Raw genomic sequence first — 56,606 nt, 5'->3', positions numbered from 1 at the left:
GACGACGGCGACCTCCTGGTCGGCACCGCGCGCGTAGGACGTGGTGAACGGCTTCGGGGTGAAGTCGGCGGCCGTCAGGCCGAGCGAGGACTTCGGCTGGTCCGGCCTGGCTGCGGACTCGGCGACGGAGAGCGCGAACGGGATGTTCTTCTCGAACTCCTGCTGGATCAGCTTCTCGTCGTCCGGGAAGTTGAAGACCGACTGGCAGTCGGCCGCGTTCCACTGGTCGTTCGGGTCGAGGTTCGAGGCGGTCTGGCAGGTCGACATCTCGGGGGTGAACATCGCAAGGCCGTTGACGTTCGACGCGTGCCCGTCGGCCTCGCCGTTGGTGGTGTACAGCTCGGAGGAGACCTGCGGACGGTAGCCGGGGATCGCGGAGTTGTCCGGGGTGCCGGCGAGGGCCTTGTAGAGGACGTCGTCCGGGGTGTCGGTGGCCACCTGCCAGCCGACGCCGTAGAGGAGGAGTTCGGCGGCGGAGTGGTAGTTGATGCCGTAGGTGAAGCCGATGCGCTTCTCGAAGGCGTCCAGGGCCTTGGTCTCGGGCTCGGAGGCCGGGGCCGTGCCGCGGTAGGTCTCACTGGTGGGGTTGGGGGACGAACCCTCGTCGTCGTAGCCCCACTTGTAGGAGAAGTTGCGGTTGAGGTCGACGCCGTCGCCGACGGCGATGGTGCCGTCGCCGTTGTTGTCGTGCAGGTTCTTGCGCCACAGGCGGGTGTCGGCGCTCTGGAACGTGTAGTCGTAGCCGTCGGGGTTGGCGGAGAGCACGAACCACAGTTCGGTCGAGTCGACGACCTTCTTGATCCGCTTGTCCGTCTGGTAGCCGTCGATGTAGTGGTGCATCAGCCGGCGGGTCATCTCCGGCGTGATCCACTCGCGCGCGTGCTGGTTGGAGACGTACAGCACGGACGGCTTGGCCCCGTCCTTCGACTTCTTCGCGTTCTTGGTCAGTTTGAGCGCGAGGATGTCCTGGCCGTTCACGGTCCTGCCGATGGAGACGACCTTGGTCAGGCCCGGGTTGGCCTGGGCGGTCGCGAGGATCTCCTCCTTGAGGCCGCCGCTTCCGCTGTACGGCCGGAAGACGCCGTCGGCCGCCGCGTCCACGCGCGCCTCGGCCCTGGCCGAAAGGGTGTGCTCGGTCAGTTCGACACCCTGCCGTTCGAGCTTCTCGGCCTGCTGGTCGGTGAGGTAGACCTCGACGGTCGCGGTGCCCTTCGCGGGCACCTGCTCGCTCAGTTCGTGGCCGTCCTGCCCGGCCGCCAGCAGCAGGGGTACCTGCCCGCTGGTGACCTCGGCGCGGAAGACCTTGACCTCGTTCGGATCAGGAGAAGGCGCGCTCTCCGCAGCCTGTGCGACGGGCGCGAGGCCCGCGCCGCCGAGAAGGAGCGCGCAGGTGGCGAGGATCGGTCTCGCTCTTCGTCTCATGAGTCCCCCTTGCGATGGTTCGCCACAGCGGCGAACAGATGCCAGGCTCATGACAGTTCATGATCGAGTCAAGGGTGCCTCATGGACGGGCAAACGCCGGCGCCGACGACCCAAGAAGGCGTCGGCACCGGCGAGTTGTCACTCCGTCAGCCTACGAAGGCCGTCAGCCTACGAGGTTGTCCGCCATCTCCTCCGTGAGGCTGGACTCCGTGCCCGGGATGCCCAGGTCGGAGGCGCGCTTGTCGGCCATCGCCAGCAGACGGCGGATCCGGCCCGCGACGGCGTCCTTGGTCAGCGGCGGGTCGGCGAGCGCGCCCAGCTCCTCCAGGGAGGCCTGCTTGTGCTCCATGCGCAGCCGGCCGGCGGCGGCGAGATGCTCGGGCACCTCGTCGGCGAGGATCTCCAGGGCCCGCTGGACCCGCGCTCCGGCGGCGACGGCCGCGCGCGCGGAGCGGCGGAGGTTGGCGTCGTCGAAGTTGGCGAGACGGTTCGCCGTGGCCCGCACCTCGCGGCGCATCCGGCGCTCCTCCCAGGCGAGCACCGACTCGTGGGCGCCGAGGCGGGTGAGCAGCGCGCCGATCGCGTCGCCGTCGCGCACGACCACCCGGTCGACCCCGCGGACCTCACGGGCCTTGGCGGCGATCGACAGCCGGCGGGCGGCGCCGACCAGCGCGAGCGCGGCCTCCGGGCCCGGGCAGGTCACCTCCAGGGAGGAGGAGCGGCCGGGCTCGGTGAGCGAGCCGTGCGCCAGGAACGCGCCGCGCCAGGCGGCTTCGGCGTCGCAGGTGGCACCGGAGACGACCTGCGGGGGCAGACCCCGGATCGGGCGGCCCCGGCCGTCGACCAGGCCGGTCTGGCGGGCCAGCTGGTCGCCTCCGGCGACCACCCGGACGACGTAACGCGAGCCGCGGCGCAGTCCGCCCGGCGCCATCACGATCAGCTCGGAGCTGTGCCCGAAGATCTCCAGGATGTCCCGCTTGAGCCGGCGGGCGGCCATCGCGGTGTCCAGCTCCGCCTCGATCACGATGCGCCCACTCACCAGGTGAAGGCCGCCGGCGAACCGCAGGATGGCGGAGACCTCCGCCTTTCTGCAGCAGGTCCGGGTGACGGGGAGCCGGGAGATCTCGTCCTTCACCGCTGCCGTCATCGCCATGGGCCGATCCTTCCATGCATCCGAAAAATACGGTCGTACGCGGCGGCCAGCAGCTCCGGATCATGCCGCGGAGTTCCGTCCCTCCGGGCGACCGGAGCCAGCTCGACCGCGGCACCGAACCGCTTGGCGGCCTCGGTGAGCACATCGCGGTCGGGCACGGCGGCCTCGTCGGCCAGCACCACGTCCAGGGCGAGTTTAGGGGCGTGTCGTCCCAAAACCTCCAAATGACGCTGCGGGGAGAAGCCGTCTGTTTCTCCCGGCTGCGGGGCGAGGTTCAGCGAGAGTACCCGGCGCGCCTTGGTCTGCGTGAGCGCGTCCAGGAGTTGCGGCACGAGCAGGTGCGGGATGACGGAGGAGAACCAGGAGCCGGGGCCCAGAACCACCCAGTCGGCGTCCAGGACGGCCGCCACGGCCTCGGGCACGGCGGGCGGGTCGTGCGGCACCAGGTGCACCGACTGCACCTCGCCCGGGGTGAGGGCCACGGTGGCCTGCCCCCGTACGGTGTCCACGTCCTCGGGCCGCTCCGGGTCGTGCCCCTTGACCAGGGCCTGCAGCTCCAGGGGTACGGCGGACATGGGCAGGACGCGGCCATGGGCGCCCAGGAGCCTGCCGACCAGGTCGAGGGCCTGGACGTGGTCGCCGAGCTGCTCCCACAGGGCGACGATCAGCAGGTTGCCGACCGCGTGCTCGTGCAGGTCGCCCTTGGACTGGAAGCGATGCTGGATGACGCGGGCCCAGGTCTGGCCCCAGTCGTCGTCGCCGCACAGCGCGGCCAGGGCCTTGCGCAGGTCGCCGGGCGGCAGCACGCCCAGCTCGTCGCGGAGCCGCCCGCTGGAGCCGCCGTCGTCGGCCACGGTGACGACGGCGGTCAGGTCGCCGGTGATCCGGCGCAGGGCGGCGAGCGAGGCGGACAGGCCCATGCCGCCGCCGAGGGCGACCACCTTGGGCTGGGCGCCACGGCGGCGGGGCCGGGCACCGCGGGCCTCGACCGGCCGGGCGACGGCCCGGTCGGCGTTCCGGGCCGCGCGTCCCTCGGGTACGGCCCGGCGCAGCCTGCTCAGCCGCGGAGAGCGTTCCGTCATTCCCGTCCCATGTCCCGGTGGACGACCACCGTCTCCACACCCTCGGCGGCGAGGCGCGCGGCGAGCTTCTCCGACGTGGCGACCGAGCGGTGCTTGCCGCCGGTGCAGCCGATGGCGATCGTGACGTACCGCTTGCCCTCGCGGCGGTAGCCGGCCGCGATGAGCCTCAGCAGCTCGGAGTAGCGGTCGATGAACTCCTTGGCGCCGGGCTGGTTGAAGACGTACGCCGACACCTCCTCGTTGAGGCCGGTGAAGGGGCGCAGCTCCGGGACCCAGTGCGGGTTGGGCAGAAAGCGCATGTCCGCGACCAGGTCGGCGTCGACCGGGAGGCCGTACTTGAAGCCGAACGACATGACGGTGGCCCGCAGTTCGGGCTCCTCCTCGCCGGCGAACTGGGCGTCCATCTTGGCGCGCAGTTCGTGGACGTTGAGGCTGGAGGTGTCGATGACCAGGTCGGCGTCGCCGCGCAGCTCGCGCAGCAGCTCGCGCTCGGCGTCGATGCCGTCGACGATACGGCCGTCGCCCTGGAGGGGGTGCGGGCGGCGCACCGACTCGAAGCGGCGCACCAGGGCCTCGTCGGAGGACTCCAGGAAGACGATGCGCCGGGTGACGTGCTTGACCTCCAGGTCGGCGAGGGACTCGCGGAGGTTGTCGAAGAAGCGGCGGCCGCGGACGTCGACGACGACCGCGATCCGGGCGACGTTGCCCTGGGAGCGGGCGCCGAGCTCCACCATGGTGGGGATCAGCGCGGGCGGGAGGTTGTCGACGACGAACCAGCCGAGGTCCTCCAGGCACTTGGCCGCGGTGGACCGGCCGGCCCCCGACATCCCGGAGATGATCACCAGCTCGGGGATGGCCGCCTCCGGCACCCCTGCGGTGTCGAGGGTGGTGCTCGTACTCACTTGCTCTCCGTCTTTGCCCTGGTCCTGCTGTTCTTCGTGCTTGTTCACATTCATGTCTCCTGCCCCCGTCGTTCGTCCGGGGCGCCCGCCGTCACGGGCTGCCCTCCGGAACCCATGGTGCCGGGTTCCTCTTCCATGATCTCTCCAGTCGCCGTGTTCACGGCCGGTGCCGCCGGAGCCGTCCGGGCGAGGGCCACGGCAATCGTCTCGGCCGTCTTGCGGCCTATGCCGGGGACCTCGCAGATCTGGTCGATGGTGGCGGATCGAAGTTTCTTCAGTGAGCCGAAATGTTTCAGGAGCGCCTGCTTGCGTGTGTCTCCGAGACCGGGGACGTCGTCCAGGGGGCTGGACCTGAAGCGCTGGGAGCGCTTGGTGCGCTGGTAGGTGATCGCGAAGCGGTGGGCCTCGTCGCGGACCCGCTGGAGAAGGTACAGGCCTTCGCTGGTGCGGGGCAGGACCACGGGGTCGTCGTCGTCCGGCAGCCAGACCTCTTCCAGCCGCTTGGCGAGGCCGCAGACGGCGATGTCGTCGATGCCGAGCTCGTCCAGGGCCTTCTTGGCGGCGGCGACCTGGGGCTGCCCGCCGTCGACGACGACGAGCTGGGGCGGGTAGGCGAACTTCTTGGGGCGGCCGTCGTCGTCCTTGAGGCCGTTCGAGGGAGCGTCCTCGTCCGGGAGGTCGTCCACCCACTCCCCCGTCTTCTCCTTCTCGGCGAGATAGCGCCGGAAGCGGCGGGAGATCACCTCGTGCATGGACCGGACGTCGTCCTGTCCCGCGAAGCCCTTGATCTGGAAGCGGCGGTACTCGCTCTTGCGCTGGAGGCCGTCCTCGAAGACGACCATGGAGGCGACCACGTCGTCGCCCTGGAGGTGCGAGATGTCGTAGCACTCGATCCGGAGCGGGGCGCTGTCCAGGTCGAGGGCCTCGGCGATCTCCTCCAGCGCGCGCGAGCGGGTGGTGAGGTCGGAGGCGCGCTTGGTCTTGTGCAGGGCGAGCGCCTGGAGGGCGTTGCGCTGCACGGTCTCCATCAGGGCCTTCTTGTCGCCGCGCTGCGGGATGCGCAGGGAGACGCCCGACCCGCGGCGCTCGGTGAGCCACTCCTGGACCGGCTCGACCGGGTCGGGCAGGGCCGGGACGAGGACCTCCTTGGGTACCGAGTCGCCCTTCTCCTCGCCGTAGAGCTGCTGGAGGGCGTGCTCGACGAGGGCGCCGGTGGTGATCTCCTCGACCTTGTCGGTGACCCAGCCGCGCTGGCCGCGCACGCGTCCGCCGCGGACGTGGAAGATCTGGACGGCCGCCTCCAGCTCGTCCTCGGCGACCGCGATCAGGTCGGCGTCGGTCGCGTCGGCGAGCACGACGGCGCTCTTCTCCATGGCCTTCTTCAGCGCCTCGATGTCGTCGCGCAGCCGGGCCGCCCGCTCGTACTCCATCTCCTCGGCGGCGTCCGTCATCTGCTTCTCCAGACGGCGGATGTACGTGCCGGTGCGGCCGGCCATGAAGTCGCAGAAGTCCTCGGCGAGTTCGCGGTGCTCCTCGGGGTCGACGCGGCCGACGCAGGGCGCCGCGCACTTGCCGATGTAGCCGAGGAGGCAGGGGCGGCCGGTGCGGGCGGCGTTCTTGAAGACGCCGGCGGAGCAGGTGCGGACGGGGAAGACGCGGAGCAGCAGGTCGACCGTGTCCCGGATGGCCCAGGCGTGTCCGTACGGCCCGAAGTACCGCACGCCCTTGCGTTTGTGACCGCGCATCACCTGCACGCGCGGGTACTCCTCGTTCATCGTCACCGCGAGGTACGGGTAGCTCTTGTCGTCGCGGTACTTGACGTTGAACCGGGGGTCGTACTCCTTGATCCAGGAGTACTCCAGCTGAAGCGCCTCGACCTCCGTGGACACCACCGTCCACTCCACGGACGCGGCCGTGGTGACCATCGTGCGGGTGCGGGGGTGCAGGCTCGCCAGGTCCTGGAAGTAGTTCGCCAGGCGCTGGCGCAGGCTCTTCGCCTTCCCGACGTAGATCACCCGGCGGTGCTCGTCACGGAACCGGTACACCCCGGGAGAGTCCGGGATCTGCCCCGGCTTGGGGCGGTAGCTGGAGGGGTCGGCCATGTCTCCCACCCTACTGGCGGTCACTGACACCCCGACGAGCCTGTGGACGAGGCTCCGGCCCGGACTAGCGGGACTCCAGGAAGGTCAGGACCGCGAGGACCCGGCGGTGGGCGTCGGTGTCCTCCTGGAGGCCGAGTTTGCCGAGGATGCTGCGGACGTGCTTCTCGACGGTGCCCTCGGTGACCCACAGACGGCGGCCGATGCCGGCGTTGGAGCGGCCCTCGGCCATGAGGGCGAGGACCTCGCGTTCGCGGGCGCTGAGGTGGGCGAGGGGGTCGTCGCGGCGCTGCGCGGAGAACAGCTCCTGCACGAGGGAGGGGTCGACGACCGAACCGCCCCGGTGGATCCGGTCGAGCGCCTCGATGAACTCCTCGACGACGGTGACCCGGCTCTTGAGGAGGTAGCCGATCTTGCGGCCGCTCGCGAGCAGTTCCAGCGCGTCCTCGACCTCGACGTACGCCGACAGGACGAGGATCCCGGTGGCCGGGTGCAGCTCACGGATCGTGCGGGCGGCCTTCAGCCCCTCCGTGGAGTGGTCCGGCGGCATCCTTATGTCGACGATCGCCAGCTCGGGACGTTCCTCGTCGACCAGTTCCAGGAGCCGCACCGCGTCCCCCGCCTGCCCCACCACCTGGTATCCGACGCGCTCGCACAGACTGGCGAGGCCCTCCCTGAGCAGGATGTCGTCGTCGGCGAGGACGACCCGTCCCCGCGCGGGCTGCTTCGATGCGTCGTCCATGGTCCCGGCTCCCCTTGCCCGGCCTCCGAGGTGCGCCCCAACAGCCTGCCCGACCTTCGGGATTACGGCTAGCCGTAAGCGGAATTGGGTGCCTGCGGTGACGACTGGGGGCCGTTTCCGGGCGATTCTCGAACCAGCGCGGATGCAGTCCGACCGGGAACGCACGAGGTGGCCGGCCGCATCGCGCGGCGGGCTCTCCCGCCCCCTGATCCGGACGGTCGTCTCTCCGTCCGACAGGACCGCCCGGAGCGTGCGCGACGTCACCGGGTCCGGGCTCCCCCTCCTGGACCTACTCCCCGGCGTGCGCCCCGGGCGGTCACATGTCCGGCGAGGGCCCTTCCAGGGGCAGCCGCACGTCCAGGGTCGTGCCCTCGCCGGGCGGGCTGCCGACGGCCAGCCTGCCGCCGATCGCCTCGACGCGGTCGATGAGGCCGATCAGCCCCGAGCCGCGGCCCGGTTCGGCGCCCCCGACGCCGTCGTCACGGATGGTCAGCACCAGGACGCCGTCCCGGACCTCGGCCTCGACGTGCACCACGCGCGCGTGCGCGTGCTTCGCCGCGTTGGTGAGGCACTCGGAGGTCACGTAGTAGGCGGCCACCTCCAGTCGTTCGGGCAGCCGGGTCGCGGGCAGCCGCAGGTCGAGTTCGACGGGGACGGCGGAGCGGCGGGCCAGGGAGCGCAGGGCGGGGCCGAGGCCGCCCTTGGACAGGATGGCGGGGTGGATGCCGCGGGCCACCTGGAGCAGGTCCTGGAAGGCGTCGTCGAGGCCCTTGCCCACATGGGCGAGTTGGGCGGCGAGTTCCGAGGAGGGGTCCGTCACCAGCGACTCGGCGAGCCGCAGGTCCAGTTGGAGGGCGACCAGCCGCTGCTGCACACCGTCGTGCAGGTCACGCTCGATACGGCGCCGGGAGGCGTCCGAGGCGGCCACCACGCGCGCGCGGGACGCGTTCAGCTGGTCGCGGTTGTCGGCGTTGGCGATGGCGGTGGCGACGAGTTCGGTGAAGTCGGCGAGCCGCGCCTCGATGCCCAGGGGCAGCGGGCCGAGCGGTGAGGCCGCGAGGACGAAGCCCCACAGCCGGTCGTCGACGACGATGGGCGCGCCCACGGCATGCCCCACGTGCGCGGCGCGCCGGGTGCGGGTCACCTCCCGGATCGCCTCCCGCGCGGCCCGGTGGCGCGCCACGCGGCTGGCCCGCTCCTCTTCCTCGGAGAGCCCGAGCACGGTGCCGAGCACCTTCTGGCTGTCGTCGGGCTCCTGCCTCAGCACGGCCGCGGTCGTGTGGAGCAGGCCGCCGACCTCCTCGGCCACCCGCGTGAACACCTCGGAGGGCGGGGCGCCACGGGCCACCAGGGTGGCGACCCGGCGCAGGGCGGCCTGCTCGCGTGCGGCCCTGCGGCTCTCGGTGACGTCCCGCGCGACCGCGTAGACGAGGCCCTCCTCGGGGACCGGCCGGGCGCTCCACTGGAGCCACAGCTCGGTGCCGTCCGCGCGCAGATAGCGGTTCTCGAACTCGGCCAGCTCGGCACCGCGGGCCAGCCGGGCGAGGGCGTCCAGGACGGGCTCCCGGTCCTCGGGGTGCACGAAGTCGACGAAGGGCCGCGACAGCAGTTCCTCGGTCGGGCGGCCGAGGGTGCGTTCGAAGGCGGGGTTGACCCGCTTGAGCCGGCCGTCCAGCCCGCTGATGCAGAGCAGGTCCAGGGAGAGGTTGAAGATACCCGCGAGGTCCTGCTCGGCCTTCTCGCGCCGCCCGTGCGCCGCCGCGAAGGACGCCATGGTGCCGTTCATGCCGCCGAGCAGTTGGGCCCAGGTTCCCTCGAAGGAGACCACGTCGGCCCGGTGGTCGAGCCGGTTGTCGTCGATCGCCGAGTTCATGGCGCGGATCTCGGCCGCCAGCCGCTCGGTGGTCACCCGCAGTTCGCGGAAGGTGTCGGCGACGTCGCCCAGTTCGTCGCGGCCCGCGTACCGGATGTCGTACGACAGATCGCCGGACGACAGCGCCCGGGCGCCCTCGGAGACCTCGCCGAGGGGGCGGGTGATCGAGCGGCGCAGGGCCAGGGCGAGGAGGGTGACCAGGGCGAGGACGGCCAGGGAGACGGCGAGGTCGCGCACCGCGCGGGTCTCCGCGCCGCGGCGGTCGCGGCCGGCGGTGAGGTCGAGTTCGCGGGCGGCCCGGTCCTGGATGTCGCGCAGGGCGGCGACGCGGGCCCCGGAGTCGGCCAGCCAGCGTTCGTAGGAGGGCCATGGGGCGCTGTCGGGACGGGCGGTGGCCAGCAGGTCGCGGACTCTGCGGACGGCCCGGCCCGGGTCCGCGAACTGGACGACGTACAGCCGGGTGCGCAGGGCGGGGGAGGTGTTCTCGCGGAAGGCGTCGAGCTGGGCGGTCTCCAGGGCGGGCCAGCGTCCGGCGCCGGTGGGGCGGTCTGCGGGGGCGTCGAGCAGGGCGGCCATCTCGGCCTGTTCGCGTTCGGCGGCCTCGATGGCGCGCAGCAGCGCGATGTGGGCGTCGGCGGCGCGTCCGCAGGCCCGGGTGGGGCGGCCGGACTCGAGGGCGGCGACATCGTCGATCAGGTCGTCCTCGACGGCGCCGTACTCCTGGGTCAGTGCGGGGGCGGTGAGCGAGCCGATGCCCGTCTGGACGCGCAGGGCGTGCAGTCGGCGGCCGAGGGCCTCCAGGTCGCCGGCGACGTCGGACGCGGTCCACGGGCCGGCGCGGGAGACGGCGTCGCGCAGCGCCCGGTCCGTGGTCCGTTCGGCCCCGGTCCGCTTCGCGAGGGTGCGGGGGCCGGGGCGCAGCCGGGCCTCGACCGCGGCGAGCCGTTCGCGCGCGACGGCGTCGGAGAGGCCGGTCGCCGCGAACGACACCTCGGTCGCGGTGTGGAAGTCGCGCAGGGCCCGTGCCTCGCGCCACTGGGAGACGGCGCTGAAGGCGGTGAAGGCCAGCAGTCCGGTCACCGGCAGGAGCACCAGCAGCATCAGCTTGCGGCCGACGCGCAGCCTGGCGAGGAGCGGGACGCGGCGCACGACGGGTCCTCAACCGGCGCCGCTTCCGGGTGTCGCGCTGGTGGACGGCGACATGTGCGACACCCCCTTCCGCCGGCGCCGGGCGAGTGGCCGGAACGCGTGCGCTCCGGCGGGAACAGCTTCTTCAGGATGCCCGTCAACTCCGTTGCCGTCCATGCGCCTCCGGGGGCCCTTCTCCGGGCGGCCCGTCGGCTCAGGAGCCGTTCGCCGGGTAACCGTCGTGTGCGGCAAGGTCCTTGTCGACGGCCGCGACCGCCTCGTCCAGGGTGGCCTTCACCGGGGCGAGGTCGAGCATGATCTTCGGGAAGGCCCGCGAGAACGCCTCGGTGATCGCCGGATAGGCGGGCGTCTGCGGCCGCGGCCGGGCGACGCCGTCCGTCAACTGCTCGATGAACAGGTGCTCGGCGCCGCCCTCGCCGTACTCCGGCGAGAGCTTCACCGCACTACTGGTCGCCGGAACGGCCCCATTGGCCTCGGTCATCCGGTGCACCTGCTCGGGCTTCAACAGATAGGCGAGGAAGCGCCATACGGCGTCGCCGTCGGCCCGCCCCGAGGTGACACCCCACTGCCAGGAGCCCATTCCGGTCACGGTACCCCTCCCGAAGTCGGGCAGCGGCACGATCGCCACGTCGCCTGGGTGCGCCTTGGTGTAGTCCGGGTACCACCAGTGGCCGGTCCAGGAGATGACACTGCGCCCCTTGCTGAACGCCTGGTCGTCGCCCTTCCCGGGTTCGACCAGCCCTTCCCTCACCCAGCTCTGCATGAGGGTGAGCGCCCGGACGGCCCCGGGACCGTTGAGATAGCCGTCGGCCGTGCGGAAGGTCCTGGGCTGGATCAGGTCACCGCCCGCCGACCACACGGCCGGCGCGAAGCCGTACGTGTTCCACTCCTCGCCGGGCTTCGCGTACACGAGCCCCATGTCGAGCGGATACCGGTAGCCCGCCTTGCGCAGCGTGCGCAGGATCCGGGTGAACTCCTCGGCGCTCCAGGCGTCCTGGGCGCTCTCGGGGATGCGGATGCCGGCCTTCTTCATGACCGACGGCCGCACATAGAGACCGAGTCCGGAGTCGAAGGTGCCGATGCCGTACAACCGCCCTCCATAGGTGCCCTGTCGGCGGATCGACGGCAGGAGGTCCTTCCTCAGGGCGTCCGGTACGCAGGAGTCGATCGGCTTGAGCTTGCCGGACCAGGCGTAGCTGTAGAGCCGCGGCCCGTCGAAGTCGAGCAGGTCGGGCAGGTCGCCGCTGGCCGCCGCGGAGAGCACCAGTTCGTTGTACGGCCGCTGCTCCGGGAGCGTGACGACCTCGACCCTCACCTGCTTCTGGGAGCGGTTGAAGTCCCGTACCTGGCTGCGCAGTGTGTTGTACTCGGCGCTCGGCCCGGCGTGGAACCACACCGTGACATGCGCGGTGCCGTCGATCCTGCCGTCGCAGGTCGTGTCGGTGCGCGCCCTGTCCCCCTTGTCGCCGCCGCCCCCGCCGCAGGCGGCGAGCAGCAGGGCGGCGCCCACCAGCGCCGGGACCAGGGCGCGAAGCCTCCGGCCCCTTGCGAACCTTCCGAGCGGCACCCTCATCACGCACCCCCACTCGACCGGACGTCCGCGGCCTCCCCAGGGCAGCCCACATGCTACCCCCGGTGACGTGCCGCTGCGCTGGGTGAGCGGCAACCGGGCGGTCGGGCAACGGACTTGGGCGGATTACCGGCACCTGGAGACGTCGGCTCTTTCCAGGTAGCCGGAAAGCGCAATCACCTGCCTGTTGGGACCCTGTCCGCATGTCCATGCGCTGTCTTCTCGTCGATGACAGCATCCGGTTCCTGGAGGCCGCACGGAGTCTGCTGGAACGCGACGGGATACCTGTCGTCGGCGTCGCCCTGTCCGGTGCGGAGGCACTGGTCCGGGCCGCCGAACTGACCCCGGACGTCGTCCTGGTCGATCTCGACCTCGGCGGCGAGAGCGGCTTCGACGTGGCGGTGGAGCTGGCCCGCAGCGTCTCCGCCGTCATCATCCTGATCTCCACGCACGCGTTGGAGGACTTCGAGGAACTGGTCGACGGCAGTCCGGCCCGCGGGTTCCTGCCCAAGTCGGCCCTGTCGGCACGGGCGATCACGGAACTGCTCGGCAACGACGGCCGGAACAGGCCGACTTGAGCCCTTTGACGGCCACCGGGGCGCATACGCACTGCTGTTCGGCGTCAGGTGTTGTCGGAGATGGGTCGACACGCTTCAATGCGGGGGAACTCGGGGTCGGGAACGGCGGCGTACGGATGTGAAGAACTCCCCGCCGCGGACGACCCCGGAACACCCTCGCCGACGGTCTGACCAGCCGCCCGGGACCCTCACAGAAAGGCCCCTGCATGCCGCACGCCACACAGCACGCGGACGTCGCCGGCATCGCCGCCGCGGAACTGGAGACGGCCCTGCGCGGCGGCCCCTTCCATGTGGCGCTGCGCGCCGCGATCGCCGCCCGGGGGCTGCCGCTGCAGCGTGTCCAGCACCATCTGTCGCGGTACGGGGTCAAGGTCGGTGTCACCAGCCTGAGTTACTGGCAGCAGGGCGCCCGGCGCCCGCAGCGCCCGGAGTCGCTGCGGGCCGTGCGGGCGCTGGAGGAGATCCTGCATCTGCCGGAGGAGTCGCTGATCCGGCTGCTGGCGGAGAGCGAGGACCGCTCGGCGACGAGCCGGACCGCGGCGCGCTCGTACCGCGCGGTCGTCGCGGCCTCGGACATCCTCGCCCAGCTGCTGGCCGAGCTGGACGTCCCGCTCGACGGCGGGCTGCACACGCTCGGCCACCACGAGCGGATAGCGGTCGGGGCCCGTCGCGAGCTGCTCAGCCGCGAGTCGCACCACATCGTGCGCGCCCACCGGGAGGGCGTCGACCGCTTCATGGCCGTCCACCAGGGCGACCCGGAGTGCGTGCCGGAGCACATGACCGTGCACGCGCTGGAGAACTGCCGTACGGGGCGCGTGCGGGCGCACCGCGGGACCGGGGTGCTCGTGGCGGAACTCCTCTTCGACACCCGGTTGCGGGCGGGCGACACGTTCCTCTTCCGCTACTGCGTAGAGGACGGCACGGCCGGGGTCTCCCGCGAGTACGTCCGCGACTTCGGGACGCCCGGCGGACAGTACGCGCTCCAGGTCCGCTTCGACGAGAACGCGCTGCCGGCCCGCTGCCACCGCTTCACCCAGCACTCCCCCGCGGCGCCCCGCAGCAACCGCCAGGAACTCGCCCTGACCGGCCGGCACCACTCGGTGCACCTGGTCGAGCCTCGGGTGCGGTCGGGGGTGGTGGGGATCGCGTGGGAGTGGGAGTGAGGGGGCGCGGGGTCCAGGCCGGTGCCGGTGCCGGTGCCGGTCGGTGACAGGACGTAAACGTTTGCGCAAGCGTTTACGCGCGTCTCCGGATGGGATACCGTCCCGGCCGTGGGCCACCGTTCCGGGAGGCCTGGGCCACTCCGAGCGGCCCGTGAGCCGTTCCGGGAGGGGACCCGATGCCGACCATGGCCGATGTGGCGCGCGCCGCGGGCGTCTCGGTGGCGACCGTCTCGCACGTCCTCAACGACACCCGGCCGGTCCTCCCCCACACCCGCCAGGCGGTGCTGGACGCGGTCGACGAACTCGGCTACACCCCCAACACCCTGGCCCGTTCCCTGGTCACCTCCCGCACCCGCTCCATCGGGCTCGCGGTGTCGGCGATCAGCAACCCGTACTTCACGGAGATCCTCCAGGGCGTCGAGGCGCGCGCCCTGGAACACGGCTACAGCCTGCTCATCGCCGACCCGCACGACGACCCCGGCCACGAACGCAAGGTCGTACAGCTCCTGCACGAGCGCCGGGTGGACGGCATGATCGTCGCGCCCTCGGCGGATCCGCGTGAACTCCTCGCCTATCTCGGGCGCCACCAGGTGCCGACCGTGTTCCTCGACCGGGTGGTCGACCCGGCCGACGCGCGCGAACCGCACCGCTTCGACCAGGTGTGCGCCGAGAGCGCCGCACCGATGGCCCGGCTGGTCACCCACCTCGCGGAACTCGGTCACCGGCGCATCGGCCTGGTGGCCGGCCTGCCCGGGCTCAGCACCACGCACGAGCGGATCGCCGGATACCGGCAGGGCCTTGCCGCCGCCGGATACGCCCACGACGAGCGGCTCGTGGTGCACGGCGACTCCCGGTCGGACGGCGCGGAGACGGCCACCGCCGAGCTGCTCTCCCTCGCCGCGCCGCCCACCGCGCTGGTCACCGCCAACAACGCGATGACCATCGGGGCGTTGCGGGCCCTGCGCGAGCACGGGCTGTCCGTGCCGGACGACGTCGCGCTGTGCTGCTTCGACGACTTCGCCTGGGCGGACCTGTTCTCGCCCCGGCTCACCGCGATCGCCCAGCCCAGCCGGGAGATCGGCGCGGAGGCGGTCCGGGTTCTGCTGGAACGCCTCGCCGCGCCGGACACGCCCGCGCGGACGCGGCGGCTGCCGTGCACCTTCGTCCACCGGACGTCGTGCGGCTGTCCGGAACCTCCGCTGTCCTCACAGCCCTCTCAGCCCTCCCAGTCCTCGCAGTTCGAGAAAGGAACGTCTCGTGATCGTCGTCGCCGGTGAGGCCCTGATCGACCTGGTGCCGCAGGGCCCGGGCGCCCTCGCGGAGCTGAAGCCGGCGCTCGGCGGCGGGCCGTACAACACGGCCGTGGCGCTCGGCCGGCTCGGCTCCCCCACCGCGTTCTGCTCCCGCACGTCGTACGACGCCTTCGGCGAGGCGCTGCTCGACGCGCTGCGGGAGGCGGGGGTGGACGTGACCGCCGTACAGCGCGGTGCCGAGCCCACGACGCTCGCGGTCGCCACGATCGGCGCGGACGGTTCGGCCGCGTACTCCTTCTACGTGGACGGCACCGCCGACCGGCTGTTCTCCGCGCCCGCCGCACTCCCCGCCGGCACGCGCGCGGTGTCCTTCGGCACCTGCTCACTCGTCCTGGAGCCCGGGGCGAGCGCCTACGAGGATTTGATGCGACGGGCCTCGGCGCAGGGCCTGTTCACCGCGCTCGACCCGAACATCCGGACCGGGCTCATCCCCGACCCGGACGCCTACCGGGCCCGGTTCAGGAGCTGGCTGCCGTCGGTGTCGCTGCTCAAGCTCTCGGAGGAGGACGCCCTGTGGCTGGGCGGCACCCCGCGCGATTGGCTCGACGCGGGCCCCTCGGCCGTCGTGATCACCCAGGGCGGCGACGGGCTGACCGCGTTCACCCGGGACGGCGGTGTGCACTCCGTGCCGGGCGAGAAGGTGGACGTCGTGGACACGATCGGCGCCGGTGACACGGTGAACGCGGCCCTGCTGCACGGCCTTGCGACCCGGGACGCGCTGTCCGCCGAGGGGCTCGCGGGTCTCGGCCCGCACGGCTGGACCGACCTGCTCCGCCTCGCGGCCCGCGCCGCCGCGATCACCTGCTCACGGGCGGGAGCGCAGCCGCCGTACGCGTCGGAGCTGTTCTGAGCGAGCGAGAGCGCGATACGGCGTCGTAGAACACGGAGGTTCGCCCACCGTGGCGAGCAGGGGAAGAACCGACCCGGCCGTGGGACGCCCGGCGAGGCCGGTCACGACCACGGCGATGGTGGTGGGCGCGTCGGCGGCGCGGATCGGCCGGTGTCCGGCGGCGAGGAGGGCGGGGACGAGGATCCGGTGCCAGGTGTCCGCCGCCGGATCGAGGCACAACACCAGGTGGCCCCGTCGCTCGGCGGCCTCCGCCAGCGACTCGGTGTGGTCCTCGCCCTCGCGGTGGCCGCCGGTGACGGCGACGACTCCCTTGTCCGCCACCGAGGCCGTCACGAACGCGTCGGGGTTCTCGGTGAGGAGGAGATCGGCCCGCGCGCCGGCGCGGAGTGCCGCCGAGCTGACGACGAGCCGCTGTCGCAGGCCCGCGAGGAGCAGCTCCAGGCGTCCGCCGAGCCACGGCACCGCCGCGTCCGGGAACGGCCCGCCCGGACCGGACGGGCGTCTGCCCGTGAAGAGCACGATCACGTGGTCACGATGGCGCAGCGTCGCGGTATGGCTGGTCGCCCCGTCGCGGCGGAGCCACACGGACCCCGCGCCCCTTCAGTGGAGCTGCCACCCCTGAGTGCCCGGCCCTCGACAAGATCGGCGCCGGGCACCCCGGGGTGCGTCAGGACTTGCGCGTGCGCGTTGTCTTCTTCGCAGGCGCCGCCTTCTTCGCCGCCCCGGTACCGGCTGCACTCCTGGCCGTCGCCGTCTTCTTCGCCGTCGACCCGGCCGCGACCGCCTTCTTCGCCGCCGCCCTCTTGCGCGGCGCCGGCACCTGCGCTGCGTCGCTGACCCGGTCGGCGCCGAGGATCTCGCGCAGGAACTTGCCGGTGTGGCTGGCCGGGACGCCCGCGACCTCCTCGGGCGTGCCCTCGGCGACCACGAGACCGCCACCCGCGCCGCCCTCGGGGCCCATGTCGACGATCCAGTCGGCGGTCTTGATCACGTCGAGGTTGTGCTCGATGACGATGACCGTGTTGCCCTTGTCGACCAGCCCGGACAGGACCTTCAGCAGCTTGCTGATGTCCTCGAAGTGCAGACCGGTGGTCGGCTCGTCGAGGACGTAGACCGTACGGCCGGTGGAGCGCTTCTGGAGCTCGCTCGCGAGCTTCACCCGCTGGGCCTCGCCGCCGGACAGGGTGGTCGCGGCCTGCCCCAGCCGGACGTAGCCGAGGCCGACGTCCTTGAGGGTGTTGAGGTGGCGGGCGATCGCGGGGACCACCTCGAAGAAGCCGGTGGCCTCCTCGATCGGCATGTTCAGGACGTCGGCGATGGACTTGCCCTTGTAGTGGACCTCCAGGGTCTCCCGGTTGTAGCGGGCGCCGTGGCAGACCTCGCACGGGACGTAGACGTCCGGGAGGAAGTTCATCTCGATCTTGATGGTGCCGTCGCCCGCGCAGTTCTCGCAGCGGCCGCCCTTGACGTTGAAGGAGAAGCGGCCGGGCAGGTAGCCGCGGACCTTCGCCTCGGTGGTCTCGGCGAACAGCTTGCGGACGTGGTCGAAGACGCCGGTGTACGTCGCCGGGTTGGACCGCGGGGTGCGGCCGATGGGCGACTGGTCGACGTGGACGACCTTGTCGACGAGGTCGTCGCCGTCCACGCGCGTGTGCCGTCCCGGAACGCTCCGGGCGCCGTTGAGCTCGCGCGCCAGGTGGGTGTACAGGATGTCGTTGACCAGCGTGGACTTGCCGGAGCCGGAGACGCCGGTGACCGCGGTGAACACGCCCAGCGGGAAGGAGACGTCGATGTCCCGCAGGTTGTTCTCCCGGGCGCCGTGCACCGTGAGCCGTCGGGACGGGTCCAGGGGGCGGCGGATGTCCGGGAGCGGGATCGACTTCCGGCCGGAGAGGTACTGGCCGGTCTGCGACTCGTCGTTGGTGAGCAGCTCCTTCAGGGAGCCGCTGTGCACGACCTTGCCGCCGTGCTCACCCGCGCCGGGGCCGATGTCGACGACCCAGTCGGCGACCTTGATGGTGTCCTCGTCGTGCTCGACGACGATGAGCGTGTTGCCCATGTCCCGCAGCCGGACCAGGGTCTCGATCAGCCGGTGGTTGTCGCGCTGGTGCAGGCCGATGGACGGCTCGTCGAGGACGTACAGGACGCCGACGAGTCCGGAACCGATCTGGGTGGCCAGGCGGATGCGCTGGGCCTCGCCGCCGGAGAGGGTGCCGGCCGCGCGGTTCAGCGAGAGGTAGTCCAGGCCGACGTCGACCAGGAACTTCAGCCGTTCGTTGACCTCCTTGAGCACGCGCTCGGCGATCTTCTTGTCGCGGGCGGTCAGCTTCAGCTCGCCCAGGAAGTCCGCGCAGTCGCTGATGGACATGCCGGAGACCTCGGCGATCGACTTCCCCATGACGGTGACCGCGAGGACGATCGGCTTGAGGCGGGTGCCCTCACAGGTGGGGCAGGGCACCTCGCGCATGTAGCCCTCGAAGCGCTCCCGGCTGGCGTCGGACTCCGACTCGCTGTGCCGGCGCTTGACGAAGGGCACGGCGCCTTCGAAGGGCGTCGTGTAGACCCGCTCGCGGCCGTACCGGTTGCGGTACCGGACCTCGATCTGCGTCTTGTGGCCGTACAGCAGGGCCTTCTTGGCGCGCTGCGGAAGGCCCGCGAAGGGGATGTCCGTACGGAATCCGAGGGCGTCCGCGAGGGCGCCGATCAGGCGGCCGAAGTAGTCCTTGGTGTGGCCGTGCGACCAGGGGTGGATGGCGCCCTCGTCGAGGGACTTGTCCTCGTCCGGGACGATCAGCTCCGGGTCGACCTCCATGCGCGTGCCGATGCCGGTGCACTCGGGGCAGGCGCCGAAGGGCGAGTTGAAGGAGAAGGAGCGGGGCTCCAGCTCCTCGAAGGACAGGTCGTCGTACGGGCAGTACAGGTGCTCCGAGAACATGCGCTCGCGCTCGGGGTCGTCCTCGGGGAGGTCGACGAAGTCGAGCACGACCATGCCACCGGAGAGGCCCAGAGCGGTCTCCACGGAGTCCGTGAGGCGGCGCTTGGCGGAGTCCTTCACCGTGAGGCGGTCGACGACCACCTCGATGGTGTGCTTCTCCTGCTTCTTCAGCGTGGGCGGGTTGGAGAGCTGGACGGTCTCGCCGTCCACCCGCGCGCGGGAGTAGCCCTTGGTCTGGAGGTCGGCGAAGAGGTCGACGAACTCGCCCTTGCGCTCCCGCACCAGCGGCGAGAGCACCTGGAAACGGCTCCCCTCGGGCAGCTCCAGGACGCGGTCGACGATGGCCTGCGGCGACTGGCGGGAGATCGGGCGGGAGCACTCGGGGCAGTGCGGCTTGCCGATGCGCGCGAAGAGCAGCCGGAGGTAGTCGTAGACCTCGGTGATGGTGCCGACCGTCGAGCGCGGGTTGCGCGAGGTCGACTTCTGGTCGATGGAGACGGCGGGCGAGAGACCCTCGATGAAGTCGACGTCCGGCTTGTCCATCTGGCCGAGGAACTGGCGGGCGTACGAGGAGAGCGACTCCACGTAGCGGCGCTGGCCCTCGGCGAAGATGGTGTCGAAGGCCAGGGAGGACTTGCCCGAACCGGACAGGCCCGTGAAGACGATGAGCGAGTCGCGGGGCAGATCGAGCGAGACGTTCTTCAGGTTGTGCTCGCGCGCGCCACGGACGATGAGACGGTCGGCCACGCCGGTCCGCACCTTTCTTGGCTTGAGAGGAGTGACAGGGGCGGGGCCCCCGTGCTTTCTCAGACTAGGGGGAGCCACTGACAACGCCGGTCGGATTCCCCGGGAGGCATAACAATCCCCGGCCATCCAGCATGCCCGACGCCGCAGCCGACCCTATAGCACGCACATTCGATTTACGGCACTGCTTCACCACCTTCACCCAAAGGGGTGGCGGGGCTAGGGTCAGCACCATGATTGATCACGCTCATGACCTGGCGTCTGTACGTGGTGCGACCGACCGGCTGCTCGTCGCAGTCGCCAAGATGGACAACGCGTCGGCGGCCGAGCCGTCACGGCTGCCGGGCTGGAGTCGCGGGCACGTCCTCGCTCACCTGGCGCGTAACGCCGACGCCCTCCTGAACGTCCTGGAGGGGCGTCCCATGTACCCGTCCGGGGAGGCACGGGACGCCGACATCGAGCGGGACGCCCCGCGCGCCCTCGACGTCCACCTCGCCGACCTGCGCGCGAGCGCGGCCCGCTTCCAGGCGGTCGGGGATGTCCCGGCGGACTGGTCGCGCACGGTCGAGCTCCGCAACGGCGTCACGGACGAGGCCGCCCGGGTGCCGTTCCGGCGCTGGACCGAGGTCGAACTGCACCACGTGGACCTCGGGATCGGCTACGGCCTGGAGGACCTGCCGGAGGAGTTCACGCAGCGCGAGATCAACTTCCTGGCGGAGCGGTTCAGGGGGCATCCCGACGTACCCGCCCTCCTGATCGAGGAGAACGACGGTCGCCGCATCCCGACGGGCCGCGACGGAGATCCCGCGCTCTTCGTCAGCGGCCGCTCGGCCGACCTCCTCGGCTGGCTCGCCGGCCGCCGGGACGGCTCGGCGCTGAGGGTCGACGGCGGCCCCCTTCCCTCGCTGCCGCCGCTATAGGCTGCCGCCATGACGTACAGCGGACAGGTGACGGTCGGCGGCCCCGCCGACGTGCACGAGCTCAAGGACCTGATGATCACCAAGATCGCGGTCGGCCCGATGGACAACAACGCCTATCTGCTGCGCTGCCGGGCCACCGACGAGCAACTGCTGATCGACGCCGCCAACGACGCGGACACCCTGCTCGGTTCCATCGGTGACGACGGCATCGCGTCCGTCGTCACCACGCACCAGCACGGCGACCACTGGCAGGCGCTCGCCTCCGTCGTCGCGGCCACGCGCGCGCGTACGTACGCCGGACGCGCGGACGCCGAGGGCATCCCCGTACCGACCGACGTCCTCGTCGACGACGGCGACACCATCCGCGTGGGGCGCGTGGAGCTGACCGCACGCCACCTCGTCGGTCACACCCCGGGCTCGATCGCCCTCGTCTACGACGACCCCCACGGCCACCCTCATGTGTTCACCGGGGACTGCCTGTTCCCGGGTGGTGTGGGCAACACCCGTAAGGATCCGGAGGCGTTCGCCAGCCTGATCCACGACGTCGAGACGAAGATCTTCGACGTGCTGCCGGACGAGACCTGGGTGTATCCGGGGCACGGCAACGACACGACGCTGGGCGCGGAGCGACCGCATCTGCCGGAGTGGCACGCGCGCGGGTGGTGACACCCCGGTGGTGAACCCAACTCCCGTGCGCCCCGCGCCCGTTCCGCGCACGCGCCCCGTGTGAACCCTTCACACACGCCGGTGCCATACGCGCGCTCCCGGCACACGTGGTTGCGCAGTCAACTGGGAGCAGCCCCGCACAGGAAGACGGCTCCTGCGCGGTACGGGCCGCCGGTCTTTCGATCCCCGCCCTCGGCCGGCGGCCCCGGCGTTCTGTCCGAAAAGCGTTCGCAGGAATGCAACACGCGTTCCCAATATACGGACAATTACCGTCGTGACCTCGACAAACGGGACGCCGTACTGTCAATCTCCCGCCATGCACCTTGCCCCGCGCACCCTGCGCCGCGCTGTCGCCGCCGCCACCATCGCCCTGCTCGCCACCGCCGTCGGCTGCGCCCCGCAGCCCGATGACGACGCGTCCGCCAAGGCTTCTGGATCGACCGGCACCACCTGCGCCAAGGGCAAGCTGGCCACCAAGACCTCGGGCAAGCTCACGATCGCGACCGACGAACCCGGTTACGAGCCCTGGTTCAAGGACGACAAGCCCACCAATGGTGAGGGCTTCGAGTCGGCGGTCGCCTACGCCGTGGCGCAGCAGCTCGGCTACGACAAGAGCGCCGTCGTCTGGCAGCGCGTCCCGTTCAACAAGGCCTTCGCGCCCGGCGTGAAGACCTTCGACTTCGACATCAACCAGGTGTCGATCAGCGCCGAGCGCAAGAAGGCCGTGGACTTCTCCTCCGGCTACTACGACGTCCGCCAGGCGGTCGTCGCCCTCAAGAGCGGCAAGGCCGCGAAGGCCACCAGCATCGCGGACCTCAAGAGCCTGAAGCTGGGCGCCCAGGTCGGTACGACGAGCCTGAACTACATCCAGGACGTGGTGAAGCCGACGCAGGAGGCAGCCGTCTACTCCAAGAACGACCAGGCCGTCTCCGCGCTCAAGAACGGCCAGGTGGACGCGATCGTCGTCGACCTGCCGACCGCCTTCTACATCACCTCGGCGCAGGTGACGGACGCCGAGATCGTGGGCCAGTTCGAGAACCAGGGCGGCACGCCCGAGCAGTTCGGGCTCGTCCTCGACAAGGGCAGCGCCCTCACCTCGTGCGTGTCGTCGGCCGTGGACGCCCTGCGCAAGGACGGCACGCTGGCGAAGCTGGAGCAGCAGTGGCTGTCCGACGCCGTCGACGCGCCGGTGCTCAAGTGAGGCTCGCCAAGGGCGCTCCGGACACCGTGCCGGGCGTGGAGGACCCGTACGTCCCCTCGCAGCGCCGCCTGGACCGCGAGCGGCACAAGCGGGCCCGGGCCCGTCGTGCGACCGCGATAGCCGCGCTGTCGACGCTGGTCACGGCCGTCGTCCTGTACGTGGTCGTGGTCAGCGCGCCGGGCTGGCCGCGCACCAAGGAGACGTTCTTCGACGCGCAGTACGCGCGCGAGGCCTTCCCCAAGGTCCTCGAAGGGCTGTGGCTCAACGTCCGGCTGCTGCTGATCTGCGGTGTGCTGGTGCTCGTGTTCGGCATGCTGATCGCCGTCGCCCGCACCCTCCCCGGGCCCGTGTTCTTCCCGGTGCGCGCGCTGGCGGCCGCCTATACGGACTTCTTCCGGGGCCTTCCGCTCATCATCAACCTGATGATCGTGATCTTCGGCGTGCCCGCGCTGCGGCTCCAAGGGGTCACCGTCGATCCCGTCTGGCTCGGCGGTACGGCGCTGACGCTGACGTACTCGGCGTACGTGGCGGAGGTGTTCCGCGCCGGGATCGAGTCCGTGCATCCCTCGCAGCGCGCGGCGGCCCGCTCGCTGGGCCTGACGAACCGCCAGGCGCTGCGGCACGTGGTGCTGCCCCAAGCTGTCCGCCGCCAGGTGCCGCCGCTCCTGAACGACCTGGTGTCCCTCCAGAAGGACACCGGACTGGTGTCGATCGGCGGCGCGATCGACGCCGTGCGGGCGGCCGACATCATCGCCCAGCGCAGCATGAACTACACGTCGTACATCGTCGCCGGCCTGGTCTTCGTCGCGCTGACCATCCCGATGACCCGCTTCACGGACTGGGTGACCGCGCGGATGGACCGCCGCCGGGCCCAGGGAGGAATCGCATGAGCGACGCAGACGCAGCGGTGCTCGCGGACAAGACGGTGCCGGCAGGCGGACCGGTGCTGCGGATGGAGTCCGTCCGCAAGACCTTCGGCACCTCGGTCGTCCTGCGGGACGTCGATCTGGAGGTCGCCCCGCACACCGTGACCGCGCTGATCGGCGCCTCCGGCTCCGGCAAGTCGACGCTCCTGCGGTGCGCGAACCTCCTGGAGGAGATCGACGACGGGGCGATCTGGCTGGACGGCGAGGAGATCACGGACCCGCGCGTCGACCAGGACGCGGTACGGCGCCGTATCGGCGTGGTCTTCCAGGCGTACAACCTCTTCCCGCACATGACCGTCCTGGAGAACATCACGCTCGCCCCGCGCCGGGTGCACGGCGTGGCCCGCGAGGAGGCCGAGCGGCACGCCCGGGAGCTCCTGGAGCGGCTCGGGCTCGGCGGGAAGGCCGACGAGTACCCGGACCGGCTCAGCGGCGGCCAGCAGCAGCGTGTGGCGATCGTGCGCGCCCTCGCCGTACGGCCCCGGCTGCTGCTGCTCGACGAGATCACCGCCGCCCTCGACCCGGAGCTGGTCGGTGAGGTCCTGAACGTCGTGCGCGACCTGAAGGGCGAGGGCATGACCATGGTGCTCGCCACGCACGAGATGGGCTTCGCGCGGGAGGTCGCCGACCAGGTCTGTTTCCTGGACGGAGGGGTGGTGCTGGAGCGCGGGAGCGCCGAGCGGATCTTCGGCGACCCGCAGCAGGAGCGCACACAGCGCTTCCTGCGGCGGATCGTGGAGGCGGGGCGCCTTTAAGAGGGACGCCTTTAAGAGGGGCGTCTATAACGACTGCTGTAAGGACCGCCCCTCCTGGACACCGGTCCTTACACGTCCGCCTGCGCCGCCCCCACCAGCGCCGCGACCCGCTCCACCGCGAACACGTATCCCTGCACACCGCACCCCGCGATGACCCCGTTCGCGCGCAGCGACACGTAGGAGTGGTGCCGGAAGGACTCCCGCTGGTGGATGTTGGAGATGTGGACCTCCAACACCGGCAGGCCGTCGCAGGTGTTGAGCGCGTCCAGGATCGCGACCGAGGTGTGCGAGTAGGCGCCCGGGTTGATGACGATCCCGCAGTGGTCGAGGCGTGCCTCGTGGATCCAGTCGACCAGCTCGCCCTCGTGGTTGGACTGCCGGAGGTCGACCGTGCCGCCGTGCGCGGCCGCCGCCTTGGCACACATCGCCTCGACGTCGGCCAGCGTGTCCTTGCCGTAGATCTCCGGCTGACGCTGCCCGAGCAGGTTCAGGTTGGGGCCGTTGAGAATCATGATCGGGGCGTTGGCCAGGGTGCGGGGCACGGTTCCTCCGGTCCGGTGCGGGCGGGCTGCTCGGACCCGGTTTATCACGGTGCACCGCGCGCGGGACGGCCCGTACCCTCCGGGGATGACGACGATCTCGTACCCGCCCAAGCCCGTGCCCGGTGACCGCATCGCCGTGATCTCGCCCTCCGCCGGTCTGCCGGGGCTCTTCCCGCGCCCCTTCGACCTCGGCCTGGAGCGGCTGCGCAAGGAGTTCGGGCTGGAGCCGGTCGAGTATCCGACGACCCGCACGATGGGCTCGACGCCGCGAGAACGCGCCGCGGACATCCATGCCGCCTTCGCCGATCCGGACGTCAAGGCGGTCATGGCGTCCATCGGGGGCGACGACCAGATCACCGTCCTGCCGTTCCTGGACCGGGAGTTGATCCGGGCGAACCCGAAGCCGTTCTTCGGCATGAGCGACAACACGAGCCTGCTCGCCTTCCTGCGCACCACCGGGATCGTCGGCTACCACGGCGCGACGGTGATGACCGCGCTCGGCCGCCCGGTGGCCATGAACCCGCTGACGGCCGACTCCCTGCGGGCCGCCCTGTTCACCACCGGCCCCTACGACCTGCGCCCCGCCGAGCGCTGGAACGACGTCAACCGCGACTGGGCCGACCCGGCCACCTTCGAGGAGGAGCCGGCCACCAGGCCGGGCGACGGCTGGACCTGGGTGAACGCCGACCGCGTGGCCGAGGGGCGCAGTTGGGGCGGCTGTCTGGAGATCCTGGCCTGGCATCTGATGGCCGACCGCGAGATCGCGCGGGAACTCGGCGAGTACGACGGCGACGTGCTGCTCCTGGAGACCTCGGAGGAGATGCCGAGCGGTGTCGAGGTCTTCCGCACCCTGCGCAACATGGGCGAGCGCGGGTTTCTGCACCGCTTCTCCGCCCTGTTGATGGGCCGCCCGAAGACCTGGTCCTTCGAGCGCCCCAACAGCCCGGAGGAGGGCGCCCGTTACGCCGCCGAACAGCGCGAGGCGGTCCTGCGGGCCATGCGTATGTACGCCCCCGACACTCCGATCGTCTTCGACGTGGACTTCGGCCACACCGACCCCCAACTCGTCCTCCCCTACGGCGGCACGGTCCGCGTCGACGGCCCCGCGCGGCGCATCACCGTCACGTACTGACCCGCCCCCGCGCGCCCCCGTAACCCCTGATCACGGTGGGTAGTTGACGCGGCATGCACGACGTACGCACCGTAAGGGCGCCCTCCATGCCACGGCTCGCGGCCGCCTCGCTCGCCGGGACGGCCATCGAGTTCTACGACTTCTTCGTCTACGGGACGGCCGCCGCGCTGATCCTGGGGCCGCTGTTCTTCCCGACCTTCTCGCCGCTGGCGGGGACACTGGCCGCCTTCGGGACGTTCGGCGTGGGGTTCGTCGCGCGGCCGCTCGGCTCGGTGCTGTTCGGGCACATCGGGGACCGGCGCGGGCGACGGCCGGTGCTCGTGGCCTCCCTGCTGCTGACCGGCGGTGCGACCGTCGCGGTCGGCTGCGTGCCGACGTACGACACGATCGGGGTGGCCGCTCCGGTGCTGCTCCTGGTGCTGCGCTTCCTCCAGGGGCTGGGGCTCGGCGGGGAGTGGGGCGGGGCCGCGCTCCTCACCGCGGAGCACGCCCCCGCAGAACGGCGTGCCCTGTGGTCAAGCTTCCCGCAGATGGGGCCCGCGCTGGGCTTCCTGCTCGCCAATGGTGTGGTGCTCGCGCTGTCGGCCACGCTGTCCGAGACCCAGTTCGCGGCGTGGGGATGGCGCGTGCCGTTCTGGGCGGCCGGAGTACTCGCCGTGGTCGGCCTTTGGCTGCGTTCCTCCCTCACGGAGAGCCCGCGGTTCCTGGAACTCGACGACCACGCGCGCGTGCCGCTCGCCGAGGTCGTACGCGACCATTGGCGGCTCGTTCTACTGACCGCCGGTGCGCTCGCCGTCGGGTACGCGATCTTCTACGCCGTCACGACCTGGTCCCTCGCCTATGCGACCGAACGGCTCGGGGTGAGCCGTACCGTCATGCTCCCCTGCATCATGGGCGCGGTCCTGGTGAAGGGCTCACTCACCCCGCTGATGGCGCTGCTCGGCGACCGGTACGGGCGACGGCCGCTGTGTCTGGCCGGGTGCGCGGGCGCCGCGCTGTGGATGTTCCCGATGGTGGCGCTCCTCGCGACCGGGCAACCGTTGCCGATGTTCGTCGGCTTCCTGGGCGCGATGGTCGCGTTCATCACGATGTTCGCGGTGATCGCCGCCTATCTGCCCGAGCTGTACGAGCCGCGGGTGCGCTGCACGGGTGCCGCGGTCGGCTACAACCTCGGCGGGGTCCTCGGGGGCGCGCTCACGCCGATCGTGGCGACGGCGCTGGTGGAGCGGGGCGGACGGGTGCCGTGGGGCGTGGGCGCGTATCTGACGGGGATCGCGCTGCTGAGCCTCGGCTGCTTCGCGCTGCTGCCGGAGACGCGGCCGGTCCCGGTGACGGTCGCGGAGCCGGTCACGGATTGATCGCCAGCTCCAGATAGGCGGCGAACAGCACCAGGTGGACGCCGCCCTGGAGAGGTGTGGCCCGGCCGGGGACGACGGTCAGGGAGCTGACCACCACGGTCAGGGCCAGCAGCACCATGTGGGTGGCGCCGAGGCCGAGGACCAGCGGACCGGAGAGCCAGATCGAGGCCAGGGCTACGGCGGGGATCGTCAGGCCGATGCTGGCCATGGCCGAACCGAGCGCGAGGTTGAGGCTCGTCTGCACCCGGTCGCGGCGCGCGGATCGCAGGGCGGCGATGGTCTCGGGCAGCAGCACCAGCAGCGCGATGATCACACCGACGACGGCGTGCGGGAGCCCGGCCTTGGACACCCCGGACTCGATCGTCGGCGACACCCCCTTGGCCAGGCCGACCACGCCGATCAGGGCCAGGCCGAGCAGCCCCAGGCTGATCAGGGCGGTGCGGGCGGTGGGCGCGTCGGCGTGGTCGTCGACGGTGATGACCTCGCCCTGGCGGGTGATGGGGAGGAAGTAGTCGCGGTGCCGCACCGTCTGGGTCGCCACGAAGAGGCCGTACAGGATCAGCGAGGACAGCGCGGCGAAGGTCAGCTGGACACCCGAGAACTCCGGGCCGGGCTTGCTCGTCGTGAACGTCGGCAGCACCAGGCTGAGCGTGGCCAGGGTGGCGACCGTGGCGAGGGCGGCGCCGGTGCCCTCGGGGTTGAAGACCGCGGTGCCGTGGCGCAGGGAGGCCACCAGGAGGCTGATGCCGACAATGCCGTTGCAGGTGATCATGACGGCCGCGAAGACCGTGTCCCGGGCCAGGGTGGAACTCTTGTCGCCGCCGTCCGCCATCAGGGTGACGATCAGAGCGACCTCGATGATCGTGACGGCGACGGCGAGGACCAGCGAGCCGAACGGTTCGCCGACCCGGTGGGCGACCACCTCGGCGTGGTGCACGGCGGCCAGCACGGCCCCCGCCAGGACCAGCGTCACGAGGGCCACGACCGCGCCGGGCAGATCGCGCCCCCAGGTGAACGCCAGCAGGACGACCGCGAGCGCCGGTACGACGGACGTCCACCGGGTCGTGAGCCGAGCCATCATGCGGCGATCGTCGCAGAGGGCACAGGGCCCCGCACTCCGGGGAGCGCGGGGCCCTGACGGGTCACTGGAACTCGGTCTTGTCCACGACGTCGCAGTCGGTGAAGGACGGCGGCCGGGTGCACAGCGTGGCCATGTGTTCCGCGAACTTGGTGGTCTCGGGGTCGTTGCTGTTGCGCATGGCCTCCTCGTACGAGTCGAACTCGATCACCACGAGACAGTGGCCGGGTTTGTTGCGGTCCCGCAGCACGAGGCGGCGGGTGGGCCCGCCGGAGCGGCCGGCGAGCCGCTGGTCCGTCTCCTCGGCGAACTGCCGCATCTCCTCGAAGCGATCGGTCTCGAAGTCGACGATCTGCACAAACTTCATCGGTGCGTCCATGACTCCAACGAAGCACCGGAAGCGGTGCTCGGCAATTCGCCGCGCACCGCTCCTGGTGGTGGTTCTTCCTACGTTCTCCGTGGTCAGGCCTCGATGCTGTCCTTCGGAGCGCCTTCGCCACTGCTCTGCGCCGCCTCGGCCGCCGCCTGCTTCTTCGACGCCCTCAGGCTGGTGATCGTGGTGACGACCAGGACCGAGCAGATCACGCCGAGCGAGACCGGAATGCTGATCTCGGGGACGTGCACCCCGGACTCGTGCAGGGCGTGCAGGACCAGCTTGACGCCGATGAAGCCGAGGATGATCGACAGGCCGTAGCTGAGGTGGACCAGCTTCCGCAGCAGACCGCCGATGAGGAAGTACAGCTGCCTCAGGCCCATCAGAGCGAACGCGTTGGCCGTGAAGACGATGTACGGGTCCTGCGTCAGACCGAAGATCGCGGGGATCGAGTCGAGCGCGAAGAGCACGTCGGTGGTGCCGATCGCGAGCATCACGACGAGCATCGGGGTCATGACCCGCTTGCCGTTCTGCTCGATCCACAACTTGGTGCCGTGGTAGCGGTCGGCGACACCGAACTTGCGCTCGGCGGCCTTGAGCAGCTTGTTCTCCTCGAACTCCTCTTCCTCCTCGTCGGCGCGGGCCTCCTGGATGAGCTTCCAGGCGGTCCAGACGAGGAAGGCGCCGAAGATGTAGAACACCCACGAGAAGCTGGCGATGATCGCGGCTCCGGCCGCGATGAAGATCGCCCGCAGCACCAGGGCTATGAGGACACCGACGAGGAGCACCCGCTGCTGGTACTGCGAGGGCACCGCGAACTTCGCCATGATCAGGACGAAGACGAAGAGGTTGTCCACGCTGAGGGACTTCTCGGTGATGAAGCCGGCGAAGAACTCGCCACCGGCCTGTCCGCCACCGAAGACGATCAGACCGAGGCCGAAGAGGCCGGCCAGGGCGATCCAGACGATGGTCCAGATGCCCGCTTCCTTGATGGACACGTCGTGCGGCTTGCGGCCGATGAAGAAATCGACCGCGATGAGGGCGGCTAGGCCCACGATGGTCAGGACCCACAGGGTCGTAGAAACTTCCACTGCGCCTCCGGCAGTACGTAACGGCAAGTAACCAGCGTCGTTGCGCTGCCGGAGGTCTCTTCCACCCACGGTGGGCCGACGCCCCGGGACCGGAAGCCGGTCCGTATTGACGGGTACGCCGCATCGACAGGGAGTACTCCCCTCCGTACGGACAACAGTACCCCAATCACCAAGGAAAGGTAAAGTGAAGGGCAAAAGAAAGGTCAAAGCCCCAGGTAGGGATGGCTTTACTAGTACTTGGTACGGGCGGCGGCGACCTGGGTGAGGACCTGCTGGAGCACCTCGCTGCCGGGCGGCGCGAGCGCCGGTTCGTAGGTCCAGGCGTGACCGACCCAGGGGTCGGCGAGGTGGTCGTCGGGCACCGGGGTCAGGCGCATGAGTGAGCGCCAGAGGGGGTCCAGCAGGGGGCCGTAGGCGGAGGCCTCCTCACGGTCCGCGACCATCATCAGATGGACGCCGACGGCCGGTCCCTCGTCCGCGAGGTAGCGCAGCTGGTTGACGGCACGGTCGTCGAAGCCGTGCGGGAAGTCGTTGACGATCAGCAGCTGTTCGGAGGTGTCCAGGCCCGGCGGGAGGGAGTCGGCCGCGCCGCCGCGCACCGCCATCTGCACCAGGTCGACCCGCTGGGTGAGCCGCGCGAGGGTCTCCGCGACGCCTGCGGCGCCGACGGCGGGCGGGGCGGCGAGCACTCCGGTGCGCCCCAGCGGGGCCAGGGCTCGCGTCGCCGAGCCGGCCGGGTCGATGACGTGCACGGTGTAGTAGCCGGCGGGATGCACGGCCAGGAGCCGGGCCGCGAGCGCCACGGCCGTGTCCATGGCAAGTCCGCTCAGCGTGTGCGCGTCGACGAACGAACCGTCGAGCGAGCCGGAAGCTCCGCTGTCGATCCACAGACCGCGCTCCAGCGGCAGCCGGATCAGCATCGGGATGCGCAGTTCGGCCGACTCCGGCAGACACAGGTCGCCGAGGCGGACGGCCATGGGCGACTCGAACGGCACTCTGTAGCCGTGCCAGACCGGGCTGTCCCAGCGGGCGTACGCCGGGGGCAGGGCGGGCTCGACGACCTCGGACTCGGCGGTGAGTTGGGCGAGGTCCCGGTCGAAGGCGGCCCGGGCCTGTTCGACGAGCTGGGCGTGCTTGGCGCGGGCCGCCTCGCGCGCGGTGTCGCCCTGGCCGCCGATCCTGTTGCGCGGGTCGGCCAGTGCCTGGTCGAGCTCCTTCTCCATCCGGGAGTCGGCGAAGTCGACGGCGCTGCGGTACGCGGCCGTGGTGCGGGCGAGGTCCTCGAACATGCCCCACACCTGGTTGTAGAGCCGCTCCTCCATGGACCAGCCGGTCGCGTCCCCGGCGACGGGCGGCGCGGGCTGGCCGGGCGGAGAGGGAGTCGCGGCGGTCGGTGACTGCGTGGGCGGGGGCGAGGTGCTGTGTCCGCGGCGTGGGTGCCGATAGTCGACCGGGCCCGCGGGGGTGGGCTCCTGGGTGGATCCGGGGCCGGTGGGCGTCCGGGCCGGTCCGGCGCCGCCGGGCGAGCCCGTGGGGTCGGCGCCTGCCGCCCCCGGCGCTCCGGCGGCGGGCTCCGCGGCCGGGGAGCCCGTGGGCCCGGTCGGGTGCGGGGCTGCCGAGGTGCCGGAGGGCGCAAGGCCGTCGGAGTACCCGGGCTGGGGTGCACCCGGCGCCGGGGCGCCCTGCACGCCGTACGGGGACACGGGACGCGGCGGTACGGCGGGTGCCTGCGCGGGGGTCTGGACCGAGCGGGCGAGGGAGCGGGCCACCGCTTCCTGGACGGTGCTCGCGAGCTGGTGGGCCTGGGGCAGGCCCTGGTCGGTGAGGAGTTCGACGAGACCGCCCGCGTAGCCCTGGCCGACGGCGCGCACCTTCCAGGCGCCCTGCCTGCGGTACAGCTCCAGGGCGACGACGGCGGTCTCGGTGTCCAGGCCGATGAGGGTGTAGCCGGCGATCTCGGTGCCGTCCAGGCCGGTGACGGCGACGAACGGGGCGGCGACCGCGCCGAAGCGCCCGGGGCCGTCCGCCGTCATGGGGAGCGCCAGCAGCACGGCGACCCGGTGGACGGCCTCCGGCATCGCACCGAGGTCCACGGCGAGGCGGTGGTCGGCGGCCGCCTGCCGGGAGACCTCCAGCCCCGGCAGGGTGGGCGCGCCCGGGTGGGCGACCCACTCGACGCCGTGCACCTTGCCGTGCTCGTCACCGAGCGTGGCCCCGGCGACGACCGGTGTGCCGGCCGAGATCCGGATCTCGAGACGGACGTGGGAGAGCGGGTGGTTCTGCCCCCGCACCAGCTCGGCCGCCATCGCCTCGTCCCCCTGCTGTCGTGGTGTCGGTCGGGATGCCGCGCGGCGCGGCCTACAGGTGCGGCAGGATCGCCGGCATCAGGTCCTGGAAGGTTCGGCCGTTGGCCGGGGAGCCGAGGGCCGTCATCGTCCAGCCCGGGCCGGACCGGTGCACCTTCGCCATGATCTGGGCGGTGTAGGAGCCACCGCCGGCGAGCGTGTAACGGGCGAGTTCCTGGCCGGTGTTCTCGTCGACCAGACGGCAGAAGGCGTTCTGCACCTCCTGGAAGGTCTGGCCCGTGAAGGAGTTCACGGTGAAGACGATCTGGTCGATGTGGACCGGGACTCGGGCCAGGTCGACCAGGATCGCCTCGTCGTCACCACCCTGGCCCGCGCCACCGACCAGGTTGTCGCCGGTGTGCTTGACCGAGCCGTCGTCGCTCACCAGGTGCCGGAAGAAGACCACGTCGATGGGCTGCTTGTCCGCGAACAGGACGGCGGAGGCGTCGAGGTCGATCTCCCGGGTGCGGGAGCCGAACAGGCCGCGCCGAGGTGCCGCCTGCCAGCCGAGGCCCATGCGCACCGCGGTCAGGCTGCCGCCGTCGTCCTTCTGCAGGCTGATGGCCTGACCCTTGGTCATGTTGACGGTCACGCGCTGGTCCCCTCTCCCGGTCCCCTGTTGCCGCGGCGCCCGCGGTTGTCCAGAACCCTACGCAGGGCCACTGACAGTGACGCACCTCGCACCGCACTTTGTGTCGGTCTTGCAACACACCGCGACGGGGCTCAGGCCAGGCCCGCCTCCTTCATCTGGCGGAGTTCCTTCTTCATCTCGGAGACCTCGTCGCGCAGCCGGGCCGCGATCTCGAACTGGAGGTCGGCTGCGGCGGCGCGCATCCGGGCCGTCATGTCCTCGATCTGCTCGGCGAGTTCGGCCGCCGGGCGGTCGGTCGGGGTGTCCTTGCCCTTCGCGGAGTTCCTGGCACCGCCCGCCTTGGCGAGGGCGGGCACGGGAGCCTTGGCGCCCTTGCCGTCCTTCGCCCCCTTGCGATAGCCAGAGCCGAGCAGCTGCTCGGTGTCCACGTCCTCGCGGGCGATCTGCGCGACGATGTCGTTGATCTTCTTGCGCAGCGGCTGCGGGTCGATCCCCCGCTCCGTGTTGTACGCGACCTGCTTCTCCCGGCGGCGGTTGGTCTCGTCGATGGCCTTCTCCATCGCCGGGGTGATCTTGTCGGCGTACATGTGGACCTGGCCGGAGACATTGCGCGCCGCGCGGCCGATGGTCTGGATCAGGGAGGTCCCGGAGCGCAGGAAGCCCTCCTTGTCGGCGTCGAGGATCGCCACCAGCGAGACCTCGGGCAGGTCGAGGCCCTCGCGCAGGAGGTTGATGCCGACCAGGACGTCGAACTCACCGGCCCGCAGTTCGCGCAGCAGCTCGACGCGGCGCAGGGTGTCGACGTCGCTGTGCAGATAGCGGACCTGGATGCCGAGTTCCAGGAAGTAGTCGGTGAGGTCCTCGGCCATCTTCTTGGTGAGCGTGGTGACGAGGACGCGCTCGTCCTTCTCGGTGCGGGTGCGGATCTCGTGCACCAGATCGTCGATCTGGCCCTCGGTGGGCTTGACGACGACCTCGGGGTCGACCAGGCCGGTCGGCCGGATGATCTGCTCGACGACGCCGTCCCCGCGCGAGAGCTCGTACTTGCCGGGGGTCGCCGACAGGTACACGGTCTGGCCGATGCGCTCGGTGAACTCCTCCCACTTCAGGGGGCGGTTGTCCAGCGCCGAGGGGAGGCGGAAGCCGTGGTCGACGAGCGTGCGCTTGCGGGAGGCGTCGCCCTCGTACATGGCACCGATCTGGGGCACGGTCACATGCGACTCGTCGATGACGAGGAGGAAGTCGTCCGGGAAGTAGTCCAGCAGGGTGTTCGGCGGGGAGCCGGGCAGACGGCCGTCGAAGTGCATCGAGTAGTTCTCGACACCGGAGCAGGAGCCGATCTGGCGGAGCATCTCCAGGTCGTACGTGGTGCGCATCCTCAGGCGCTGGGCCTCCAGGAGCTTGCCCTGCTTCTCCAGCTCGGCCAGGCGCTCCCCCAGCTCCTTCTCGATGTCGTTGACGGCTCGCTCCATGCGCTCGGGTCCGGCGACGTAGTGGGAGGCCGGGAAGACGTACAGGTGCTCGTCGTCGCTGATGATCTCGCCGGTGACCGGGTGCAGCGTGGAGAGGGCCTCGATCTCGTCGCCGAACATCTCGATGCGGACGGCGAGCTCCTCGTAGACCGGGAAGATCTCGATGGTGTCGCCGCGCACCCGGAAGGTGCCTCGGGTGAAGGCCAGGTCGTTGCGGGTGTACTGGATGTCGACGAAGCGGCGCAGCAGTTGGTCGCGGTCGATCTCCTCGCCGACCTTGAGGGGGACCATGCGGTCGACGTACTCCTGGGGCGTACCGAGGCCGTAGATGCAGGAGACGGAGGCGACCACGACGACGTCGCGGCGGGTGAGTAGGGAGTTGGTCGCGGAGTGGCGCAGCCGCTCGACCTCCTCGTTGATCGAGGAGTCCTTCTCGATGTAGGTGTCCGACTGCGGGACGTACGCCTCGGGCTGGTAGTAGTCGTAGTACGAGACGAAGTACTCGACGGCGTTGTTCGGCAGCAGCTCGCGGAACTCGTTCGCCAGCTGGGCGGCCAGGGTCTTGTTCGGCGCCATCACGAGCGTGGGGCGCTGGAGCTTCTCGATCATCCACGCGGTGGTGGCGGACTTTCCGGTGCCGGTCGCACCGAGCAAGACGACGTCCTTCTCACCTGCCTCGATGCGCCTGGCCAGGTCGGCGATGGCCGCCGGCTGGTCGCCGCTGGGCTGGTAGGGGCTGACGACCTCGAAGGGCGCCACCGTACGTTCGATGTGGGAAACGGGCCGCATGGAATCCACCGTACGACCCACCACTGACAACCGGGTCGCGTCGGGGATCGCATCGGGGGTCGCACACGATCGGAACCGAGTGTTCCGCAAAGCCTGTGGGCCGACGCTTCAGGTCAGCGCTTCTGGGGCGTGCGGGAGCCGTGGGGGTCCGCCTGTCGTCGGGTGCGCAGCGAGGGGCGGCGGGCGGAGGGGTGCGGGACGAGTTCACGGGCGGGCACGCCCGGCTTGTTCTCCGCGGGCGACCACACCGGCTTGCCCATGACCATCAGCGGGTCGAACATCACGACGACCGCGGCGAGCAGCAGGAAGGCGAGCGGGCCGATCAGCATGGGCCAGAGCAGGGAGGCGGGCGAGTCGCCGGTCCCGGGGGTGCCCGTGCCGTGGAGATGGACGCTGAGGGCGGCCATGCCGGTGTAGTGCATGCCGGTGACGGCAAGGCCCATGACCAGGCTCGCGCCTACACTCCACAGGAACCCGCGGACCTGCCCGGCGGCCCACAGGGCGGCGGTGGCGGCCACGACGGCTATCACCACGGAGGCGGCGACGGTGAGCGTGTTGTACTCCAGCCTGCCGTTCAGGCGCATCCCGGCCATGCCGAGGTAGTGCATGGAGGCGATGCCCAGGCCGGTGATGGCGCCCCCGGTCATCAGGGCCGTGCCCTGGGCGCCGCGGTAGCCGACGATGAAGACGCCGATGCCCACCATGACGATGGCGACGCCCAGGCTCGCGAACGTGATCGCCTTGTCGTAGTGGATGGGCGCCTGGACGACCTTGAAGCCCATCATCGCGACGAAGTGCATGGTCCAGATGCCCGAACCGATCGCGGCGGATCCGAGAGCCAGCCAGCCGGGCCGCCAGGAGCGGCTGACCAGCATGGATCTGGTGGTGCAGCGCAGGCCCAGGGCTCCGCCCAGGCAGGCCATGAAGTAAGCCACCAGCGGTGTGACGAGTCCGTAGCTGAATCCGTCGACCGTGCCTTGCATGCGCGGCTGCCCTTCCCGCCTTCGTGCGTCCTGGAATTTCCCGGAATACGCCCCCCCTCCCTGGACCGCTTCGGCGGTCAGGAGTGAGGCAGAGAGTATGACCCCCACCGGAATGGTCGAACGATTTTCCGGCAAAGAAACACGTCCTTGCCCCAGTTGTGCGGCACCAGTGAGCGGACTTGGGGCACCTGCCTTCGGGTTGTGGCCATTCTGTACCGCCCTGCCGGTGACCCGGTGCTGTCACAGTGGTGCTGTACGTGATTGCTCGACGCGAGGAGTACGTATGCACGCGCGTGTCGCGGCCGCCGCGGCCATGGCGCTCCTGGGGACCGCCGCCCTCCTGCTGCCCGCCTCCGACGTCCGGGCCGCGAGTGCGCGGACCGAGGTCATCGCCCACCGGGGCGCCTCCGCCCACGCCCCCGAGAACACCCTCCCGGCCGTCGACAAGGCGGCCGCGCTCGGCATCGACTGGGTCGAGAACGACGTCCAGCGCACCAGGGACGGCACACTCGTCGTCCTGCACGACGACAACCTGCGACGCACCACCGATGTCGAGGAGGTCTACCCCCGCCGGGCGCCCTGGAAGGTGAGGGACTTCACCGCAGCCGAGATCGCCCGCCTGGACGCCGGCAGCTGGTTCGGCAAGGCGTTCAGGGGCACGCGCGTGCCGACTCTGAAGCAGTACCTGGACCGTGTCGACCTGCACCACCAGAAGCTCCTTCTGGAGATCAAGAACCCCGAGCTGTACCCCGGCATCGAGAAGCAGACCCTCAAGCTCCTCGCCAACGAGAGCTGGCTCGACCAGGGGCACCGGGACCGGCTGGTCGTGCAGAGCTTCAGCGCGGCCGCATTGCGCACCGTCCACGAACTGAAGCCCGCGGTCAGGACGGGCTTCCTCGGTACACCGTCCGTCGCGAGGCTGCCCGGGTACGCGGCCTTCGTCGACCAGATCAACCCGTCGTACGGCTCCATCTCCACGGCGTACGTCTCCGCCGTGCACGCCTTCACGGGCCCGCACGGCAGGCCGCTGGAGGTCTTCACCTGGACGGTGGACACCGCGGACACCGCCCGGCTGGTCGCGGGGTACGGCGTGGACGGGGTCATCACCAACAGGCCCGACACGGTGCGGGCCGCACTGGGCGAGTAGCGGGCCGTTTCCGCAGGTCGGCACGGGTTGTCAGTGGCGGCCCGTACGGTGGGGCGCATGGACAGCGATGAGCGGGACGAGCAGCGGATCGTGTGGGCCGTCGTCGGGACGGACATCGGCCCGCTGCTCCTGGCCGCGACCCCCGAGGGTCTGGTCAACGTGGTCTTCCACGCCACGGACGCGGTGCGCGACAGGTCGTTGAAGCAGCTGGCGTCCCGGCTGGGCGACGAGCCGGTCGAGGCGCCCGGCTCGCCGCTGCTGGCCGAGGCGATACGCCAGGTCGAGGCGTACTTCGCGGGCGCGCGGCACGACTTCGAGCTGCCGCTGGACTGGTCGCTGATCTCGGGCTTCAACCGGCAGGTGCTGCGCGAGCTGGCCTCCGGGGTGCCGTTCGGCTCGGTCGTCGGCTACGGCGACCTGGCCCGGCGGGTCGGGCAGCCGGGGGCCGCGCAGGCCGTCGGGGTGGCGATGGGCTCCAATCCGCTGCCGGTCGTGGTGCCCTGCCACCGGGTCGTCGAAAGTGACGGCGGCATCGGCGGGTTCGGCGGGGGCCTGGAGACCAAGCGGAAGCTGCTCGCCCTGGAGGGCGTGCTGCCCGAGCCGCTGTTCTGAGAGCAGTTCCCGCGGTTCGCGCGCGACGGCTGGCCGGAAGGGCGAGGCGGTAGCAGACTCCGCCGTGCGCACAGCCACTGGCATCCGAGGGCTCGGAGCCGAAGGGACGGCGAATCAGACATGAGCGGGAACAGGGCAGTCGCGTATCTCAAGCCGGGCGCGGTGGAGGTCAGGACCGTCGACCATCCGACGCTCGAGCTCCAGGACGGGCCGGGGGTGTCCCCCGAGGCGGTCGGCAGGAAATGCCGGCACGGGGTCATCCTCAAGGTGCTCGCCACCAATATCTGCGGAAGCGACCAGCACATGGTGCGCGGGCGGACGACCGCGCCCGAGGGACTGGTCCTCGGCCACGAGATCACCGGAGAGGTCGTCGAACGGGGGCCGGACGTCGAGTTCGTCGAGGTCGGCGACATCGTCTCCGTACCGTTCAACATCGCCTGCGGGCGGTGCCGCAACTGCAAGGAGCGCAAGACCGGCATCTGCCTGAACGTCAACGCGTCCCGTCCGGGCGCGGCCTACGGCTATGTCGACATGGGCGGCTGGGTCGGCGGCCAGGCGGAGTTCGCCATGGTCCCGTACGCGGACTTCAACCTGCTGAGGTTCCCCGACCGGGACGAGGCCCGCGAGAAGCTGCTGGACCTGACCATGCTGTCGGACATCTTCCCGACCGGCTTCCACGGCGTGGTGAGTTCGGGCGCGGGCGTCGGCTCGACGGTGTACGTCGCCGGGGCGGGCCCGGTGGGTCTGGCGGCGGCCGCGTCGGCACAGCTGCTGGGCGCCGCCGTGGTCATCGTCGGCGACCTCAACGCCGAGCGGCTCGCGCAGGCGCGCAGCTTCGGCTGCGAGACCGTCGACGTGTCGCAGGGCAGCGTGGAGGAGCAGATCGCGCAGATCCTCGGGGAGCCCGAGGTGGACGCCGCGGTCGACGCGGTCGGCTTCGAGGCACGCGCGCACGGCAGGGACGCCCCGGAGGCGCCCGCGACCGTCCTCAACTCCCTGATGGGCGTCACACGCGCGGGCGGCGCGCTGGGCATCCCCGGCCTGTACGTCACCGACGACCCCGGCGGGGTCGACGAGGACGCCAAGAGCGGGACGCTGAAGGTGCGGCTCGGGCTCGGCTGGGCCAAGAGCCACCGCTTCACGACCGGACAGTGCCCGGTGATGACGTACAACCGCAGCCTGATGATGGCGATCCTGCACGGCCGTGTGCACATCGCCAAGGCGGTCAACGCGACCGTCATCGGGCTGGAGGACGCACCGCGCGGCTACGCCGAGTTCGACCAAGGCGCCAGCCGCAAGTACGTGCTGAATCCGCATGGGGCGCTGGACGGCGTACGGCCGGTCTGACCGCACCGCGGCGAGGGGCCACGCGCGCGTGCGTGACCCCTCGTTCGCTAGTCGTAGTGCCGTGCCTCGAAGACGTTCCCGTCGGGGTCACGGAAGTAGAAGCTGCGCTTGGCCATGCCGCGGGCTCCGTAGGAGTCGTGGGAGATGCCCGAAACCGGAACCGCCTGTTCCTCCAGGCGGGTGCGGAGTGTCTCGAAATCGTCGGCGGGCAGAGCGAGGCAGACATGGTTGACGGGGTGTCCCGCGCTCTCGGCGGCACCGGGGACCATCCTCATGCGCTCCGCCATGGCGAGCGGCATCAGGTCGAGGATGGTCTCGTCGTTGAGCCGTACGGACGGGAAGGGCACCACTCCGGCGGCGAAGTCGGTGAGCCTCAGCGGCTGCATGCCGAGCGTCTTCTCGTAGAAGTCGGCCGATGCCACCGGGTCGTGCACCCAGAGGACCACATGGTCGAGACGTGTCGAGTTGTCCGTCATGCCCCCAGGCTGGTGTCCTCCCCCACAGCCCGCAAGGGCTTGACCGGCCCCGTCGTCCGCCAGAGATCAGGGAAGACCGAACGACGGGAGGCAGGCACGTGGTGCTGGTGGTGTCCGAAGAAGTGCGCGAGGCGATCGACGCGCGTCGACCCGTGGTGGCTCATGTTGGCCTGGACAAGGAACAGCTGAAGCGGGGTCGCCAACGAGGACGGCATGCGCAAGGTCGGCCACCGGGATCTCTCGCTCGCGGTGGCCTCAGGGGCGAGCGGGGCGACGACCGTGTCGGCAACGGCGCTGCTGGCCGCCCTGGCCGGGGTGCGGGTGTTCGCGACGGGCGCGCACCCGGATCACCGTGGTGTGCGCGGGCGTGAAGTCCATCCTGGACGTGCCCGCGACGCTCCAGCGGCTGGAGACCCTCGGGGTCGCGGTGGCCGGATACGGCACGGACCGGTTCCCCGGCTTCTACCTGTCCGACTCAGGGCACCCCGTGGAGTGGACGCTGGAGTCTCCGCGCGAAGTGGCGGACGTCATGCGGGCGCAGGACGCCGTCGACGGGCCCGAGTCGGCGCTGATCGTCGCCAACCCGGTGCCCCAAAGCGAGCAGCTGGATCCCAGGCTGCACGCGCGCGTGCTCGCCGAGGCGCTCCAGGCGTGCGAGGAGGCCGGGGTGAGCGGGCAGGGGGTCACGCCGTTCCTGCTGAAGTACCTCGTGGACCACACGGACGGTGCCTCGCTGAGCGCCAACCTGGCGGCGGTACAGGGCAACGTACGGCTGGCGGCACGGATCGCGGCAGCCTGGGCCGGGGCGTGACGGAGCGGGGGGCGCGGCGGAGGCCGGCGGTGCTGGCGGTCCGGGCGGTGCGGACGGTGCGCTGCTGGTCGTCGGGGACGTCATCACCGATGTCGTCGCCCGGCACCGGGGGCCGCTCGCGTGCGGTACGGACACGGTCGCCAGGATCCGCACGGTGCCGGGCGGCGCCGGTGCCAACGTGGCCTGCTGGGCCGCTCACGAGGGCGGCACGGACGTACGGCTGCTCGGGCGGGTGGGTGCGGAGGCGGTCACCTGGCACGAGCGGGAGCTGGCCGCGTGCGGAGTACGGCCCCATCTCGTCGTCGATCCCGACGCGCCGACCGGGACGGTGATCTGCCTCGTCAACTCGGAGGACGCGGCCGAGCGGACGTTGATCACCGACAGCGGGGCGTCGGTGCGGCTGGCACCGGAGGACTGGTCGGACGCGCTGCTCGACGGTGTGGCGTGGCTGCACCTGTGGGGGCACCTGCTGTTCTCGGAGACGAGCCGGGCGCTGGTGGCGGTGGCCGTGGAGGCGGCACGCGCGCGTGGTGTGCCGGTGAGCCTGGACCCGGCGTCGGCGGGGTTCCTCACGGAGCTGGGCGTGGGCCGCTTCCTGGAGCTCGTCGCGGGCATGGACGTCCTGCTGCCGAGCCGGGACGAGGCGTGTCTGCTGACCGGGTTCCCCGACACGGCGGACGCGGCGGCCGAACTGAGCCGCCACGTACTACTGGTGGTCGCCGAGCAGAGCGCGGACGGCGCGCTGATCGCCCGGTCCGGCGCCGTCGGCGTCCAGGTGCCTGCCGTACCGGCGACACCCCGGGACACCACCGGCGCCGGTGACGCGTTCACCGGCGCGTTCCTGGCCGCCTTGGTGACGGGCGCGGATCCCGAGAAGGCGGCGGCCGAGGGGTGCCGGGCGGGGGCGCCGGCGGTGGAACGGATGGGCGGGAGGCCGCCGGGGGCGGGCTGACGCTCGTCCGTCTGGCCGTCTGGCCGTCTGGCCACCCGGCCACATAGTCGCCTGGCCGCCCGATCGCCGAGCGGCGGTCAGCGCGTCGGCGGTCGGCTCATTTGCAGTCGGCAAGTCGGCGGGCGGCGCGTCGACACATCGGCGGTCGGCGCGTCCGCTCCCGCTCTCCTCCCGCTTCCTACGCCTTGCGCCCCCACGCCGAGATCAGCGGGGCCGTGGCCAAATCCATCGTGCCGGAGGCGACGTTGGCGAGGTGCTGGTCGATGTCCTCGTCCGTGGCGAGGCCCTCCGTGACGAGCCGGTCGCGGATCTGCCGGATCGTGGCGGACTCCAGGGCGGCACAGGCGGGCGAGGCGAGCGGGAAGTACGCGTCGGCGGTCACCTGGCGGAGCCCCGCCTCGCGCAGCAGGCGCGGGAGCCGGCGGCCGTAGGAGAGGTCGGCGCCTCGGTCGGCGAGGAGCTTGCGGAAGCCCTGGCGCAGCCGGTTGGCCAACTGCTGCTCGGGACCGTACTCGTCGGGGCAGGTCAAGGGCTGGAGCGCGGGGTCGGCATCCTCCAGCAGGAGCCGTCCGCCGGGGCGCAGCGCCTTGATCATCGACTGCAACGCCCGTTCCCGGTCCGGGACATGGACGAGGACGAGCCGGGCGTGCACCAGGTCGAACCCCTCCCCCGGCGGTTCCTCGGCGCTCACGTCGTGGACGCGGACGTCCACCGGCGGGCGGGCCGCGGGCACGAGCCGGGAGGTGTCGATGTCGGTCGCGACGACCTTCCCGGTCGGGCCGACCTTCTTCGCCAGCCAGGACACCACGGACGTGCCGCCGGCGCCGACCTCCCAGCAGCGCCAGCCGGGTCCGATGCCGAATCCTTCGAGGTGCCGGAAGGTCGTGGGGTCGAAGAGGGTGGCGAAGGCGTCGAAACGTTCTGCCGCCTCCGCCTGCTGGTTGGCGAGGAGATACCCGTCGGTTCGCGTCATGACGCGATCATCCCAGTTGCCGGGCTTGTCCGGAGCGGTCGACGCGAGTTGTCCACAGGCGGGAACTTAGCGGAATGTCCCGTTTCCACAGGCTCACCCGGTGCTTACGTCGGCCTGGCACACTGGCTCGCCAGGGCGCGGAAACGCGTCGAACGGGGAGATCCACGCAAGGAGATCCAGATGTCCATGGCAGGGAATCTGCGCAAGGTCACGGGCCTGGGCAGGGTCGGCGGCCTGCGCAAGGTGGCACGGCTGGCCAGGCGGCGCCCGCGCGTCGACCTCAGCCACCACGCCCGGTCCCCGCTGGGCACCTCGGTGGTCAACTGCGTGACGTACAAGGAAGGGGTACGGGTCCCCACGGACGGCGATCTCGTCGACACCGTGGAACACCTGCGCAAGACCCGGGACGGTTTCGTCTGGCTCGGTCTGCACGAACCGTCCGACCACGAGTTCGAGGGCATCGCCGACCTCTTCGACCTGCACCCGCTGGCGGTCGAGGACGCGGTCGAGGCCCATCAGCGCCCGAAGGTGGAGCGCTACGGCGAGACGCTGTTCGCGGTGTTCAAGACGGTCTGCTACGTGGAACACGAGGAACTCACGGCGACCAGCGAGGTGGTCAACACCGGCGAGATCATGGTGTTCGTCGGCCAGGACTTCGTGATCACGGTCCGGCACGGCAGCCATGGATCGCTGGGTCCGCTCCGCGAGGAGCTGGAGTCCGACCCCCGGCAGCTCTCCAAGGGGCCGGCCGCGGTGCTGCACGCGATCGCGGACCATGTGGTGGACGACTATCTGAACGTCACCGACTCCATGCAGTCGGACATCGACCTGGTCGAGACGGCGGTGTTCGCGGAGAACGGCGCCCGGGTCGACGCGGGGCGCATCTACCAGCTCAAGCGCGAACTCCTGGAGCTGAAGCGGGCGGTGGTGCCGCTCAGCCGCCCACTGGAGGACCTCTCCACCCGGCCGATACAGGTGGTCGCCCCGGAGATACAGGCGTACTTCCGCGATGTCTCCGACCATCTGCTGCGCGCCAAGGAACAGATCGCCGCCTTCGACGAGTTGCTCAACTCCATCCTCCAGGCGCACCTCGCGCAGGTGACGGTCGCACAGAACGAGGACATGCGGAAGATCACGGCCTGGGCCGCGGTGATCGCGGTGCCGACCATGGTCTGCGGGGTGTACGGCATGAACTTCGACCACATGCCGGAGCTGCACTGGACGTTCGGCTACCCGTTGGTGATGGGCGTGATAGCCGTCGCGTGCCTGGTGCTGTACCGGGGCTTCCGGCGCAACGGCTGGCTGTGACCGGGGCGATCCGCGAGCGGACCGCAGGCGGGCGGGTCAACGGCGGGCGTAGACGCTCTCGGCCCACCCGGCGATCTGCTCCTCCGTCAGGTGCCGGGCGAGGTCGGCCTCGCTGATCATGCCGACCAGGCGCTTGTTCTCGATGACGGGGAGCCTGCGGATCTGGTGCTCCTGCATCTCGTGGAGCACGTCGTCCACGTCGGCGCCCGCGTCGATCCAGCGCGGGGTGCCCCGGGCCATCTCGCCCGCGGTGATCTTCGAGGGGTCGTGGCCCACGGCCACGCAGCCGATGACGATGTCGCGGTCGGTGAGGATGCCGCACAGCCGTTCGTTCTCGTCGCTGATCGGCAGGGCTCCCACACCGAGTTCGCGCATCAGCTGGGCGGCGCGGTCCAGGGTCTCGTGGGCGGGGATCCACTGGGCGCCCCGGTGCATGATGTCTCCGGCGGTGGTCATGGAGTACCTCCCGATGCCGGGCGGCCGGCGCGGCGCGAGGGGCACCGCAAGTCCCGGCGCCCTACATTCTCGCCGCGCCCCTCGGCACCCGCACCCGGAACCCGGGGCCGCCCTTCGGCGGCGGGACGGCGGCTCAGGCCGAGAAGCCCACGATCTTCCGCGCGACCACGCGGATGATCAGGCGGACCTCGTCGTCCTTCTCGCCGGGTGGGTCGATGCCGAGGTACTTGTGCGAGAGGTCGTGCGGGAGCCGCTTGTCGGGGTCCGGGAGGAGTTCGGCAGTGCCGCGGATCTCGACCGAGCTGTAGGGGTTGGCGAGGTCGTAGACCGAGAGGCTGATGCGGGGGTCGCGGCGGAGGTTGCGTACCTTCTGGCGGCCGTCGGTGGAGGAGAAGAGGACGGTGTCGCCCTCGCGTTTGATCCAGACCACCGAGTTCTGGGGCGCGCCGTCGGGGCCGAGGGTGGCGACGCTGGCGAAGTTCTTACCGTCGAGGAGGGCGCGTACGGAGTCGTCGAAGGAGACGGATGCGGATGCGGAAACGGACCCGGGAGAGGAAGTCGTCATGCGGCCACCTTAACTAGATGCACGCGCATATAAAAGCGGTTTGGGGAGCGATCTGATCGGATCAGCCGTTCCAGGCCGGGTGGCGGGGGTCGTCGGCGCGGACCAGGACGTCGGCCGTGGCGGCGGGGTCGACCTCCTCGGCGTAGCGCGCGTGGGCGGGGAGGGTCCAGTGGTCGGCCTCGGGGGTACGGCGGCGCAGGGCGCCCTCGGAGAGGAGGAGGTGGACGGTCAGGTCGAAGGGGAACCAGTGGCGCAGCAGGAGGGGGCCGTGGAGCAACAGGACGCCACCGGGCGGGAGTTGGACGTAGGGGCTGCGGGTGGCTCGGTCGGTGGCCGGGTCCCACAGGTCGGGCAGGATTCGGCCGTCGCCGCCGGGTTCGAGGGGGCCGAAGACCTCTCGCCAGAGGGCGCCGGTGTCGAACCAGCCGTTGTAGTAGGCCTCCAGGTCGTGGTGGCCGTACTCGAGACGGAGCGAGGCGGGGCGCAGGAAGCCCTCCGTACCGACGACGAGCGAGGGGCGGCCGCGGGTGCGCAGGGCTTCACCGATCCGCTCGGCGAGGTCGCCCGGCCGGGCCGCCGGGGCGCCGTCGAGAGCGACGCGCGGCCAGGGGCTGTCGTCGGCCGGCTTCAGATCGAGCAGGCGGTCGGCCAGTTGGTCGGCGAGTCGGTCCCAGGTGATCGCTTGGAGTCGCACAGGGCCCATGATGCGACAGGGGGTGGGTGGGATGCGTTGCAGCTGCGCGCCGACGGCGGTCGTCTGCGGGGAGGGGGGTGAGCGGCGGTCGTCTGCGGTGAACGTCTGCGGGCGGGCGGCAGGCGGCAGGCGAGGGTTCGCGGGGGGGCGGCGGTCGGTCGGGCTGCGCCGAGAGTCGGTGCGTCGGGAGGGGGTCAGGGGGAGTCGTGGTGGCGGCGGGCCGCGAGGAGGTGTGGGAGGTGGGTCTCGCTCCAGGCGCGGGCCGCTTCGAGGAGGGGGAGGAGGGTGCGGCCGAGGGGGGTGAGGGCGTATTCGACGCGGGGTGGGTTCTCGTCGTAGGCGGTGCGCGTGAGGAGGCCGTCGCGTTCCATCGCGCGGAGGGTCTCACTGAGGACCTTCGGGGTCACGGCCTTGAGGGGGACGCGGAGTTCGGTGAACCGACGAGGGCCGGCCTCCAGACAACGGATCACCATTCCCGTCCACTTGTCACCGACACGGAAGGGTATGGCGGAGGAGGGACAGACGGGGTCGAACATGTCGGGGTCGAGAGGAGGGGCGAGCCGGGTGCCGTCCGTCGGGTCGGTCATGGGCCGAGGGTAGCGCCGATACCGTTGAAGTAACCGGGCCTTCGGTGCCTAACGTCCAGGTCGGACCGTGAAGTGCGGTTCTCGGCAGGGAGGTTGGGATGAGCGGGATCGTCGTGTTCGGTGCGGGTGGACGGGCCGGGCGAGCTGTGACGGGCGAGGCGCGGCAGCGGGGGTACGAGGTGACGGCCGTCGTGCGTGAACCCTCGCGGTATCCGGATCTCGGGGCGGACGGGGTCACCGTCGTCCGCGGGGATGTGACCGACCGGGAGTCGGCGAGGGCGGTCGTGGGTGGCCACGTGGCCGCCGTGCACGCGGTGTCGCCGTTCAGTGGACCGGAGCAGGGGTTCGACACGCTGGATCCGGAGTTCTTCGTGAGGGCGGCGGACGCGTTGCTGGAGGGGCTCGCGGGTGAGGGGGTGGGGCGGCTGGTGGCTGTGGGGCTGTTCGCGAACCAGCTCGGGGCGGACGGGCGGCCGGTGATGGACGATCCCGCGGTGTTCCCGCCGGAGTTTCGGCCGTTCGCGCTGGCGCACGCGGCGGGGTTGGAACGGTTGCGGAGGGACGGGGAAAGTGAGGCGGTCGACTGGGTGATGCTCACGCCGGGCGGTGGGCTGGAGCAGGGTGCTCCGCGCACGGGGCGGTACGGGTGGGGTGAGGAGCGGGTGTTCGGGGGCGGGCCGGAGAGTGGGCCGAGTGTGCTGTCGTACGCGGATCTCGCGGTGGCGGTGGTCGACGAGGTCGAAGCGCCGAGTCGGCATCGGGTGCGGGTGTCGGTGGTGGGGGCGGTCGGGGAATGAACTTTCCATGGCAGGTCTTGCAACTCCCCCGTCCCGGACCAGGATTCTCGTCTTCCAGCCGCTGAGGAGACGGCACTGTGCGGAGTGTCGGGGTGGGCCGTTGGCCCTGCTGGTCATGGAGGACGGGGTGCCGCGGTGTCTCGGCTGCGCCGACCTCGGGCACCTGGTCTTCCTGCCGCGCGGTGACACGGCGCTGACGCGGCGGGCGCGGGAGGAGAGTGCGCTGTCGGCGGTGGTCGTGCGGTTCAACCGGCGCAAGGGGCGTTACGAGCGGCAGGGGGTCCTCGTCGAGGAGACGGGGCTTGCGCGGGCCGAGGTGCGGTGCCTGGCGGACGCGGAGGCGCGGCGGCGGCGCCGGGTGCGGGATGCGCGGCGGCGGGCGGATGAGGACGTGCGGTTCGCGGAGGCGTTCGCGGCGGAGATCCTTCGGCTGTTTCCCGGGTGTCCTGTTGAGCGGGCGCGGGGGATCGCCTCGCATGCGTCGCTGCGGGGCAGCGGGCGGGTGGGGCGGAGTACGGCGGGGCGGGCGCTGTCGGAGGGGGCGGTGGTGTCGGCGGTGGTGGCGTCCGTACGGCATCTGGACACGCCGTACGACGAGTTGCTGATGAGTGGGGTGGCCCGGTATGAGGCGCGGCGGCGGATCGCGGGGGGTGTGGAGGCGGTGCTGGCGGAGTGGCGGCGGGGCGAGGGAGGAGAGGCCGGGGGCTGAGGGGAGTTCGGCACCGCCGGGATGCGACGTCGTGGTTGCGCGCCGTCGCGGCGGAGACAGGGGACCGACAGGAGCAAAGGACCGACGGGAAGAGGGACCGCGAGGCTCAGGAGACCGACGGGAGGAGGGACCGGCAGGAGCCGGAAGCCGGCAGAGGAAAGGGAGCAGGGAGGAAGAGGAGGCCGGCGGAGGAAAGGACCGGCAAGAGCAGGAGCCGGGCTGGAGGGGAGGTATCGGCAGGGGCAGGGAGCCGCAAGAGGGGAGGCACCGGCAGGAGCACAGGGCTGGCGGAGGGGAGGCGCCGGCAAGAACGCGAGGCCGGCGGAGGCGAAGCACCGGCAAGAACGCGAGGCCGGCGGAGGGGAGGCACCGGCAAGAGCAGGAGGCTGGCATAGATGAAGCGCCGGCAAGAGCGGGAGGCCGGTGGAGGGGTGGCTTCAGCAGGGGCAGGGAGTGGGTGGAGGGGACGGCGGAGGCTCGAAGGGTGGGGGTCTCGGTTGGTTGGACGATTGCGTATGGGGGTGCGCGGGGTGGGCATGGTCGGGGTGGGGGGTTCTGGGTTCACTTGTGGGAACAGGTGATACCGGGGTAGGTCTCGGTCGGACGGGGGAGTTGGTGGCGGGATGGTTGACGGGCCGTACTTTTTGTTGGTGGTGCTCGGGGTGTTGGGGACCGGGCTGGTGGCCGGGGTGTTCTGCGGGTTCTCGACCTTCGTGATGCGGGGGCTCGCCGATCTGCCGCCCGCTCAGGGGGTCGCGGCGATGAACGCGATCAATGTGAGCGCGCTACGGCCGCCGTTCATGGCCCTGTTCGCCGGGTCGGCGGTGCTGTGCGCGGTGATCGCGGTCGTGACGTTCGTGCTGTGGCCGGACGAGGGGACGGTGGAGCTGCTGCTGGGCAGCGCGCTGTATCTGTTCGGCTCGTTCGGGCTGACGTTGGTGGCGAACGTGCCGCGCAACGACGCCCTGCTCAAGCTGGACCCCGGCACCCCGGAGGCGGCGGCGTACTGGCCGACGTACGTGCGCGAGTGGACGACGTGGAACCACGTCCGCACGGCCGCCTCGGCCGCGGCGGCGCTGTCGTACCTGCTCGCTCTCACCTGAATCCCCAGCCACGATCCCTGAGACCCGGCCCAGACCCGGCCGAGCCCCCGCCGGGACCCCGCTGAGGCCCGGCTGAGCAGGACTCCGCACCCCGCTGCGAGCAAGCGCTGTCCGGCCGCCGACCGGCACTCTGCGCAAGGGGCCGATGCGTCGTATCGTGGCCGAAAGAAGTTCTGCCACAGTGCCGCCCGATGACGCACGGCCACCTCGTAGTGACCGTCGGTCCGGCACAGCAGGGCCGTCGTGGTCGCTCGTCACCGCGAAGGAAAGCCGCCATGGCCGATCCCAAGGGATTCATGACCACGCCTCGCCAGGACTGGCCGCGCAGGCCGGTCGAGGAGCGGGTCGGGGACTGGGACGAGGTGTACGTCCCCGGAGCGTTGCTGCCCATCGTCAGCAAGCAGGCGGACCGCTGTATGGACTGCGGGATCCCGTTCTGCCACGACGCCTGTCCGCTGGGCAATCTGATCCCCGAGTGGAACGACCTGGTCTCCCGGGAGGACTGGCGGCAGGCGGCGGATCGTCTGCACGCGACGAACAACTTCCCCGAGTTCACCGGGCGGTTGTGTCCCGCGCCGTGCGAGGCGGGGTGTGTGCTCGCCATCAACCAGCCGGCGGTCACCATCAAGAACGTCGAGGTCGCCATCGCCGACCGGGCCTGGGAACTGGGGTTCGCCCCGCCGCAGCCACCGGACCGGCTGTCCGGAAGGACCGTCGCGGTGATCGGGTCGGGGCCGACGGGGCTGGCGGCGGCACAGCAGTTGACGCGGGCCGGGCACACGGTCGTGGTGTACGAGAAGGACGACCGGCTCGGCGGGCTGATGCGGTACGGGATCCCCGAGTTCAAGATGGAGAAGCACCATCTGGAACGGCGGATCGAGCAGATGCGGGCCGAGGGGACGAAGTTCCGTACGTCCACGGCGGTCGGGCGGGACGTCGGGGCGGCGGAGCTGCGCGCGCGGTACGACGCGGTCGTGATCGCCACGGGGGCGACGGCGTGGCGGGAACTGGACGTGCCGGGGCGGGAGTTGGCCGGGATACACCAGGCGATGGAGTATCTGCCGCCGGCCAACCGGGTGTGCGAGGGGGACCTGGAGGCCTCCCCCCTGTCGGCCGCCGGGAAGCATGTCGTCATCGTCGGGGGCGGGGACACGGGGGCGGACTGTCTCGGGACGGCGGTGCGTGAAGGGGCCGCGTCCGTCACGCAGTTGGACATCTACGCGCAGCCGGGGGTGGAGCGGGACGAGGACGTCGAGCCGTGGCCGACCTATCCGAAGATCTACCGGTTGTCGGCGGCGCACGAGGAGGCGCGGGATCTTCGGACGGCTCCGGGGGCGGACGCGGACGCGCGGTTGTTCGCGGCGTCGACGCTTCGGTTCACGGGGGATGCGGAGGGGCGTGTGCGGTCGTTGCATCTCGTCGAGGTGGATGCGGGGCGGCGGGCGGTGGAGGGGACGGCGCGGATGCTGCCGGCCGATCTCGTGCTGCTCGCGCTCGGGTTCTCGGGGCCGGATCAAGAGGACGGGCTGGTGGAGCAGTTGGGGGTGGAGATGGCTGTTCGGGGGACGGTGGTGCGGGACGCGGAGTTCGCCACGAACGTCTCCGGGGTGTTCGCCGCGGGGGATGCGGCGCGGGGGCAATCGCTGATCGTGTGGGCGATCGCGGAGGGGCGGGCCGTGGCGGCGGCGGTGGATCGCTATCTGACGGGGAACTCCCAACTTCCGGCGCCTATTGGGCCGTTCGACCGACCGATGACGGTGTGAGGGGCGCGGCGGCGTCCCGCGGCGGATCCAGGGGACCGGCGGACAGAGACGCCGGTCCTGCCATGTGCGGTGTGCGTCAGGCGCGTTCGTCCGTGCCTGCCAGCTTTCCTGTGGCCAGGGCCACCCTGTTCCACGTGTTGATCGTGAGGATCACTGACAACACGTGGGCCAGTTCTTCCTCTGTGAACTGGGTTGTCGCCTCGGCGTAGAGCTCGTCCGGGACGCCTCCGTCGGCTATCAGGGTCACCGCCTCCGTGAGGGCCAGCGCCGCCTGTTCGCGCGGCGTGAAGAAGTGGCGGGCCTCGCACCAGAGCGGCACCAGGTGGAGGCGGTCCTCGCTCTCGCCGGCCTTGCGCGCGTCGTTGGTGTGCATGTGCAGGCAGTACGCGCAGTGGTTGAGGTGTGAGGAGCGGATCTGGATCAGTTCGACGAGGGCGGGGTCGAGGCCCTCGCGGGCGGCGGCGTCGAAGCCGACCAGGGCACGGAAGACCTTCGGCGCGGTCTTGGCGAGGTTCAGCCGAGTCGGCCTGGTCGGCCTAGCCAGCTCGGTCGGCTCGATCGGCTCGGTCGGTCGTACGGGCGCGGGGGTCGTGTTCGTCTGCGTCGTCATGCGTCCAACCTACGGGCCGCAAAGACCGGCTGTAGGGTGCATTTCCATGGCGGATTCATGGGTCAATTCCGCGGAGCGGATCGGCTCCGACCTGCACCTTGAGTGGGAGCCGTCCGGCCCCGGCGGGCGCCGCGCCGCGCTCACCCGCGCCCTGCGTGACGCCGTCCGCACCGGCCGGCTCGCCCCCGGCACCCGGCTCCCCCCGTACCGCTCGCTCGCCGCCGACCTCGGCGTCGCCCGCAACACGGTCGCCGACGCCTACGCCGAACTCGTCGCCGAGGGCTGGCTCACCGCCCGCCAGGGCTCGGGCACCCGGGTCGCGGAACGGACCGAGCCGCCGAGGACCGCGCCGCCGCGGAACGCCGTACACAGGACGCATCCGCCGCGCAGGCCCGCCGTACGCGCGCGGTACGACCTGCGGCAGGGGACGCCCGACGCGTCGGCGTTCCCACGGGCGGCCTGGCTGGCGTCGTACCGGCGGGCGCTCCAGCAGGCGCCCGACGAGGTGTTCGGGCCCGGGGATCCCGCGGGGCGGATCGAGTTGCGGACGGCGCTCGCGGAGTACCTCGCGCGGGCGCGGGGCGCGCGCACGGATCCGGGGCGGATCGTCGTCTGCTCCGGCTTCGCGCACGCGCTGCGGCTGCTGTTCGCGGGGCGGGTGCTCAGGGGTCCGCTGGCCGTGGAGGCGTACGGACTCCCCTTCCACCGCGAGCTGTTGACAACCGCGGGGGTGCGGACCGTGCCGCTCCCCCTCGACGAACACGGCGCGCGCGTCGAGGAGTTGGGGCGGGAGCGGGCCGTACTCCTCACGCCCGCGCACCAGTTCCCGACCGGCGGTCCGCTGCACGCCGAGCGGCGGGCCGCGGTCGTCGACTGGGCCCGCGCGCGGGACGGGGTGGTCCTGGAGGACGACTACGACGGGGAGTTCCGCTACGACCGCAAGCCCGTCGGCGCCCTCCAGAGCCTCGATCCGGAGCGGGTGATCCTCATCGGCTCGGTGAGCAAGAGCCTGTCACCGGCGGTGCGGCTGGGGTGGATGGTGCTGCCGCAGCGGTACGTCGGTGACGTGCTCGCGGCCAAGGGCGAGCGGGAGGCCTGGGCGAGCGTCCTCGACCAGCTGGCGCTCGCCGACCTCATCGACTCCGGGTCCTACGACCGTCACGTACGGCGGATGCGGCAGCGCTACCGTCGGCGCCGGGACCGGCTGGTCGCCGCGCTCGCCGAGCACGCGCCGCACATCGAGGTCAGCGGGGTCGCGGCCGGTCTGCACGCGGTGCTGCGGCTGCCGCCCGGCAGCGAGCGGTCCGCCGTCAAGGCCGCGACCTGGCAGGGCGTCGCCCTCGACGGGCTCGCGGAGTACCGCCACCCGGCCGCGCGGGACGCGGACATGGCGGTCCACGACGGGCTGGTGGTGGGGTACGCGACGCCTTCGGAGGGTGCGTACGGGGCGGCGCTGGAGGCGCTGTGCGGGGCGCTGCCGCCGGATCCGGGGTAGGGGCTCCGGCACCCTGCTGCCCCAGGGCTCTGCATCCTGCCTTCGGAGGACCCCCGCCTCCCCCGCTCCTGCCCGGGAACGACCGGGCGTCTGCTCCCGCCGGACCAGCCACCGACCGCCCCCTCCTGCGCGGTCCCGATTTCCCGCACCTTCTGTCCGAAAAGTGGCTTACGGGCTACAGGGATGCGAACAGCGGTGGGATCATCGGAACAGGAGGCGAGCAGTCGTCGTGTCCGCTCCGGCCCGGCAGCGGCCCGCCCCCATCCTTCGTTCCGTCGTCAGGCGCAGGGCCACCCCCGCGCGTCCCCCCTGTTGGCGGTCGGTCCTGGAGGGTGTTCGATGACGACGCTCGATGAACGTCACGGAGAGGGTGCACGCGACGGGGACAGCCGTCGGGGTACGGTCCCGGACGGCCCGGTCGAGGCGTACGGCCCGGTCGACACGTACGGTCCCGTCGAGGCGTACGGCCCCGTCGTCCCGCTGGACCGGCCCCTCGCCGCGGCCGCCGTGACCGCCGGGTCCAAGGCCGCGAACCTCGCCCGTGCGGCTGGTGCGGGGCTCCCGGTGCTGCCGGGGTTCGTGATCACCTACGGCGCGGCCCTCTCCCCCGCCCTTGAAGACCACGCCTCCGAAGACCACGCCTCCGACCTGCACCGCGCCTGGCACGAGCTCTCCGACGGCGGTGCCCTCCCCCTCGTCGTACGGTCCTCGTCCCCGCAGGAGGACACCGAGGCGTCGTCGCTGGCGGGACAGTTCGCCTCCGTGCTGGACGTACGCGGCTGGGCCGCCTTCCGTACGGCGGTACGGACCGTGCTCGACTCGGCGCACCGGCCCGACGGGTCCACCGCGCCCATGGCGGTGCTGGTGCAGCCGATGCTGAGCGCGCGGGTCGGCGGGGTGATGTTCGGGGCCGACCCTGTGGAAGGGCGTACCGACCGGATGCTGGTGAGCGCGGTGCGGGGCGGGCCGGACAGCCTGGTGAACGGGGCGCAGGCGGGCACGGACTACTGGCTGGGGCGCGGGGGGCGCTTGCTGCGTGTGGAGCTGCCGGAGGTTGGGGGGTCGCTGGAAGCTGGCGTGCCGCGGGAGGCCGGTGTGTTGCAGGAGTCCGGTGCGGTGCAGGAGGCCGGAGCTCTGCGAGAGGCCGGTGTGCCGTCGGGGATCGGTGTGCCGCCGGAAGCTAGGGGGGTGCGAGAGACCGGTGTGCCGCCGGAAGCTAGGGGGGTGCTAGAGACCAGTGTGCTGCCGGAGGCCGGAGCACTGCGGGAGGTCGGTGCCCCGCGGGAGTCTGGCGTGTCGGTGGAGGCCAGCGTGTTGCGGGAGGCAGGTGTGCTGCCGGAGGCCGGAGCACTGCGGGAGGTTGGTGCACCGCGGGAGTCTGGCGTGTCGGTGGAGGCCAGCGTGCTGCGGGAGGCAGGTGTGCCGCCGGAGGCCGGGGCGTTGCTCACCCGCGTCGAGTTGGTCCGGCTGGCGTGGCTTGCGCGGCGGGTGCGGCGGGTGTTCGGGGGGCCGCAGGACATCGAGTTCGGGTTCGACGAGGGCGGGCGGCTGTGGCTGTTCCAGAGCCGGCCGATCACGGCGATGGCGGCACGGCCGCCGCGCGGGGCCCGGTTGCTGGGGCCCGGGCCGGTCGCCGAGACGCTGCCGGGGCGGTTGGCGCCGCTGGAGGAGGACCTGTGGGTGGCGCCCATGGCCCGGGGGCTCACGGCCGCGTTGGACATCGGGGGCAGTGCGTCACGCCGGCTGCTGCGGACTGTGCCGGTCGTGAGGACGGTCGGAGGGCGGGCCGCGGCGGACTTGCGACTGCTCGGCGCGGTCGCGCCCCGGCACCGGTGGCTCGCGCTGCTCAACCCGGCGCCGGGGGCGCGGCGGCTCGGGGCGGCCTGGCGGGTGGGGCGGCTGAGCGCGGCGTTGCCGGGGCTGGCGACGGATCTGGTGGCCGACGTCGACGCGCGTCTCGCGCAGGTGCCGGCACCGCACACGCTGACCTCGCCCGAACTGGCCGCGGAACTCCGCTGGACCCGCGCGGTCCTGGTCTCCCTGCACGCCCAGGAGGCCCTCGCGGGCGCGCTCCTGCCGGAGACACCGGGCGGCCGCACGGGCGCGGGCCTCGCTCTGACCGCCCTGTCCGAGGCCCGCGCACAGGGTCTGACCGACACGGAGGCGATCGCCGGGACACCGGTGATCCTCGCGCTGACGGCGCCGAGTGTGGGGGGAAGGGTGAGGTTGCCGGCGGCGCCGAGCACAGAGGGTCACGGGCGGGGCGCCGATGCCGCGGCCCTCGGCGAGCGTCGCGCCCGGACCCCTGCCCTTGCCGAGCTTCCCACCCGCACCCCCGTCCTCCCCCACCGCGAAGCCCTCCGGCTCCGTATCCGGTGGGTGCAGGAGTTGCAGGTCAGGCTTGTGCGGGAGGGGGCGTGGCGGCTGGGGGTGGACCCGTCCCGAGTCGTGCTGCTGCGCTGGAAGGAGTTCGCCGCCGGGCTGGAGGGGGATCCGTTGCCCGGTGATCTGGCCGAGCGGATACCCGTCGCCGAGTCGCCGCCGTTGCCGGACGCCTTCCGGCTCGCCGCGGACGGCACCGTCGTCGCCGAGCGCGGCGGTGGGGACGGTGGGCGTGGAGTGTCCGGCGGGCGGGCGGTCGGGACCGTCTGGGACGGGACGGGGACCCCTCCCCCGGACGCCGTGCTGGTCGTCCGCACGCTGGATCCCGCGCTCGCCCCGCTGCTGCCCCGGCTCACCGGCCTGGTCGCCCAGACCGGCAGCCCGCTGTCCCATCTCGCCGTACTGGCAAGGGAGTTCGGCCTGCCGACGGTGGTCGGCGCCACCGACGCGGTACGCCGCTTCCCGCCGGGCTCCCGCCTCACCGTCGACGGAACAACCGGCGACGTACGCCCGGCGGACGCACCGGACATACGGCAGGGGGACGCGCCGGACGGCCGGCGAGGGGACGCACCGGACGGCCGACCCGGAGACGCGGCAGACGGACTGCCCGGGGGTGCGGCAGACGTCCGGGACGGGGGCGCGGCAGACGGGCGGTCCAGGGGCACGGCAGACGTCCGGGACGGTAACGCGGCAGAGGTCCAGGCCGGAAACGCGCCGGACGCACAGCCCGCCAAGGCGTCAGCCGCTCAACCCGCCAAGGCCTCAACCCCTCAACCCGCCGATGCGTCAGCCGCACAGCCCACCGCCGCACCCGACGCACAACCCACCGACGCACCGGACGCACCACCCACCGCCGCACCGAACCCCCACCCCGGCACCACATCAGCCGCGCGCCCCGCAGGCATACCGCGCCGCTCCCCCGGAGGCGTGTCATGAGACGGCTTGCCTATCTCTTCGCCGGGCTCGCCGCCGCCGGGGCCGGGACGTATCTCGTCGTCTATCTGTACCGCTGGCAGTGGCAGCGTGCCCTGCTCTGCGGTGTGCTGCTGCTGGTCGTCGAGGTGATGCTGCTCGGGCTCGTGCTGCTGGGCCGGCTCACCCGGATCGAGGAACGGCTGCGGGACTCGGACCGGCGGCAGCGGGAGCTGGCCGCCCGCCAGGAGGACGCGCTGGCCCGGCTGCGCACCGCGCCCGAGCCCGGCGCCACAGCGGGCCGATCGAGCACCACAGCGGGCCGGTCGAGCACCACGGCGGGCCGTTTCCGCTGGTTGGAGGAGCCGGCCGAGCGTACGTACGTGTTCGTGCCGGTGCTCATGGTCACCGGGGTACTGCTGTCCGGGATCGCCTGGGTGGTGCAGCGGGTCGCGTCGGCGACCGCGCGGCCGGCCGAGCGGCGCCTCGCCGGCCGGCTGGCGGTGCTGACGGCACCCAGCCCGGCCTCCCCCGACGACCTGGAGGACCTGCCACCGCTGGTCTCCCGCCGCTCCCGGACCCGTACCGCCCGGGTCGCCGCCGTCGCCGTCGTCGGCACCGCCCTGCTCGGCGGGCTCGTGGCCGGTCTCGCCGATCTCACCCAGACCCGGGACGGGGGCGCGAACGACAGCGCGGCGACCTCCGTCGTCGTCCAGGTCGACATGCGCGGCACGGACCTGTCGGCCGGGCGGCGCGCGCTCGCCGCGGAGCAGGTGTGGGAGCGCTGCCGGGACTCCACGTCGGTCCCGCTGAACCACGCGACCCTGGGCGACCTGGGCGACGGCCTCTACGCCGGAGTGGTCCGCCCAGCCCTGACCCCCCACGACCGCATGCGCCTACGAGGCTGCCTGGAGGACGCAACCCTGGAACGAGCCCACCTGACGGTGATCGGCATAGGCGACGCAGACACGGACGACGACTGACGCCGACCCCACCGCCCCCCTCGATCAGGGAAGATTGGTGCGGATGTCCCGGCAAATCGCCTCCTCGACCAGGAGGTGCACGTCGACTGGTTCACCCACGAGCGGCTCGACAGCGCGGATCTCGAC

At 71.6% G+C, this 56,606-nt stretch carries 48 protein-coding genes and 1 pseudogene (1 of these 49 running past the window's edge); 24 read left to right on the top strand and 25 right to left on the bottom strand.

Annotation, left to right across the window (positions count from 1 at the left end; translation table 11 throughout):
• From ABZ896_RS14550 to ABZ896_RS14515, 8 genes are all read right to left on the bottom strand, one after another.
• Nucleotides 1–1,422, bottom strand: partial view of a M14 family zinc carboxypeptidase gene (locus tag ABZ896_RS14550; RefSeq protein ID WP_360927319.1) — the beginning only. 1,530 nt of this gene lie to the left of the window's left edge; 1,422 of the gene's 2,952 nt are visible here — the first part of the coding sequence; it begins with the start codon at nucleotides 1,420–1,422; the stop codon falls past the left edge of the window.
• Between the two features lie 163 nt (nucleotides 1,423–1,585).
• A complete protein-coding gene (whiA, locus tag ABZ896_RS14545; RefSeq protein WP_360927316.1) occupies nucleotides 1,586–2,575 on the bottom strand; it encodes a DNA-binding protein WhiA in 990 nt (329 codons plus the stop codon).
• Nucleotides 2,566–3,657 (bottom strand): uridine diphosphate-N-acetylglucosamine-binding protein YvcK, encoded by a 1,092-nt coding sequence (gene yvcK, locus ABZ896_RS14540; protein ID WP_360927313.1) that lies wholly within the window; start codon nucleotides 3,655–3,657, stop codon nucleotides 2,566–2,568. Before yvcK ends, whiA begins: the two co-directional genes overlap by 10 nt.
• A complete protein-coding gene (gene rapZ, locus ABZ896_RS14535) occupies nucleotides 3,654–4,613 on the bottom strand; it encodes an RNase adapter RapZ (protein ID WP_360927310.1) in 960 nt (319 codons plus the stop codon). The genes yvcK and rapZ overlap by 4 nt, the downstream gene beginning before the upstream one ends.
• Complete coding sequence (gene uvrC / locus ABZ896_RS14530; RefSeq protein WP_360927307.1) at nucleotides 4,610–6,661, bottom strand: excinuclease ABC subunit UvrC; 2,052 nt, start codon at nucleotides 6,659–6,661, stop codon at nucleotides 4,610–4,612. The genes rapZ and uvrC overlap by 4 nt, the downstream gene beginning before the upstream one ends.
• Before the next feature lie 64 nt (nucleotides 6,662–6,725).
• Nucleotides 6,726–7,400, bottom strand: coding sequence for a response regulator transcription factor (locus ABZ896_RS14525; RefSeq protein WP_360927304.1), 675 nt, complete (start codon nucleotides 7,398–7,400; stop codon nucleotides 6,726–6,728).
• A 316-nt stretch (nucleotides 7,401–7,716) separates the two neighbouring features.
• Nucleotides 7,717–10,374: a PAS domain S-box protein gene (locus tag ABZ896_RS14520; protein ID WP_360927402.1), complete on the bottom strand. Its 2,658-nt coding sequence runs from the start codon at nucleotides 10,372–10,374 to the stop codon at nucleotides 7,717–7,719.
• Between the two features lie 241 nt (nucleotides 10,375–10,615).
• A complete protein-coding gene (locus tag ABZ896_RS14515) occupies nucleotides 10,616–11,995 on the bottom strand; it encodes a sugar ABC transporter substrate-binding protein (protein WP_360927301.1) in 1,380 nt (459 codons plus the stop codon).
• Nucleotides 11,996–12,195: 200 nt separating this feature from the next.
• On the opposite strand from ABZ896_RS14515, the gene ABZ896_RS14510 reads away from it, so the two are divergent.
• The 4 genes from ABZ896_RS14510 to ABZ896_RS14495 all read left to right on the top strand — a co-directional run bounded on the left by ABZ896_RS14510 (nucleotide 12,196) and on the right by ABZ896_RS14495 (nucleotide 15,896).
• Nucleotides 12,196–12,570, top strand: a complete 375-nt coding sequence (locus tag ABZ896_RS14510; RefSeq protein WP_360927298.1) for a response regulator — start codon at nucleotides 12,196–12,198, stop codon at nucleotides 12,568–12,570.
• 206 nt (nucleotides 12,571–12,776) lie between these two features.
• On the top strand, nucleotides 12,777–13,733 hold the full coding sequence (locus ABZ896_RS14505) for a hypothetical protein (protein WP_360927295.1): 957 nt from the start codon (nucleotides 12,777–12,779) through the stop codon (nucleotides 13,731–13,733).
• 176 nt (nucleotides 13,734–13,909) lie between these two features.
• A complete protein-coding gene (locus tag ABZ896_RS14500) occupies nucleotides 13,910–15,010 on the top strand; it encodes a LacI family DNA-binding transcriptional regulator (protein ID WP_360927292.1) in 1,101 nt (366 codons plus the stop codon).
• Nucleotides 14,991–15,896 carry a carbohydrate kinase gene (locus ABZ896_RS14495; RefSeq protein ID WP_360927289.1) on the top strand — a complete coding sequence of 302 codons (906 nt, stop codon included), beginning with the start codon at nucleotides 14,991–14,993 and terminating at the stop codon, nucleotides 15,894–15,896. The genes ABZ896_RS14500 and ABZ896_RS14495 overlap by 20 nt, the downstream gene beginning before the upstream one ends.
• Here the strand turns inward: ABZ896_RS14495 and ABZ896_RS14490 are convergent.
• Entirely contained in the window at nucleotides 15,852–16,421 is a 570-nt protein-coding gene (locus ABZ896_RS14490) for a hypothetical protein (RefSeq protein ID WP_360927286.1), read from the bottom strand. The genes ABZ896_RS14495 and ABZ896_RS14490 overlap by 45 nt on opposite strands.
• A 142-nt stretch (nucleotides 16,422–16,563) precedes the next feature.
• Nucleotides 16,564–19,578, bottom strand: a complete 3,015-nt coding sequence (gene uvrA, locus ABZ896_RS14485) for an excinuclease ABC subunit UvrA (RefSeq protein WP_360927283.1) — start codon at nucleotides 19,576–19,578, stop codon at nucleotides 16,564–16,566.
• A 230-nt stretch (nucleotides 19,579–19,808) separates the two neighbouring features.
• On the opposite strand from uvrA, the gene ABZ896_RS14480 reads away from it, so the two are divergent.
• From ABZ896_RS14480 to ABZ896_RS14460, 5 genes are all read left to right on the top strand, one after another.
• Entirely contained in the window at nucleotides 19,809–20,495 is a 687-nt protein-coding gene (locus ABZ896_RS14480; protein ID WP_360927280.1) for a maleylpyruvate isomerase family mycothiol-dependent enzyme, read from the top strand.
• Between the two features lie 9 nt (nucleotides 20,496–20,504).
• Nucleotides 20,505–21,161: an MBL fold metallo-hydrolase gene (locus tag ABZ896_RS14475; protein ID WP_360927278.1), complete on the top strand. Its 657-nt coding sequence runs from the start codon at nucleotides 20,505–20,507 to the stop codon at nucleotides 21,159–21,161.
• Between the two features lie 316 nt (nucleotides 21,162–21,477).
• Nucleotides 21,478–22,362: an ABC transporter substrate-binding protein gene (locus tag ABZ896_RS14470; protein WP_360927275.1), complete on the top strand. Its 885-nt coding sequence runs from the start codon at nucleotides 21,478–21,480 to the stop codon at nucleotides 22,360–22,362.
• The gene (locus tag ABZ896_RS14465) at nucleotides 22,359–23,252 is read left to right on the top strand and encodes an amino acid ABC transporter permease (RefSeq protein ID WP_360927272.1); all 894 of its coding nucleotides are present in this window, start codon (nucleotides 22,359–22,361) and stop codon (nucleotides 23,250–23,252) included. Before ABZ896_RS14470 ends, ABZ896_RS14465 begins: the two co-directional genes overlap by 4 nt.
• Before the next feature lie 62 nt (nucleotides 23,253–23,314).
• Nucleotides 23,315–24,043, top strand: a complete 729-nt coding sequence (locus ABZ896_RS14460; protein WP_360927399.1) for an amino acid ABC transporter ATP-binding protein — start codon at nucleotides 23,315–23,317, stop codon at nucleotides 24,041–24,043.
• A gap of 68 nt (nucleotides 24,044–24,111) precedes the next feature.
• Here ABZ896_RS14460 and aroQ read toward each other — a convergent pair whose 3' ends face one another.
• Nucleotides 24,112–24,585 carry a type II 3-dehydroquinate dehydratase gene (gene aroQ / locus ABZ896_RS14455; protein WP_360927269.1) on the bottom strand — a complete coding sequence of 158 codons (474 nt, stop codon included), beginning with the start codon at nucleotides 24,583–24,585 and terminating at the stop codon, nucleotides 24,112–24,114.
• Nucleotides 24,586–24,670: 85 nt separating this feature from the next.
• Between aroQ and ABZ896_RS14450 the strand changes: the two genes are divergently transcribed.
• Both ABZ896_RS14450 and ABZ896_RS14445 read left to right on the top strand, forming a co-directional pair.
• A complete protein-coding gene (locus ABZ896_RS14450) occupies nucleotides 24,671–25,717 on the top strand; it encodes a S66 peptidase family protein (protein WP_360927266.1) in 1,047 nt (348 codons plus the stop codon).
• Nucleotides 25,718–25,803: 86 nt separating this feature from the next.
• On the top strand, nucleotides 25,804–27,075 hold the full coding sequence (locus tag ABZ896_RS14445) for an MFS transporter (RefSeq protein WP_360927263.1): 1,272 nt from the start codon (nucleotides 25,804–25,806) through the stop codon (nucleotides 27,073–27,075).
• Here ABZ896_RS14445 and ABZ896_RS14440 read toward each other — a convergent pair.
• The 7 genes from ABZ896_RS14440 to ABZ896_RS14410 all read right to left on the bottom strand — a co-directional run bounded on the left by ABZ896_RS14440 (nucleotide 27,065) and on the right by ABZ896_RS14410 (nucleotide 35,798).
• Nucleotides 27,065–28,156 (bottom strand): ionic transporter y4hA, encoded by a 1,092-nt coding sequence (locus ABZ896_RS14440; protein ID WP_360927260.1) that lies wholly within the window; start codon nucleotides 28,154–28,156, stop codon nucleotides 27,065–27,067. The genes ABZ896_RS14445 and ABZ896_RS14440 overlap by 11 nt on opposite strands.
• 61 nt (nucleotides 28,157–28,217) lie before the next feature.
• Entirely contained in the window at nucleotides 28,218–28,520 is a 303-nt protein-coding gene (locus ABZ896_RS14435; protein WP_360927257.1) for a hypothetical protein, read from the bottom strand.
• Nucleotides 28,521–28,615: 95 nt separating this feature from the next.
• Nucleotides 28,616–29,617 carry a TerC family protein gene (locus ABZ896_RS14430; RefSeq protein WP_360927254.1) on the bottom strand — a complete coding sequence of 334 codons (1,002 nt, stop codon included), beginning with the start codon at nucleotides 29,615–29,617 and terminating at the stop codon, nucleotides 28,616–28,618.
• Nucleotides 29,618–29,847: 230 nt separating this feature from the next.
• On the bottom strand, nucleotides 29,848–31,923 hold the full coding sequence (locus ABZ896_RS14425) for a TerD family protein (RefSeq protein ID WP_360927251.1): 2,076 nt from the start codon (nucleotides 31,921–31,923) through the stop codon (nucleotides 29,848–29,850).
• Between the two features lie 52 nt (nucleotides 31,924–31,975).
• Nucleotides 31,976–32,554 carry a TerD family protein gene (locus ABZ896_RS14420; protein ID WP_360927248.1) on the bottom strand — a complete coding sequence of 193 codons (579 nt, stop codon included), beginning with the start codon at nucleotides 32,552–32,554 and terminating at the stop codon, nucleotides 31,976–31,978.
• 131 nt (nucleotides 32,555–32,685) lie between these two features.
• On the bottom strand, nucleotides 32,686–34,815 hold the full coding sequence (gene uvrB, locus ABZ896_RS14415) for an excinuclease ABC subunit UvrB (RefSeq protein ID WP_360927245.1): 2,130 nt from the start codon (nucleotides 34,813–34,815) through the stop codon (nucleotides 32,686–32,688).
• Between the two features lie 113 nt (nucleotides 34,816–34,928).
• Nucleotides 34,929–35,798, bottom strand: coding sequence for an MHYT domain-containing protein (locus ABZ896_RS14410; protein ID WP_360927242.1), 870 nt, complete (start codon nucleotides 35,796–35,798; stop codon nucleotides 34,929–34,931).
• Between the two features lie 283 nt (nucleotides 35,799–36,081).
• Here ABZ896_RS14410 and ABZ896_RS14405 point away from each other — a divergent pair, with 283 nt between their 5' ends.
• From ABZ896_RS14405 to fdhA, 3 genes are all read left to right on the top strand, one after another.
• Nucleotides 36,082–36,945, top strand: a complete 864-nt coding sequence (locus ABZ896_RS14405) for a glycerophosphodiester phosphodiesterase family protein (protein ID WP_360927239.1) — start codon at nucleotides 36,082–36,084, stop codon at nucleotides 36,943–36,945.
• A gap of 57 nt (nucleotides 36,946–37,002) precedes the next feature.
• Nucleotides 37,003–37,557, top strand: a complete 555-nt coding sequence (locus tag ABZ896_RS14400; RefSeq protein ID WP_360927236.1) for a methylated-DNA--[protein]-cysteine S-methyltransferase — start codon at nucleotides 37,003–37,005, stop codon at nucleotides 37,555–37,557.
• A gap of 120 nt (nucleotides 37,558–37,677) precedes the next feature.
• Entirely contained in the window at nucleotides 37,678–38,904 is a 1,227-nt protein-coding gene (fdhA, locus tag ABZ896_RS14395) for a formaldehyde dehydrogenase, glutathione-independent (RefSeq protein WP_360927233.1), read from the top strand.
• Nucleotides 38,905–38,951: 47 nt separating this feature from the next.
• On the opposite strand, the gene ABZ896_RS14390 is transcribed toward fdhA, so the two are convergent.
• A complete protein-coding gene (locus ABZ896_RS14390; RefSeq protein WP_360927230.1) occupies nucleotides 38,952–39,380 on the bottom strand; it encodes a VOC family protein in 429 nt (142 codons plus the stop codon).
• A 98-nt stretch (nucleotides 39,381–39,478) separates the two neighbouring features.
• Here ABZ896_RS14390 and ABZ896_RS14385 point away from each other — a divergent pair.
• Nucleotides 39,479–40,191, top strand: a pseudogene (locus ABZ896_RS14385) (pseudouridine-5'-phosphate glycosidase).
• Nucleotides 40,192–40,252: 61 nt separating this feature from the next.
• Complete coding sequence (locus ABZ896_RS14380; RefSeq protein ID WP_360927396.1) at nucleotides 40,253–41,143, top strand: PfkB family carbohydrate kinase; 891 nt, start codon at nucleotides 40,253–40,255, stop codon at nucleotides 41,141–41,143.
• A 178-nt stretch (nucleotides 41,144–41,321) separates the two neighbouring features.
• Here ABZ896_RS14380 and ABZ896_RS14375 read toward each other — a convergent pair whose 3' ends face one another.
• Entirely contained in the window at nucleotides 41,322–42,116 is a 795-nt protein-coding gene (locus ABZ896_RS14375) for a methyltransferase (RefSeq protein WP_360927228.1), read from the bottom strand.
• Nucleotides 42,117–42,296: 180 nt separating this feature from the next.
• Here ABZ896_RS14375 and ABZ896_RS14370 point away from each other — a divergent pair, with 180 nt between their 5' ends.
• Nucleotides 42,297–43,424 carry a magnesium and cobalt transport protein CorA gene (locus ABZ896_RS14370; RefSeq protein ID WP_360927225.1) on the top strand — a complete coding sequence of 376 codons (1,128 nt, stop codon included), beginning with the start codon at nucleotides 42,297–42,299 and terminating at the stop codon, nucleotides 43,422–43,424.
• A gap of 36 nt (nucleotides 43,425–43,460) precedes the next feature.
• Here ABZ896_RS14370 and ABZ896_RS14365 read toward each other — a convergent pair whose 3' ends face one another.
• The 4 genes from ABZ896_RS14365 to ABZ896_RS14350 all read right to left on the bottom strand — a co-directional run bounded on the left by ABZ896_RS14365 (nucleotide 43,461) and on the right by ABZ896_RS14350 (nucleotide 45,726).
• Entirely contained in the window at nucleotides 43,461–43,880 is a 420-nt protein-coding gene (locus tag ABZ896_RS14365; RefSeq protein ID WP_360927222.1) for a CBS domain-containing protein, read from the bottom strand.
• Between the two features lie 133 nt (nucleotides 43,881–44,013).
• Nucleotides 44,014–44,445 carry a PPOX class F420-dependent oxidoreductase gene (locus tag ABZ896_RS14360; RefSeq protein WP_360927219.1) on the bottom strand — a complete coding sequence of 144 codons (432 nt, stop codon included), beginning with the start codon at nucleotides 44,443–44,445 and terminating at the stop codon, nucleotides 44,014–44,016.
• Between the two features lie 61 nt (nucleotides 44,446–44,506).
• Nucleotides 44,507–45,148: a uridine kinase gene (locus ABZ896_RS14355; RefSeq protein ID WP_360927216.1), complete on the bottom strand. Its 642-nt coding sequence runs from the start codon at nucleotides 45,146–45,148 to the stop codon at nucleotides 44,507–44,509.
• Between the two features lie 185 nt (nucleotides 45,149–45,333).
• Nucleotides 45,334–45,726, bottom strand: coding sequence for a helix-turn-helix domain-containing protein (locus ABZ896_RS14350; protein WP_360927213.1), 393 nt, complete (start codon nucleotides 45,724–45,726; stop codon nucleotides 45,334–45,336).
• A 98-nt stretch (nucleotides 45,727–45,824) separates the two neighbouring features.
• Between ABZ896_RS14350 and ABZ896_RS14345 the strand changes: the two genes are divergently transcribed.
• From ABZ896_RS14345 to ABZ896_RS14330, 4 genes are all read left to right on the top strand, one after another.
• On the top strand, nucleotides 45,825–46,523 hold the full coding sequence (locus tag ABZ896_RS14345; RefSeq protein ID WP_360927210.1) for an NAD(P)H-binding protein: 699 nt from the start codon (nucleotides 45,825–45,827) through the stop codon (nucleotides 46,521–46,523).
• 7 nt (nucleotides 46,524–46,530) lie between these two features.
• A complete protein-coding gene (locus ABZ896_RS14340; RefSeq protein WP_360927207.1) occupies nucleotides 46,531–47,232 on the top strand; it encodes a DUF2293 domain-containing protein in 702 nt (233 codons plus the stop codon).
• Nucleotides 47,233–47,855: 623 nt separating this feature from the next.
• A complete protein-coding gene (locus ABZ896_RS14335) occupies nucleotides 47,856–48,335 on the top strand; it encodes an anthrone oxygenase family protein (RefSeq protein WP_360927204.1) in 480 nt (159 codons plus the stop codon).
• 275 nt (nucleotides 48,336–48,610) lie between these two features.
• Entirely contained in the window at nucleotides 48,611–50,098 is a 1,488-nt protein-coding gene (locus ABZ896_RS14330; RefSeq protein WP_360927201.1) for a glutamate synthase subunit beta, read from the top strand.
• Between the two features lie 76 nt (nucleotides 50,099–50,174).
• Here ABZ896_RS14330 and ABZ896_RS14325 read toward each other — a convergent pair whose 3' ends face one another.
• Nucleotides 50,175–50,708 (bottom strand): carboxymuconolactone decarboxylase family protein, encoded by a 534-nt coding sequence (locus tag ABZ896_RS14325; RefSeq protein WP_360927198.1) that lies wholly within the window; start codon nucleotides 50,706–50,708, stop codon nucleotides 50,175–50,177.
• Between the two features lie 46 nt (nucleotides 50,709–50,754).
• On the opposite strand from ABZ896_RS14325, the gene ABZ896_RS14320 reads away from it, so the two are divergent.
• From ABZ896_RS14320 to ABZ896_RS14310, 3 genes are all read left to right on the top strand, one after another.
• Nucleotides 50,755–52,203, top strand: a complete 1,449-nt coding sequence (locus ABZ896_RS14320) for a PLP-dependent aminotransferase family protein (protein ID WP_360927195.1) — start codon at nucleotides 50,755–50,757, stop codon at nucleotides 52,201–52,203.
• A 339-nt stretch (nucleotides 52,204–52,542) separates the two neighbouring features.
• Nucleotides 52,543–55,521, top strand: coding sequence for a PEP/pyruvate-binding domain-containing protein (locus ABZ896_RS14315; RefSeq protein WP_360927192.1), 2,979 nt, complete (start codon nucleotides 52,543–52,545; stop codon nucleotides 55,519–55,521).
• A complete protein-coding gene (locus ABZ896_RS14310) occupies nucleotides 55,518–56,480 on the top strand; it encodes a hypothetical protein (protein WP_360927189.1) in 963 nt (320 codons plus the stop codon). Before ABZ896_RS14315 ends, ABZ896_RS14310 begins: the two co-directional genes overlap by 4 nt.
• The last annotated feature ends 126 nt before the right edge of the window (nucleotides 56,481–56,606 follow it).

The sequence above is a fragment of the Streptomyces sp. NPDC047072 genome (genome assembly GCF_040643855.1).
In the GTDB taxonomy this organism is placed as follows: domain Bacteria; phylum Actinomycetota; class Actinomycetes; order Streptomycetales; family Streptomycetaceae; genus Streptomyces.
This window is presented reverse-complemented; position numbering and strand designations above follow the sequence as displayed.

Bases quoted from the DNA above. Each gene is read 5' to 3' on its own strand.
- yvcK (WP_360927313.1), bottom strand. From the start codon at position 3,657: ATGACGGAACGCTCTCCGCGGCTGAGCAGGCTGCGCCGGGCCGTACCC.
- ABZ896_RS14475 (WP_360927278.1), top strand. From the start codon at position 20,505: ATGACGTACAGCGGACAGGTGACGGTCGGCGGCCCCGCCGACGTGCAC.
- ABZ896_RS14335 (WP_360927204.1), top strand. From the start codon at position 47,856: ATGGTTGACGGGCCGTACTTTTTGTTGGTGGTGCTCGGGGTGTTGGGG.
- ABZ896_RS14370 (WP_360927225.1), top strand. From the start codon at position 42,297: ATGTCCATGGCAGGGAATCTGCGCAAGGTCACGGGCCTGGGCAGGGTC.
- ABZ896_RS14310 (WP_360927189.1), top strand. From the start codon at position 55,518: ATGAGACGGCTTGCCTATCTCTTCGCCGGGCTCGCCGCCGCCGGGGCC.
- ABZ896_RS14425 (WP_360927251.1), bottom strand. From the start codon at position 31,923: ATGGCGGCCGAGCTGGTGCGGGGGCAGAACCACCCGCTCTCCCACGTC.
- ABZ896_RS14435 (WP_360927257.1), bottom strand. From the start codon at position 28,520: ATGAAGTTTGTGCAGATCGTCGACTTCGAGACCGATCGCTTCGAGGAG.
- rapZ (WP_360927310.1), bottom strand. From the start codon at position 4,613: ATGAATGTGAACAAGCACGAAGAACAGCAGGACCAGGGCAAAGACGGA.
- fdhA (WP_360927233.1), top strand. From the start codon at position 37,678: ATGAGCGGGAACAGGGCAGTCGCGTATCTCAAGCCGGGCGCGGTGGAG.
- ABZ896_RS14320 (WP_360927195.1), top strand. From the start codon at position 50,755: ATGGCGGATTCATGGGTCAATTCCGCGGAGCGGATCGGCTCCGACCTG.
- ABZ896_RS14525 (WP_360927304.1), bottom strand. From the start codon at position 7,400: ATGGACGACGCATCGAAGCAGCCCGCGCGGGGACGGGTCGTCCTCGCC.
- ABZ896_RS14515 (WP_360927301.1), bottom strand. From the start codon at position 11,995: ATGAGGGTGCCGCTCGGAAGGTTCGCAAGGGGCCGGAGGCTTCGCGCC.
- ABZ896_RS14360 (WP_360927219.1), bottom strand. From the start codon at position 44,445: ATGACGACTTCCTCTCCCGGGTCCGTTTCCGCATCCGCATCCGTCTCC.
- whiA (WP_360927316.1), bottom strand. From the start codon at position 2,575: ATGGCGATGACGGCAGCGGTGAAGGACGAGATCTCCCGGCTCCCCGTC.
- ABZ896_RS14460 (WP_360927399.1), top strand. From the start codon at position 23,315: ATGGAGTCCGTCCGCAAGACCTTCGGCACCTCGGTCGTCCTGCGGGAC.
- ABZ896_RS14440 (WP_360927260.1), bottom strand. From the start codon at position 28,156: ATGATGGCTCGGCTCACGACCCGGTGGACGTCCGTCGTACCGGCGCTC.
- ABZ896_RS14375 (WP_360927228.1), bottom strand. From the start codon at position 42,116: ATGACGCGAACCGACGGGTATCTCCTCGCCAACCAGCAGGCGGAGGCG.
- ABZ896_RS14520 (WP_360927402.1), bottom strand. From the start codon at position 10,374: ATGCTGCTGGTGCTCCTGCCGGTGACCGGACTGCTGGCCTTCACCGCC.
- ABZ896_RS14350 (WP_360927213.1), bottom strand. From the start codon at position 45,726: ATGACCGACCCGACGGACGGCACCCGGCTCGCCCCTCCTCTCGACCCC.
- ABZ896_RS14470 (WP_360927275.1), top strand. From the start codon at position 21,478: ATGCACCTTGCCCCGCGCACCCTGCGCCGCGCTGTCGCCGCCGCCACC.
- ABZ896_RS14450 (WP_360927266.1), top strand. From the start codon at position 24,671: ATGACGACGATCTCGTACCCGCCCAAGCCCGTGCCCGGTGACCGCATC.
- ABZ896_RS14365 (WP_360927222.1), bottom strand. From the start codon at position 43,880: ATGACCACCGCCGGAGACATCATGCACCGGGGCGCCCAGTGGATCCCC.
- ABZ896_RS14390 (WP_360927230.1), bottom strand. From the start codon at position 39,380: ATGACGGACAACTCGACACGTCTCGACCATGTGGTCCTCTGGGTGCAC.
- ABZ896_RS14410 (WP_360927242.1), bottom strand. From the start codon at position 35,798: ATGCAAGGCACGGTCGACGGATTCAGCTACGGACTCGTCACACCGCTG.
- ABZ896_RS14480 (WP_360927280.1), top strand. From the start codon at position 19,809: ATGATTGATCACGCTCATGACCTGGCGTCTGTACGTGGTGCGACCGAC.
- ABZ896_RS14315 (WP_360927192.1), top strand. From the start codon at position 52,543: ATGACGACGCTCGATGAACGTCACGGAGAGGGTGCACGCGACGGGGAC.
- ABZ896_RS14445 (WP_360927263.1), top strand. From the start codon at position 25,804: ATGCCACGGCTCGCGGCCGCCTCGCTCGCCGGGACGGCCATCGAGTTC.
- ABZ896_RS14405 (WP_360927239.1), top strand. From the start codon at position 36,082: ATGCACGCGCGTGTCGCGGCCGCCGCGGCCATGGCGCTCCTGGGGACC.
- ABZ896_RS14340 (WP_360927207.1), top strand. From the start codon at position 46,531: ATGGCAGGTCTTGCAACTCCCCCGTCCCGGACCAGGATTCTCGTCTTC.
- ABZ896_RS14325 (WP_360927198.1), bottom strand. From the start codon at position 50,708: ATGACGACGCAGACGAACACGACCCCCGCGCCCGTACGACCGACCGAG.
- ABZ896_RS14505 (WP_360927295.1), top strand. From the start codon at position 12,777: ATGCCGCACGCCACACAGCACGCGGACGTCGCCGGCATCGCCGCCGCG.
- uvrC (WP_360927307.1), bottom strand. From the start codon at position 6,661: ATGGCCGACCCCTCCAGCTACCGCCCCAAGCCGGGGCAGATCCCGGAC.
- ABZ896_RS14355 (WP_360927216.1), bottom strand. From the start codon at position 45,148: ATGGGCCCTGTGCGACTCCAAGCGATCACCTGGGACCGACTCGCCGAC.
- ABZ896_RS14345 (WP_360927210.1), top strand. From the start codon at position 45,825: ATGAGCGGGATCGTCGTGTTCGGTGCGGGTGGACGGGCCGGGCGAGCT.
- ABZ896_RS14400 (WP_360927236.1), top strand. From the start codon at position 37,003: ATGGACAGCGATGAGCGGGACGAGCAGCGGATCGTGTGGGCCGTCGTC.
- ABZ896_RS14500 (WP_360927292.1), top strand. From the start codon at position 13,910: ATGCCGACCATGGCCGATGTGGCGCGCGCCGCGGGCGTCTCGGTGGCG.
- ABZ896_RS14510 (WP_360927298.1), top strand. From the start codon at position 12,196: ATGTCCATGCGCTGTCTTCTCGTCGATGACAGCATCCGGTTCCTGGAG.
- uvrB (WP_360927245.1), bottom strand. From the start codon at position 34,815: ATGCGGCCCGTTTCCCACATCGAACGTACGGTGGCGCCCTTCGAGGTC.
- ABZ896_RS14330 (WP_360927201.1), top strand. From the start codon at position 48,611: ATGGCCGATCCCAAGGGATTCATGACCACGCCTCGCCAGGACTGGCCG.